The organism is Vibrio sp. sp1, assembly GCF_016920955.1.
Taxonomy (GTDB): Bacteria; Pseudomonadota; Gammaproteobacteria; order Enterobacterales; family Vibrionaceae; genus Vibrio; species Vibrio alginolyticus.
In genome coordinates, this window is sequence record NZ_CP060589.1 from 3113987 (window position 1) to 3171657 (window position 57671).

At 43.6% G+C, this 57671-nt stretch carries 50 protein-coding genes and 7 pseudogenes (2 of these 57 running past the window's edge); 42 read left to right on the plus strand and 15 right to left on the minus strand.

The features are described from left to right. The 4 genes in view from mobA to H9L11_RS14515 are tightly spaced (at most 50 nt apart) and all read right to left on the minus strand, a layout consistent with a single transcriptional unit that may run on beyond the window. Positions 1-314, minus strand: partial view of a molybdenum cofactor guanylyltransferase MobA gene (gene mobA, locus H9L11_RS14500; RefSeq protein WP_005389527.1) — the 5' portion only. It extends 274 nt beyond the left edge of the window; the window shows 314 of its 588 coding nt (coding positions 1-314); its start codon is at positions 312-314; the stop codon falls past the left edge of the window. After that, complete coding sequence (locus H9L11_RS14505; RefSeq protein ID WP_017820675.1) at positions 292-1011, minus strand: energy-coupling factor ABC transporter ATP-binding protein; 720 nt, start codon at positions 1009-1011, stop codon at positions 292-294. Before H9L11_RS14505 ends, mobA begins: the two co-directional genes overlap by 23 nt. A gap of 50 nt (positions 1012-1061) precedes the next feature. Further along, positions 1062-1760, minus strand: coding sequence for an ABC transporter permease (locus H9L11_RS14510; RefSeq protein WP_005389524.1), 699 nt, complete (start codon positions 1758-1760; stop codon positions 1062-1064). Between the two features lie 6 nt (positions 1761-1766). Further along, positions 1767-2585, minus strand: a complete 819-nt coding sequence (locus tag H9L11_RS14515) for a substrate-binding domain-containing protein (protein WP_005389522.1) — start codon at positions 2583-2585, stop codon at positions 1767-1769. 333 nt (positions 2586-2918) lie between these two features. Between H9L11_RS14515 and H9L11_RS14520 the strand changes: the two genes are divergently transcribed. The 3 genes from H9L11_RS14520 to H9L11_RS14530 all read left to right on the plus strand — a co-directional run bounded on the left by H9L11_RS14520 (position 2919) and on the right by H9L11_RS14530 (position 8208). Beyond that, positions 2919-4370 carry a sigma-54 dependent transcriptional regulator gene (locus H9L11_RS14520; RefSeq protein ID WP_064353911.1) on the plus strand — a complete coding sequence of 484 codons (1452 nt, stop codon included), beginning with the start codon at positions 2919-2921 and terminating at the stop codon, positions 4368-4370. Then, the gene (locus tag H9L11_RS14525) at positions 4360-6399 is read left to right on the plus strand and encodes a cache domain-containing protein (protein ID WP_170897078.1); all 2040 of its coding nucleotides are present in this window, start codon (positions 4360-4362) and stop codon (positions 6397-6399) included. Before H9L11_RS14520 ends, H9L11_RS14525 begins: the two co-directional genes overlap by 11 nt. A gap of 216 nt (positions 6400-6615) precedes the next feature. Continuing rightward, a complete protein-coding gene (locus H9L11_RS14530) occupies positions 6616-8208 on the plus strand; it encodes an ABC-F family ATPase (protein ID WP_025766654.1) in 1593 nt (530 codons plus the stop codon). Between the two features lie 240 nt (positions 8209-8448). Here H9L11_RS14530 and H9L11_RS14535 read toward each other — a convergent pair whose 3' ends face one another. Further along, positions 8449-9273 carry a formate dehydrogenase accessory sulfurtransferase FdhD gene (locus H9L11_RS14535; protein ID WP_054574149.1) on the minus strand — a complete coding sequence of 275 codons (825 nt, stop codon included), beginning with the start codon at positions 9271-9273 and terminating at the stop codon, positions 8449-8451. Between the two features lie 322 nt (positions 9274-9595). On the opposite strand from H9L11_RS14535, the gene H9L11_RS14540 reads away from it, so the two are divergent. From H9L11_RS14540 to H9L11_RS14705, 34 genes and pseudogenes are all read left to right on the plus strand, one after another. Beyond that, entirely contained in the window at positions 9596-10060 is a 465-nt protein-coding gene (locus tag H9L11_RS14540; RefSeq protein ID WP_161441443.1) for a DUF3305 domain-containing protein, read from the plus strand. Further along, complete coding sequence (locus tag H9L11_RS14545; RefSeq protein ID WP_205390875.1) at positions 10050-10679, plus strand: DUF3306 domain-containing protein; 630 nt, start codon at positions 10050-10052, stop codon at positions 10677-10679. The genes H9L11_RS14540 and H9L11_RS14545 overlap by 11 nt, the downstream gene beginning before the upstream one ends. Before the next feature lie 308 nt (positions 10680-10987). Then, positions 10988-12649 carry a 4Fe-4S dicluster domain-containing protein gene (locus H9L11_RS14550; RefSeq protein WP_205390876.1) on the plus strand — a complete coding sequence of 554 codons (1662 nt, stop codon included), beginning with the start codon at positions 10988-10990 and terminating at the stop codon, positions 12647-12649. A 9-nt stretch (positions 12650-12658) separates the two neighbouring features. Then, positions 12659-13285 carry a molecular chaperone gene (locus tag H9L11_RS14555; protein WP_017820684.1) on the plus strand — a complete coding sequence of 209 codons (627 nt, stop codon included), beginning with the start codon at positions 12659-12661 and terminating at the stop codon, positions 13283-13285. Between the two features lie 73 nt (positions 13286-13358). After that, entirely contained in the window at positions 13359-13559 is a 201-nt protein-coding gene (locus H9L11_RS14560; protein ID WP_205390877.1) for a twin-arginine translocation signal domain-containing protein, read from the plus strand. Positions 13560-13569: 10 nt separating this feature from the next. Continuing rightward, positions 13570-16425 carry a formate dehydrogenase subunit alpha gene (locus H9L11_RS14565; RefSeq protein ID WP_021033875.1) on the plus strand — a complete coding sequence of 952 codons (2856 nt, stop codon included), beginning with the start codon at positions 13570-13572 and terminating at the stop codon, positions 16423-16425. An 11-nt stretch (positions 16426-16436) separates the two neighbouring features. After that, positions 16437-17045: a formate dehydrogenase FDH3 subunit beta gene (gene fdh3B, locus H9L11_RS14570; RefSeq protein WP_005377536.1), complete on the plus strand. Its 609-nt coding sequence runs from the start codon at positions 16437-16439 to the stop codon at positions 17043-17045. A 14-nt stretch (positions 17046-17059) separates the two neighbouring features. Then, complete coding sequence (locus H9L11_RS14575; RefSeq protein WP_005377534.1) at positions 17060-18112, plus strand: formate dehydrogenase subunit gamma; 1053 nt, start codon at positions 17060-17062, stop codon at positions 18110-18112. After that, positions 18096-18512: a membrane protein gene (locus H9L11_RS14580; protein WP_005377532.1), complete on the plus strand. Its 417-nt coding sequence runs from the start codon at positions 18096-18098 to the stop codon at positions 18510-18512. Before H9L11_RS14575 ends, H9L11_RS14580 begins: the two co-directional genes overlap by 17 nt. Positions 18513-18935: 423 nt before the next feature. Beyond that, the gene (locus H9L11_RS14585) at positions 18936-23333 is read left to right on the plus strand and encodes an RHS repeat-associated core domain-containing protein (protein WP_205390878.1); all 4398 of its coding nucleotides are present in this window, start codon (positions 18936-18938) and stop codon (positions 23331-23333) included. Beyond that, positions 23326-24228, plus strand: a complete 903-nt coding sequence (locus tag H9L11_RS14590; RefSeq protein ID WP_033905276.1) for an immunity 49 family protein — start codon at positions 23326-23328, stop codon at positions 24226-24228. The genes H9L11_RS14585 and H9L11_RS14590 overlap by 8 nt, the downstream gene beginning before the upstream one ends. Positions 24229-24288: 60 nt before the next feature. Continuing rightward, positions 24289-25340 (plus strand): annotated as a pseudogene (locus H9L11_RS14595) (type IV secretion protein Rhs); the annotation flags it as partial. Beyond that, on the plus strand, positions 25330-26232 hold the full coding sequence (locus tag H9L11_RS14600; RefSeq protein ID WP_033905278.1) for an immunity 49 family protein: 903 nt from the start codon (positions 25330-25332) through the stop codon (positions 26230-26232). The pseudogene H9L11_RS14595 and the gene H9L11_RS14600, both read left to right, overlap by 11 nt. Positions 26233-26278: 46 nt before the next feature. Beyond that, positions 26279-26737, plus strand: a pseudogene (locus H9L11_RS14605) (type IV secretion protein Rhs); the annotation flags it as partial. After that, positions 26730-27629 carry an immunity 49 family protein gene (locus H9L11_RS14610; RefSeq protein WP_033905282.1) on the plus strand — a complete coding sequence of 300 codons (900 nt, stop codon included), beginning with the start codon at positions 26730-26732 and terminating at the stop codon, positions 27627-27629. The pseudogene H9L11_RS14605 and the gene H9L11_RS14610, both read left to right, overlap by 8 nt. Before the next feature lie 45 nt (positions 27630-27674). Further along, positions 27675-28641: pseudogene (locus H9L11_RS14615) on the plus strand (type IV secretion protein Rhs); the annotation flags it as partial. Position 28642: 1 nt separating this feature from the next. Then, positions 28643-29530, plus strand: a complete 888-nt coding sequence (locus H9L11_RS14620) for an immunity 49 family protein (RefSeq protein WP_033905284.1) — start codon at positions 28643-28645, stop codon at positions 29528-29530. A 490-nt stretch (positions 29531-30020) separates the two neighbouring features. Next, a complete protein-coding gene (locus tag H9L11_RS14625; protein WP_033905285.1) occupies positions 30021-30911 on the plus strand; it encodes an immunity 49 family protein in 891 nt (296 codons plus the stop codon). Positions 30912-31092: 181 nt separating this feature from the next. Further along, a pseudogene (locus H9L11_RS14630) lies at positions 31093-31597 on the plus strand (type IV secretion protein Rhs); the annotation flags it as partial. Between the two features lie 16 nt (positions 31598-31613). Continuing rightward, the gene (locus H9L11_RS14635; protein ID WP_205390879.1) at positions 31614-32495 is read left to right on the plus strand and encodes an immunity 49 family protein; all 882 of its coding nucleotides are present in this window, start codon (positions 31614-31616) and stop codon (positions 32493-32495) included. Between the two features lie 168 nt (positions 32496-32663). After that, a complete protein-coding gene (locus H9L11_RS14640; protein WP_205390880.1) occupies positions 32664-33566 on the plus strand; it encodes an immunity 49 family protein in 903 nt (300 codons plus the stop codon). 442 nt (positions 33567-34008) lie between these two features. After that, on the plus strand, positions 34009-34908 hold the full coding sequence (locus H9L11_RS14650; protein ID WP_033905289.1) for an immunity 49 family protein: 900 nt from the start codon (positions 34009-34011) through the stop codon (positions 34906-34908). 168 nt (positions 34909-35076) lie between these two features. Further along, complete coding sequence (locus H9L11_RS14655) at positions 35077-35979, plus strand: immunity 49 family protein (RefSeq protein WP_033905290.1); 903 nt, start codon at positions 35077-35079, stop codon at positions 35977-35979. 52 nt (positions 35980-36031) lie between these two features. Beyond that, entirely contained in the window at positions 36032-36283 is a 252-nt protein-coding gene (locus tag H9L11_RS14660; protein ID WP_169644448.1) for a hypothetical protein, read from the plus strand. A gap of 169 nt (positions 36284-36452) precedes the next feature. Continuing rightward, positions 36453-36671 (plus strand): hypothetical protein, encoded by a 219-nt coding sequence (locus H9L11_RS14665; RefSeq protein ID WP_033905291.1) that lies wholly within the window; start codon positions 36453-36455, stop codon positions 36669-36671. A gap of 673 nt (positions 36672-37344) precedes the next feature. After that, positions 37345-38244 (plus strand): immunity 49 family protein, encoded by a 900-nt coding sequence (locus H9L11_RS14670; protein ID WP_205390881.1) that lies wholly within the window; start codon positions 37345-37347, stop codon positions 38242-38244. 305 nt (positions 38245-38549) lie between these two features. After that, the gene (locus H9L11_RS14675; protein WP_169644514.1) at positions 38550-38993 is read left to right on the plus strand and encodes an SMI1/KNR4 family protein; all 444 of its coding nucleotides are present in this window, start codon (positions 38550-38552) and stop codon (positions 38991-38993) included. A 159-nt stretch (positions 38994-39152) separates the two neighbouring features. Next, positions 39153-40052, plus strand: a complete 900-nt coding sequence (locus H9L11_RS14680; protein ID WP_205390882.1) for an Imm49 family immunity protein — start codon at positions 39153-39155, stop codon at positions 40050-40052. A 72-nt stretch (positions 40053-40124) separates the two neighbouring features. Next, positions 40125-40592 (plus strand): hypothetical protein, encoded by a 468-nt coding sequence (locus H9L11_RS14685; protein WP_205391107.1) that lies wholly within the window; start codon positions 40125-40127, stop codon positions 40590-40592. Between the two features lie 220 nt (positions 40593-40812). Then, positions 40813-41367: a DUF1629 domain-containing protein gene (locus H9L11_RS14690; RefSeq protein WP_033905294.1), complete on the plus strand. Its 555-nt coding sequence runs from the start codon at positions 40813-40815 to the stop codon at positions 41365-41367. A gap of 88 nt (positions 41368-41455) precedes the next feature. After that, positions 41456-42348 (plus strand): annotated as a pseudogene (locus H9L11_RS23545) (type IV secretion protein Rhs); the annotation flags it as partial. Beyond that, positions 42349-42600 (plus strand): hypothetical protein, encoded by a 252-nt coding sequence (locus H9L11_RS14695; protein WP_033905296.1) that lies wholly within the window; start codon positions 42349-42351, stop codon positions 42598-42600. It abuts the pseudogene before it with no gap. Beyond that, on the plus strand, positions 42576-43154 hold the full coding sequence (locus H9L11_RS14700; RefSeq protein WP_225455420.1) for an ankyrin repeat domain-containing protein: 579 nt from the start codon (positions 42576-42578) through the stop codon (positions 43152-43154). The genes H9L11_RS14695 and H9L11_RS14700 overlap by 25 nt, the downstream gene beginning before the upstream one ends. 442 nt (positions 43155-43596) lie before the next feature. Continuing rightward, positions 43597-44817 (plus strand): ammonium transporter, encoded by a 1221-nt coding sequence (locus H9L11_RS14705; RefSeq protein WP_053307100.1) that lies wholly within the window; start codon positions 43597-43599, stop codon positions 44815-44817. A 32-nt stretch (positions 44818-44849) separates the two neighbouring features. Here H9L11_RS14705 and H9L11_RS14710 read toward each other — a convergent pair whose 3' ends face one another. Further along, positions 44850-45023 (minus strand): hypothetical protein, encoded by a 174-nt coding sequence (locus H9L11_RS14710; RefSeq protein WP_005377524.1) that lies wholly within the window; start codon positions 45021-45023, stop codon positions 44850-44852. Positions 45024-45141: 118 nt separating this feature from the next. Between H9L11_RS14710 and cobB the strand changes: the two genes are divergently transcribed. Further along, positions 45142-45873, plus strand: a complete 732-nt coding sequence (cobB, locus tag H9L11_RS14715) for a Sir2 family NAD+-dependent deacetylase (protein WP_005377522.1) — start codon at positions 45142-45144, stop codon at positions 45871-45873. Positions 45874-45937: 64 nt separating this feature from the next. On the opposite strand, the pseudogene H9L11_RS14720 reads toward cobB, so the two are convergent. From H9L11_RS14720 to potA, 9 genes and pseudogenes are all read right to left on the minus strand, one after another. Continuing rightward, positions 45938-46983, minus strand: a pseudogene (locus tag H9L11_RS14720) (IS3 family transposase); the annotation flags it as partial. Positions 46984-47054: 71 nt separating this feature from the next. Next, the gene (istB, locus tag H9L11_RS14730) at positions 47055-47849 is read right to left on the minus strand and encodes an IS21-like element helper ATPase IstB (protein WP_205390738.1); all 795 of its coding nucleotides are present in this window, start codon (positions 47847-47849) and stop codon (positions 47055-47057) included. Then, entirely contained in the window at positions 47846-48865 is a 1020-nt protein-coding gene (gene istA / locus H9L11_RS14735) for an IS21 family transposase (protein WP_205390739.1), read from the minus strand. Before istA ends, istB begins: the two co-directional genes overlap by 4 nt. 97 nt (positions 48866-48962) lie before the next feature. Further along, positions 48963-49124, minus strand: a pseudogene (locus H9L11_RS14740) (IS3 family transposase); the annotation flags it as partial. A gap of 113 nt (positions 49125-49237) precedes the next feature. Further along, complete coding sequence (locus H9L11_RS14745; RefSeq protein ID WP_025766646.1) at positions 49238-50275, minus strand: extracellular solute-binding protein; 1038 nt, start codon at positions 50273-50275, stop codon at positions 49238-49240. 249 nt (positions 50276-50524) lie between these two features. Beyond that, positions 50525-51556 (minus strand): extracellular solute-binding protein, encoded by a 1032-nt coding sequence (locus H9L11_RS14750; RefSeq protein WP_017634902.1) that lies wholly within the window; start codon positions 51554-51556, stop codon positions 50525-50527. 102 nt (positions 51557-51658) lie between these two features. Beyond that, a complete protein-coding gene (gene potC, locus H9L11_RS14755; RefSeq protein ID WP_005389180.1) occupies positions 51659-52429 on the minus strand; it encodes a spermidine/putrescine ABC transporter permease PotC in 771 nt (256 codons plus the stop codon). Next, the gene (potB, locus tag H9L11_RS14760) at positions 52429-53289 is read right to left on the minus strand and encodes a spermidine/putrescine ABC transporter permease PotB (protein ID WP_005377512.1); all 861 of its coding nucleotides are present in this window, start codon (positions 53287-53289) and stop codon (positions 52429-52431) included. Before potB ends, potC begins: the two co-directional genes overlap by 1 nt. Further along, positions 53270-54385 carry a spermidine/putrescine ABC transporter ATP-binding protein PotA gene (potA, locus tag H9L11_RS14765; protein WP_017634901.1) on the minus strand — a complete coding sequence of 372 codons (1116 nt, stop codon included), beginning with the start codon at positions 54383-54385 and terminating at the stop codon, positions 53270-53272. The genes potB and potA overlap by 20 nt, the downstream gene beginning before the upstream one ends. 400 nt (positions 54386-54785) lie before the next feature. Between potA and H9L11_RS14770 the strand changes: the two genes are divergently transcribed. The 4 genes from H9L11_RS14770 to ttcA all read left to right on the plus strand — a co-directional run. After that, positions 54786-55583 carry a hypothetical protein gene (locus H9L11_RS14770; RefSeq protein WP_005389175.1) on the plus strand — a complete coding sequence of 266 codons (798 nt, stop codon included), beginning with the start codon at positions 54786-54788 and terminating at the stop codon, positions 55581-55583. Continuing rightward, positions 55576-56412, plus strand: a complete 837-nt coding sequence (locus H9L11_RS14775) for a glucosaminidase domain-containing protein (protein ID WP_025766642.1) — start codon at positions 55576-55578, stop codon at positions 56410-56412. Before H9L11_RS14770 ends, H9L11_RS14775 begins: the two co-directional genes overlap by 8 nt. 13 nt (positions 56413-56425) lie before the next feature. Then, positions 56426-57088, plus strand: coding sequence for a DUF2987 domain-containing protein (locus H9L11_RS14780; RefSeq protein ID WP_025766641.1), 663 nt, complete (start codon positions 56426-56428; stop codon positions 57086-57088). Positions 57089-57287: 199 nt separating this feature from the next. Continuing rightward, on the plus strand, positions 57288-57671 hold the beginning of the coding sequence (gene ttcA / locus H9L11_RS14785) for a tRNA 2-thiocytidine(32) synthetase TtcA (protein ID WP_005377502.1). 510 nt of this gene lie beyond the right edge of the window; 384 of the gene's 894 nt are visible here — the first part of the coding sequence; it begins with the start codon at positions 57288-57290; the stop codon falls past the right edge of the window.

A 57671-nucleotide genomic window follows, 5' to 3' on the forward strand; every position in this document is an offset into this window, starting at 1 on the left:
TTAATTTGTGGACTATCGCAAGGTACAAATCCGACCCAGTCGGTTTCAGAATGCATCAAACCCGCGTGAATACCGCCCATAGGCCCAGGGAAATCTTTGAATTGATCACTAAATACGAAACCAAATTTGCTGTACGCATCTTGGTTTCGGTTGGCATTAATTAAAATGCGTGGAGTTTGTGGAGATAAACGTTCAATAACGTGTTCGATGAGTGGCTTCTGATTTAACTCAATCAGACCTTTATCTTTTCCACCCATACGGCTGGCTTGGCCACCAGCCAAAATGACCCAACTAGTTTGTGTTGGTTGAAGCATATGCATTCTCTTGGGATGTTTCTTTTGGTATGACATACAACAGAGGAGACTCTATCAAAGTCTTGTCTTTAATCCACCACTGTTTTTTACATAAGTCGGTCAGTGCGTTGGCCTGATGGCTTGTCACCACGATACTGGAACCACGATCCAAAAGATCTTTCGCCATCACTACCAATCGTTCAATGGATTCTTGGTCTAAAGACGCACTTGGCTCATCCATCAATAAAATCGACGGTTTTAAAATCCAAGCCCTTGCCATGGCAACGCGCTGTTTTTCACCGCCGGACAACACGGAAATATGTTCGTCCGCTAAGGTTTCTAAACCTACCATGCGCAGCGCGTGAATAACTTGAGCTCGCTTATCTTTTTGCGTGTCTTGTTGATATTTCACTCCATAGACTACGTTTTCATATACAGTGCCGTCAAAAAGGTAAGGGGATTGATGGAGATAAATCACATCGACACGACCATTGCGACACGTCAGTCTTTTCAGCCACGTATCTTTTGGCGCAACAACATCGCCAGTAGAGGGTTTGAGCAAGCCAGCAAGGATTTTGAGTAGGGTAGTTTTGCCCACACCATTGTCACCCTTGAGATAAATGGCATCATTTGGGCCGATGGCTAACTCAGGGATGTGGAAAAGCACACGCTCTTTAAAGCGCATGGATAACTGTTCGGCGGTGATTTTTATAGTCATAATTCGCCTCGACATGGGGTTAATGGTGAGTCGTTTGTTTGCTTCATGTTCTATGTTCTGAGGTAGCCTTTGCCTCTCATGCTTGATAAGAAGAAGTTTAGAGCCAACGCTAAAGATAGTAATACAATTCCTAATGCAACTCCTTGCGCAAAAGCACCTTTACTGCTTTCCATTGCGATAGCCGTGGGAATATTTCGCGTCACGCCCATAATGTTCCCACCAACCATCATTGAGCAGCCCACCTCGGTCACGATACGTGAAAACCCTGCAATGATAGCCGCAAGTAGAGGAAAGCGGGTTTCCCAAATCATCGTAGCTGCCAAGCGCGGAATGGAGACGCCCAGCGTGATGGCAGTTTCCACTGCACGACGGTCGCTAGATTGTAATGCACCATGCATCATCGATACCAAAACAGGGAAGCAGATCACCATTTGGCCGAAGATCATTGCCTTCTGAGTGAACAGCATTTGCCAGTCTCCCCAAGGGCCAGCACGCGACAGCAACATGTACAGCAACAGGCCAATCACCACGGTAGGGACCGCTTGCAGCGTATTTACGATCGACAACAAAAACCATTTACCGCGAAAGTCGGTATACGCCAGTACAAAGGACATCAAAATAGCCGGCAATACCACTAGGGATATTGCCGTGATAGAAACACTAAAGGAGACCGCAACGATCTCCCATAGGTCTGCATCAAAATTTACCAGTAAGCGAAGCGCTTCCAGTGTTGTATCAGCAAGATTCATATTGCGTTATTTGCTCTCAGCATTCGCAACAAACAGTTGTTTACCGTTTAGGCGGAAACCATTGATAAGTTCCTGTCCGCGAGGGTTCACCAACCAATCACTGAAAGCTTTCGCGCCTTGGTAGTTGATTGTTGGGTAACGCTCAGGGTTAACAAGAATAACTTGGTACGGGTTAAACAGTTTTTCATCGCCTTGGAACAGAATTTCTAGATCCAATTTGTTTTGGTAAGCCAGCCATGTGCCGCGATCCGTCATGGTGTAGCCTTGCATTTCAGACGCCATGTTTAGAGTTGGGCCCATACCTTGACCTACGCTACGGTAGCCACCAAAGTTCGGTTCGATTTTAGTTTGAGCCCAGAAGCCCATTTCTTTTTTGTGCGTACCAGAATCATCGCCGCGAGAGATGAACGTTGCGTTTTTGTTTGCGATCTCTTTGAATACATCTAACACGCCTTCGTCATTTTTGATTGTTGCTGGGTCAGCTTTCGGGCCTACAATCACAAAGTCGTTGTACATTAGCTTGCGAGGTAAAACGCCGTAGCCTTTCTCAACAAATGCGCCTTCAGCTTTTGGTGCATGTGTCATCACCAAATCTACGTCACCGTTTTCGCCCATTTTTAAGGCTTTACCCGTACCTGCAGCAATAACATCGACTTTGTAGCCCGTGTCTTTTTCAAATTGTGGAAGCAGGTAATCAAGTAAACCTGAATGGTAAGTACTGGTTGTGGTTGCAAGGCGAACATGTTCTCCGTCTTGAGCAGAAAACGCAGAGTAACTTACAAGCGTGATAGACGTTGCAGCCAGAGTTAGCGCAATTTTTTTCATTTTTATGTGTTCCTTTCCAATGATTCTTTGGAATCTCCCAGGTTTTAGGGAGAAGCCTTTTTGGACGAGAGCGATTAGCGTAATACGCAAGTTGTCTTAGGGTGTTGGAATAAGCAAACATCAACATCCTGAGATCACTTAAATGCGCTCCGTATCCACCTTATAGCAAACAAGATGCCAACCTTTTACAAGCTTAAAGTGCTTGGTTTATGCACTAAATCATGGGGTTATTTGCATAAAAGTTTGCGTTGGTACAAAATGTCGCACTTTTTGTAGGGTATCTCTGTTTAAACTTGGTACACTCTGTCCCATCGAAATCCATCTGGGGTAAATATGTCTACTCAATCCCATCTTAGTACAAACCAACAATATAGCGCCTTTTCCGTACTGGTCGTCGATGATGAATTAGGCATGCAAGCCATCTTGAAAAAGGCATTGGGTAAGCTTTTTTCACATGTCGATACAGCTGGTAGCATCGAAGAAGCAGAACAACTGCGTAATTCTCGACATTATGATCTGATCTTACTGGATATTAATCTGCCAGGGCGTTCTGGAATTGAGTGGGAAGAAGCGTTTGAAGATGATGACAAACGTGCCGATGTGATTTTTATGACGGGTTATGCGGATTTAGAAATTGCCATTCGAGCGCTACAGCTCGGTGCTTCCGACTTTATCCTCAAACCATTCAACCTTGAGCAGATGTTAAAAGCGGTCAGTCGCTGTATGGATCGCCGTTTGAACGAACGCATGCAGTACGCCATGACACGCGATTACCAACGTCACAATACCTCAGAGATCATCGGCGGCTCAGAAAAAACGCGTCTGCTTAAGCAACTTATTAACCAATTTGCACCATCACGCGCTTCTGTTTTGGTTGAAGGTGAGTCGGGTACGGGTAAAGAGCTAGTTGCACGAGGTATTCACCAGGCGAGTGGGAGAACGGGCCCGTTTGTGCCAATCAACTGCGGTGCGATTGCACCAGAGCTTTTAGAAAGTGAGTTGTTTGGTCATACATCGGGCGCGTTTACCGGTGCAAAAAAATCGCGTGAAGGTTTGTTCCGTGTTGCGAACGGTGGCACCTTATTTCTTGACGAAATCGGGGAGATGCCACTTGCAATGCAGGCATCATTATTGCGTGTGTTAGAGCAGCGTACGATTCGCCCTGTCGGTTCAGAAAGAGAGATCAGTATTGATGTCCGTATCGTAGCGGCAACCAACCGAAACCTGCAAGAAGAGGTCAATCAAGGTAATTTCCGCAGTGACCTCTATTACCGTTTAAACGTTCTGAAAATTGAAGTGTGTCCGCTACGAGAGCGCAAAACCGACTTATTTGAGTTGGTGCCATTTTTCAGCAATATGCTGACGCGCGAGCTCGGTATGCCTGCGCCCAAATGGGCTCACGAGGATATGGAAGCCATGAGTGAGTACGATTGGCCGGGAAACATTCGTGAGCTGAAAAACTTGATTGAGCGTTGTATCTTGCTTGGCAAACCACCTGCACACTATTGGCGAGAGCTGAATGGCGGGCATTCACTGCCTAATGTATCGATTACTGTTTCTCACTCTGCTGAGTTACCAACCTTTAGAGAAGGCAAAGAATTTACTGGCGAAGGCTATCCAAACAGCTGGACGTTAAAAGAAGTCGAGAAAGCACATATTAAACAAGTCGTTAACTTGCATGAAGGCAATAAGTCTGCTGCTGCTCGTGACTTGGGCGTAGCTCGCAAGACCTTAGAACGTAAGTACAAAGAATGGGATTCTGAGGGTGAGGAATATGCCGACTAACGGCCCACAGCACAAAGGATTGTCAAAATGGACGCACCGTTTTAAAACCATGGTGCGTTATCGCTTGTTATTCTTAACCTCTGCGCCGATTTTCCTCACATTGTTAGCTCTGATCGGCATTACCATTTATTGGTCTATTCATTACACGTGGCAAAATGCGCTGCTTGATGTCTCGGAACGTCTTGGTGTTGCAAATAACAGTGTAACGTTGTTACAGCAAAAGCAAGCCAATTACGTGCGGGCGTTTGCCGATTCGTACGATTTCCGTATTCGCATTAATCAAGGAACGCCACAAGGTGACCTGCAAAAGTGGGTCACAGAGCAGAAGAAAAGATATGCTTTAGATTTTCTCTCTTTCCAACGCGTTAATTCCATGGAAAACAAATTCCGCTTTATGGATCTCACCAAGCGCGAATCGTTTTTTGATGTACTCAATAAAGAAGAACTCGAACGCCTCGATCCTGAACTCGCCAAACGAGCAGAAGTGCCTATTCTTGCTGATGGTGACAGGGAGGCGCGTGGGTTAGTCAGTCGAACCGTGATTCCGGTATACAGCCAAGCGAACGATTTGATCGGCTTTCTGGATGGTGGTTTGCTCCTTAACAATAGTACAGTGCTGGTGGATCAAATCCGCGATCTCATTTACTTAAGTGATAATGACCGCCTTCGCCCTGTGGGTACGTTGACGGTATTTCTCGATGATTTGCGTGTGAGCACCAACGTTCCTCTAGACAGCGATCATAGACTAGGGCGCGCCATAGGCACTCGCGTGAGCGCAGAAGTGTATAACCAAGTACTTTCGAAGGGTGAACAGTGGGTTGACCGAGCATATGTGTATGACGCTTGGTATATTACGGCGTATCAACCGATCAAAGACCAATACGACAACGTCATTGGTATGCTTTATACCGGTTACCTAATGTGGCCATTCGTTAAAGCCTACATGACCAACATTGCCGAAATCAGCTTGATTACGGTTATGTTATTGCTGGTTTCTGGCGTGATGGTATATCGCGGTTCTTATGATCTGTTTCGACCGATCGAACGCATTCACAAAGTGGTGAAGCAGGTCCAACAAGGTAAAGAAAAACGGATTGGCCCGTTAGGATTAGATGCCGATCATGAACTTGCGCAGTTAGCCAGACAGTTTGATGATATGTTAGACGCGCTAGAAGAGCGCAAAATTGAACTGAAAAACTCCGCAGCTCAACTTGAATGCAAAGTTCAAGAGCGTACGGCAAGCCTGAGAGAAAAAACCCAAGATCTTGAGCTGCATATTCAATTGCTTAACCAAACTCGCGACAAACTCGTTGTTCATGAAAAACTGGCAGCATTGGGAGAACTCACCGCGGGGATTGCTCACGAAATTAATAACCCAACCGCCGTGATTCTTGGCAACGTAGAATTGATCCATTTTGAATTGGGTGACGATGCAAGTCGAGTACAAGAAGAGATTGATGCGATTCACGCGCAAATTGATCGTATCCGCAATATCACACGCAGTTTATTGCAATACAGTCGCCAAGGCGGTGTTCAAGATGAAATCACTTGGCAACATGTCAATCCTATCATTGATGAAAGCATCACCTTGGTTAAAACTGGCACCAAGAAACGCGACGTTGAGTTTGTGACTGACCTACAAGCGCATACGTCCGTTGAGATAAACCGTCACCACTTGCTACAAATCTTAGTTAATTTGCAAATGAACGCCATTCACGCAATGAGCGGTAAAGGCATGTTAACAGTAGTCAGTGAAGACTGGATTGACGAGGGCGAAGTGAAAGGAGCCGCGATTCATGTTATCGATGAGGGCTGCGGTATTAAACCAGAAAACTTGAGTCGAATCTTCTCGCCATTTTACACAACGAAACGAGAAGGCACAGGGTTAGGGCTATCGGTCTCCCAAAGTATTCTCAGCCAAACGGGTGGTGAGTTAAAAGCAGAGTCTGAATGGGGAAAAGGCAGTAAATTCAGTATTTATTTACCTAAAAAAGCCGAACTGATCCTAGAGGTGACGAACATCGCTTAGTCACTTTTTTGAAGTATTAATGGAAAAAGAGCCACTGACGATAGTGGCTCTTTTTTGTATTTGATGACGCATTTATGTTTACGCTTTTGCTTCTTAGAAACCTTACAATGATTTCACTTGGAGTGAATTAATAAAAACAACACTTGCAGTATGTAGCATGAACAAGTACCGTTGCCCGGTTTTTCTAAATACACCCCAATTGCTAAGGTAAAGGTTTTGATCTCCACAGCGAATATTACTCAACAATTCGGCGCTAAGCCGCTATTCGAAAACATTTCAGTTAAGTTCGGCGAAGGCAATCGCTATGGCTTAATTGGAGCTAACGGTTGTGGTAAATCAACCTTTATGAAGATCCTCAGCGGCGAGCTTGAGCAAACCAGTGGTAACGTAAGCTACGATCCAAACGAGCGCGTTGCAAAACTGAACCAGGACCAGTTCGCTTACGAAGAATTTACTGTAATCGATACCGTTATCATGGGTCATAAAGAGCTATGGGAAGTGAAGAAAGAGCGTGACCGCATCTACTCACTTGCTGAAATGAGCGAAGAAGACGGCATGAAAGTGGCTGACTTAGAAGTTCAGTTTGCTGAAATGGACGGCTACATGGCAGAAGCCAAAGCGGGCGAGCTTCTTCTTGCTGTAGGTATCCCAATGGAGCAACACTTCGGTCTAATGAGTGAAGTAGCACCAGGCTGGAAACTTCGTGTGCTTCTAGCGCAGGTTCTATTCGCAGACCCAGATGTGATGCTTCTTGACGAACCTACCAACAACTTGGACATGGACACAATCCGTTGGTTGGAAGATACGCTAAACGCGCGTAACTGCACAATGATCATCATTTCGCACGACCGTCACTTCCTAAACTCAGTATGTACACACATGGCTGACTTGGACTACGGTGAGCTACGCGTTTACCCTGGTAACTACGACGAGTACATGACGGCGGCTTCTCAAGCTCGCGAACGTCTACTAAACGACAACGCGAAGAAGAAAGCACAAATCGCTGAGCTACAAACGTTCGTTGCACGTTTCTCTGCAAACGCATCGAAAGCAAAACAAGCGACATCTCGTGCGAAGCAAATCGACAAGATCAAACTGGACGAAGTGAAAGCGTCTAGCCGTCAAAACCCATTCATTCGTTTTGAACAGTCTAAAGAGCTGTTCCGTAACGCTCTGATTGTAGAAAACCTGAGCCAAGGTTTTGAAGAGGACTTGTTCTCAGACTTCAATGCAATTTTTGAAGTGGGAGAGCGCGTTGCGATCATCGGTGAAAATGGTGTGGGTAAAACAACACTTCTAAACACGCTTGCTGGTGTACTTGAACCGCGTGCTGGTGAGTTCAAATGGTCTGAAAATGCAAACATCGGTTACTACGCGCAAGACCACGCGCATGACTTTGCAGAAGATATGAATCTAACGGATTGGATGGGTCAATGGCGTCAAGAAGGTGATGACGAGCAAGTCGTTCGTGGTTTCCTTGGTCGTATGCTATTTGGTCAAGATGACATTAAGAAGTCAGTAAAAGTACTGTCTGGTGGTGAGCAAGGTCGTATGCTGCTTGGTAAGCTAATGATGCACAAGCCAAACATGCTGCTAATGGACGAACCAACCAACCACATGGACATGGAATCGATCGAATCTTTGAACACGGCGCTTGAGCAATACAAAGGCACGTTGTTCTTCGTATCTCACGACCGTGTATTCGTAGACTCGCTAGCAACGCGTATTATCGAAATCCGCGATGGCAAGATCACAGACTTCAAAGGCACGTACTCTGAGTTCCTAAAATCTCGTGGCGTTGACGCGTAATTACTCGCAAAGCGTTTAAAAAGCAAAAGCCTCGCTATTTAGCGAGGCTTTTTTGATATTTGGCCTTAATCCTTAAACTGACCGGTTATATACGCATAGATCCCGACCACGCCAAAGGTAATAATCATAGAAAGCATGATACCGCTGGGCGTAAGCAGAAAATTCCACAATTGGTCATTATTCATAGTCCACATCCTCTGTGAATCCGCATTATTGGTTTTAGTTTACACTGAAAAGGTGTTATTGGTTGCCTTTTACATCAAATTCAACCTTGTCGGCTCCTGTAAACACTTGGAAGCGCAAACCTTTCGCACGCGCAATGGTCGTAATACCAAATTGCTTCGCTAGATCTAACCCCATTTGAGTAACGCCAGAGCGAGAAAGCAGAACAGGAATGCCCATTTGAGCCACTTTAATCACCATCTCTGATGTAAGGCGACCAGTTGTGTAGAAAATTTTATCTTCACCTGTTTCTTCTTTGAGCCACATCTCACCTGCAAGTGTATCCACTGCGTTGTGACGGCCGACATCTTCCACAAATGACAACACTTCATTACCTTTGCAAACCGCACAGCCGTGTACTGCGCCCGCTTTTTTGTAGGTGTCGTTGTAATGAGTTAACGCTTCCAGCGCAGAATAAATCTCTGACTGCTTAAGAGAAACTTGAGGCACTTGATAATTTTCAAGCTGCTTCATCACGTTGCCATACATAGTGCCTTGGCCACAACCTGAGGTGACGGTTTTCTTTTTCAGGGCGCCTTCTAAGTGTTCAGTGTTTTCTTTAGTAATCACCGCTGCGGAATGCGTTTCCCAGTCAATAATAACGGATTCAATCGCGGCTGGATCGGACAGGAAGCTTTGGTTTTTTAAATAACCCAGTACTAGTGCTTCTGGACGCGAACCTAGCGTCATGAGCGTGACCACTTCTTTCCAGTTCAGCATGACCGTAAGAGGACGCTCGCAAGCGATTTGCTTCGCGAGCTTTTCGCCGTACTCGTCGTACACATCGACTTCAATGGTTTGCAGGGGATTTTCACTGGTTTTAATAATATTTGGTTTCAGCACAGTCGTGTCCTAGTGATTAAGAGCGTTAGGTTGCTACGCATTTTAGCTTGTTAAGTGGCTAGCAAATCTCATTCCAAAATAGCGGTTCCCACAGAAATTGCGAGGTTTTATGTCAACAATGCATTAAAACTGCGAGTTCGCAGTAATGACACATCAATACATTTGAGTTTCGTCTAGTTTGGTAATTATAGCCTGAGGGAGTATATAGACTAAGTTATATCAGCTTGGCGCGTTTATTGCTTCGAAGACAATAAAAATGGTCGAAAACGGGGCAAAATGTCCTGTGTGTTTTCAGACCAAAAATAGAAAGACTGGGTGAGTTATGTCGGATAAGAAAGATTTCGAAAAAAATTACGAAAAGACTGAGGATACATGGCCAATCGGCGTAGAGCTTGTTGAGCATGAGATCAGTACAGGGATTTGGGTGACAACCCAATGGCAGTTGACAGAATTTGCGCTGAATCCGACGGAAGAGACTCCAGATGTTTGTCTGTTGCAATTACATAAAGACGAGCGTACAGACTACCGCTTTAACTTAAGCTCTCAGCAACCTAAACTCTTTTTAGTGATGGATAACGTCGAGTCTGGTGAAAAACCAGCGATACAGTTACTGACGGCTTCACAATCTGTTGCGGCGCAATATATGGATGGTGATAACCTTGTACTATCTAACGATATGCCGTTAGCCGTTCAGGCTTGGATGGAAGCCTTTATTGGTCGTCACGGTGAGTTGTTAGAAGTAAGACGCAAGAAACGCAAAGGAGCAGGCAGAGCAAATGGCAACTAGTTTTTTAAGCCGTTGGTCGAAACGTAAACTAGAAGAATCTTCCCAACATGCTGAAGAGATCACGCCGATAGCAGAGACGGAACAATCCGAAGATAGTGTCACAGCGCTTTCAAACGCTGACGAAAGCTCAGATGCTTTGAACGTCAATGAGGATAGTCAGGCTCCAGACATTACCGCGAGTGTAGAGACTGAAAAAACCGAAGAAATGTCTGTGGCGCAACTGCTGGTTTCTGAAGCCTCAGAAAGCGTCAAGAAAGCTGCGCTGCGCAAAATGTTCTTGTCCGAAGAATTTAACGTGCGTGACGGCCTAGACGATTACGATGATGATTACAGTAACTTAAAGTCACTTTCTCAAGACGTCGCTGAGACGCTGCGTGATTGGGTTAAAGACAAAGTGGAAGACGAACCAGACGCTGAAACTGCGCAAGGGTCTGAGCTTAACGCTAACGATATCGCATCTGGGGTAGTTGAAGACGCAGAGTCAAACACCGACAAAAGTGGCCAAATTACTCAAGATGAAAATGAACTGTATATAAATACAGTTCCTGGCGAAAGTGATACTTTTGCTGAAGAATCACAGCCTAACGAGGTGAGACAAAATATACCACACAAAGAATAGGTACATTTTGACTAAACACTCAATGAGCCGGCTGAGACAAAATGTCTCAACCGGTTTTTTTATCCCTACTATTTGTCAGTAAAATTGATAACCTATTGATTTTTAGTTGATATTTTATTGGCATGACACTTGCTATCTGTTGCTCAATACCAATCTGATTGAAGTTAGTACGGACGCACTGCGTAGTATTCATCGCCTATAGATGGCGGAATAAGAATGCTCATTGATAAGTTAATCAGCAGAATCTCCGGCGCTAACTACACTAAGAGATGGAAAAGACTATCCATGTTCATAAATGGAATTGAGCAATGCTGAAACAATTATTAGAACAAGCAACTTCCAATAACGGTAAAGCGAGGCTGTACGCTTTCGAAAATACCGTAGAGTTGACCAATCTTATTCCACCAACCGTAAGCTATGAAAGCGGCGGTAATACTTTGATTGTGGGCCCAACAGCAATCATCGAAAGTGCGGCAGCGCAATTGTCGCAAATGAACAGCCTAACGCTGCTTTCTACCGATGGCGAAAAGGGCACAAATCCCGAGCTTTATTACGCCAATTCGGTTCAGGTTTCAGGGTTCTTAGGTACGTTTGAAGTTCTGATTGAAAATCATGGTTCGACCAACAATCTTGCCAAGGTCGCGATCAATAGCGATTGTTTCGATATCGTACTCGATCTTTGCCTTAACAGCTGCATGTCGGAAGAAGTCCCAGTACCGGGCTACTACCCAGTAGGTCGTGGCTATCCGAAACTGGCTGAAGCGTTGGAAGAGATTCCAACCTTAATGGGGACGTTCGATAAACCGAAATTCTTCCGTTTAGATACCGATTTATGTGCACACAGCTCTCGTGGCGTAAAAGGTTGCGAACGGTGTGTGGATGCTTGTCCGGCAGGGGCACTATCGAGTGAAGGCAGCGACAGAACGGGCCATCGCATCGAGATCAACCCATACCTATGTCAAGGCGTGGGGACTTGTGCTACAGCGTGTCCGACAGAAGCGATTCATTACGCACTGCCAAACCCTGAAGATACGCAAAAGTTTATTGAACGTACGCTCGCCAACTATGAGCAAGCGGGTGGTTTAGATCCTATCGTATTGATTTGTAGTTCTCGCCACGAGAGCTACAACGTGATGGCACTAAAAGCACTGCCAGATAATGTGATTCCAATTGTGGTGGAAGAACTGCCTTCGGTTGGTATTGATACTTGGTTCGCCGCGCTTGTGAATGGTGCTACTCAGGTGCTGTTTACGGCTTCACGTTTTATGCCTCAAACCATTATTCGTGTGCTTAATAGCGAAGTAGGTATTGCTCAAGAGCTGCTCGGTCAGCTTGGTATCGCCAAAGAAACCATCGACATTCTGTATCTAGAGTCACTACGTGAAGGTGCTCCGACACTTTGTACCGAGTCTTTTGATTTGGCATTAGGAGACTTGCAAGGCAACAAACGTCAGCGTCTATTTACGGCGTTGGATGCGTTGTCGTCTTCTCGTATTCCAGTCGAGAACATTGTTGAGCTGCCAGCAAACGCGCCTTACGGCAATGTTTCTTGTGAGAGCAAAGATTGTACGTTGTGTATGAGCTGTGTGGCAGTTTGTCCAACACGTGCATTGCATACGGACGGTCGATCTCCGTCGCTTAAATTCGTCGAGCAAGACTGCATTCAATGTGGGCTGTGCGAGAAAGCGTGTCCTGAGAAAGTGCTGACGCTTACTCCTCGTATGAACTGGGTGAAAGAAGAACGCCAGAAAGCGGTTGTGATTCATGAAGAAAAGGCAGCCGAGTGCATTCGTTGTCACAAGCCCTTTGCTCCGCAATCGATGATCGACATGCTACAAAACAAGTTACGCGGTCACTCCCATTTCTCTGATGAAGCGGCGATCAATCGTATCGCGATGTGTGAAGACTGCCGTGTGATCGACATGTTTGAGTCGATGGCAGAAGACCCAATGAAACAACTGAAATACTAGGAGCTCGCAGTGGACACACAACAAGAACAAACACTGAGAACAGACATTTATCTCGTTTTATCCGCACTTTTTCGTAGTGCGCCTAGTGATGAAATGCTGGCGTTCCTGAAATCGCTAGAAATTGAGCCGTCTGAGAGCGCGATGCAAAAAGCTTGGCTCGCACTGCAACAAGCCGCGAACGAAGCGCAGCGAGAAGCGTTAGAAGAAGAATATCAAGATCTGTTTATTGGCATTGGACGTGGTGAAGTTGTGCCATTCGGATCTTGGCATCGTACTGGCTCGATGATGGAAAAGCCGTTAGCGGAAATTCGTCGCGATTTGGATCTTTTAGGCATCGAACGAGAAGAGAACGTGAAAGAGCCTGAAGACCATATTTCTGCACTGTGCGAAGTGATGGCAATGCTGACAGGTGAAGAGGAAGAACTTCAACAAGCGGTGTTTAACAAACACATTGCCCCTTGGTTCCAATCTTTTACGCGCCAACTAGAGAGCGCCGAAAGCGTGAACTTCTACAAGCCAGCTGCACAGCTTTGCGATGCATTTTTAACGTTAGAGCAAGTCCGCTTTAGCGTGAACACCAAAAGCAGTAAGAACAAATTAAAAATTGATGTGAAAAACGTCACTGATTACGAGTAATCGAGCAGTACTTGGTCATATCGATAGAGAGGCATGAGTCTCCAAAGATCTACCGTAAGGTAAGGAAGCAATGATGAAAGATAATAAAGAAATAAACACAAGCCGTAGGGATCTCCTAAAAGGCTTCACAACCGCTGCCGTTGCTGGTGCTGTTGTTGCGGGAACCACGAAAGTGGCCGTTGCTTCAGAAACGGTTGAGCCTCCTGAAAAAGACGTGAAGAAGAAAGGGTATCGTGAAACACAACACATTCGCGATTACTACGACACACTTTAGGAGATAACGGATGAAACTTGTCAAACGCTCCGACAGTGTGAGCAAAGAAACGAACCAGCTTGGCGTATCTCGTCGTGCATTCATGAAAAACACTTCGCTTGCCGCTGGTGGTGCAGTGGTTGGTGCTAGTCTATTCGCACCGGGAATGATGAAAAAAGCGCAAGCAAAATCAGTCGATCCAGAAGCGAAAACAGAAATAAAACGTACTATCTGTTCTCACTGTTCAGTGGGTTGTGGTATTTACGCAGAAGTTCAAAATGGTGTTTGGACGGGTCAAGAGCCTGCATTCGACCACCCATTTAACGCCGGTGGACACTGTGCAAAAGGCGCCGCACTGCGTGAACATGGCCACGGTGAGCGCCGTCTAAAATACCCAATGAAGCTTGAAAACGGGAAGTGGAAAAAGCTTTCTTGGGATCAAGCGATCGAAGAAATCGGTAACAAGGTGATGGACATCCGCAAAGAGTCCGGTCCTGATTCGGTTTACTTCTTAGGGAGCGCAAAGCACAGCAACGAACAAGCGTACTTGTTCCGAAAAATGGCATCACTTTGGGGTACGAACAACGTTGACCACCAAGCGCGTATTTGTCACTCAACAACCGTGGCGGGTGTAGCGAATACTTGGGGTTACGGTGCGATGACCAACTCTTTCAATGACATGCACAACTGTAAGTCGATGCTATTCATTGGTTCAAACCCAGCTGAAGCACACCCAGTAGCGATGCAGCACATTCTGATCGCAAAAGAGAAGAACAACTGTAAGATCGTCGTAGCGGATCCTCGTCGTACACGTACGGCAGCAAAATCGGATCACTATGTATCACTTCGTCCTGGTTCTGACGTAGCATTCATTTGGGGTGTGTTGTGGCACATCTTCGAAAACCAATGGGAAGATAAAGAGTTCATCCGTCAACGTGTATTCGGTATGGATGAGATCCGTGCTGAAGTGGCGAAATGGACGCCAGCAGAAGTTGAGCGCGTAACAGGCGTAAGCGAAGAAGACGTTTACCAAACAGCAAAACTGCTTTCTGAAAATCGCCCGGGCTGTATTGTTTGGTGTATGGGTGGTACTCAGCATACTACTGGTAACAACAACACACGTGCTTACTGTGTGCTTGAGCTAGCGCTTGGAAACATTGGTAAATCAGGCGGCGGTGCAAACATCTTCCGTGGTCACGATAACGTACAAGGCGCAACCGACCTTGGCGTGCTCTCTGACACGCTACCGGGCTACTACGGCCTTTCTGAAGGCGCTTGGCGTCATTGGTCAAAAGTGTGGGAAATCGATTACGAATGGATCAAAGGTCGTTTCGATGACAACGCTTATAGCGGTCAGAAACCAATGCACAGTGCAGGTATTCCTGTATCTCGTTGGGTTGATGGTGTACTGGAAAACAAAGACAACATTCGTCAACGCGAAAACATCCGTGCAATGTTCTACTGGGGACACGCAGTGAACTCTCAAACACGTGGTGTTGAGATGAAAAAAGCGATGCAGAAGTTGGACATGATGGTGATTGTGGACCCATACCCAACGGTTGCTGCGGTAATGAACGACCGTACCGACGGCGTTTACCTGCTTCCTGCAACAACACAGTTTGAAACACACGGCAGCGTTACCGCATCTAACCGCTCTCTACAATGGCGTGATCAGGTGATTGAACCTTTGTTTGAATCAAAACCAGACCACGAAATCATGTACCTGCTTTCGAAGAAACTGGGCTATTCCGATCTTCTGTTCAAAAACATCCGTGTTGAAAACAACCAGCCGGTGATTGAAGACCTAACGCGTGAATTCAACAAAGGCATGTGGACGATTGGTTACACAGGCCAAAGCCCAGAGCGTTTGAAAGCGCACCAACAAAACTGGCATACGTTCCACAAAACCACATTGGAAGCGGAAGGTGGCCCTGTCAACGGTGAAACCTACGGTCTACCTTGGCCATGCTGGGGCACACCAGAAATGAAACACCCAGGTACACACATTCTGTACGATACGTCTAAGACGGTTGCAGAAGGTGGCGGTAACTTCCGTACGCGCTTTGGTGTGGAATTTGAAGGCAAGAGCCTTCTTGCAGAAGACAGTTATTCGAAAGGCTGTGAAATCAAAGACGGTTACCCAGAGTTCACTGACAAGTTGTTGAAACAACTTGGTTGGTGGGACGACCTAACTGCTGAAGAGAAAGTGGCAGCAGAGGGTAAAAACTGGAAAACAGATCTGTCTGGCGGTATTCAGCGTGTCGCGATAAAGCACGGTTGTATTCCATTTGGTAACGCGAAAGCGCGTGCGATTGTTTGGACGTTCCCAGACCGTGTGCCACTGCATCGTGAACCACTTTACACACCACGTCGTGACCTTGTAACGGATTACCCAACTTGGGAAGACAAAGATGCAATCTTCCGTGTTCCTACGTTGTATAAATCCATTCAAGAGCAAGACAAATCGGGCGAGTACCCAATCGTTCTGACTTCTGGCCGTCTGGTTGAATACGAAGGTGGTGGTGAAGAGACGCGTTCAAACCCTTGGCTTGCCGAGCTTCAACAAGAAATGTTTGTTGAAGTGAACCCGAAAGACGCGAACGATCTTGGCTTTAGAGATGGTGATGATGTTTGGGTTGAAGGTGCAGAGAAAGGACGAATCAAGGTGAAAGCGATGGTAACACGTCGTGTGAAACCTGGTTTGGCGTTCATTCCGTTCCACTTTGGCGGTAAGTTCGAAGGTGAAGACCTACGTCCTAAATACCCAGAAGGTACACAACCTTACGTTGTTGGCGAATCGGCTAACACGGCAACCACTTACGGTTACGACCCGGTTACCTTGATGCAGGAAACCAAAGTAACCCTATGTAACATTCGTAAAGCGTAAGGAGTCTGACAATGGCACGAATGAAATTTCTATGTGACACCAAACGCTGTATCGAGTGTAACGGCTGTGTTACTGCATGTAAGAACGAAAACGACGATGCGCTTGAATGGGGCATTCAACGTCGCCGCGTGGTAACACTAAACGACGGTGAAGCTGGTGAAAACTCTATCTCTGTTGCTTGTATGCACTGTACCGATGCGCCTTGTATGGCAGTTTGTCCAGCTGATTGTTTCGAACATACCGAAGACGGCATCGTTCTTCACAATAAAGATCTGTGTATCGGTTGTGGTTACTGTTTGTTTGCTTGTCCGTTTGGCGCACCTCAATTTCCTAAACAAGAGGCGTTTGGTGAACGTGGCAAAATGGATAAATGTACTTTCTGCGCGGGCGGCCCAGAAACAGAGCCTGGCTCTGAGGAAGAACGTCAAAAATACGGTGCGAACCGTATCGCAGAAGGCAAGTTACCGATGTGTGCATCGCTTTGTTCAACCAAAGCGCTGCTTGCGGGTGACGCAGAGAAAGTCTCTGACATTTTCCGTCAACGTGTGGTAGAACGCGGCGCGAAAAACGCAGGTTGGACAGACGGAAACGATCTTTCTTACGATGCGACGAAAAGCTAAGTAAGGAGAGGCACATGTTAAACACGCTTAAACGTGCATCTCTAGCAATGCTGTCAATGATGACGGCATTGCTGCTGACTTTTGCAATGCCTGCTTCAGCAGAGGAACAATCTTCTAAAGTTATTCAACAGGAGATCACGCAACTCGCCGGGGCAGACTATTGGCGCGAAGTCAGAGAGGGGCAAGAAGGCTACACCACGTCCCAATCGCCAGAACATGGCGTATTGATCAGTAAACCTGGTGAGACTTGGTACATTCTAAAAGAGAAATGGATGTCTCCTGCTGGTGCTGTCGCGATTTTCGGCAGTATCGCGATGGTTATCATGGCTTACGTATTCGTTGGTCCTTTGATGCTTAGCAAGCCGCGTACTGGTAAAAAGATGAAGCGTTGGTCTCGTTTAGACCGCGCGCTTCACTGGAGTATGGCGTTTACATTCTTAACGTTGGCATTCAGTGGTTTGATGCTGGTTTACGGTAAGCACTTCTTAAAACCGTACGTTCCTACTGAGTTCTGGGGCTTTATCGTCATGTTGGCGAAGCAGTACCACAATTACATGGGACCATTGTTCTTCATTTTGCTGATGCTCGTGCTCTTTAAATGGTGGCGCAAGTCGATTCCAAACATGACTGATGTTCGTTGGTTCATGAAAATGGGCGGTATGGTTGGTAAACACAAAGGCACACATCCGTCAGCTGGTTTCTCAAACGGTGGCGAGAAGGCAATCTATTGGTTGTTGATCTTCTTTGGTGCTATCGCGGCAGTGAGTGGCTTAGTTCTGGACTTTCCTATCTTTGGCCAAACTCGCCGTGACATGGAGCTTTCTAACTTAGTTCATGCGATTTCGGCACTGATTCTAATCTGTGGCTTTATCTTCCACATCTATATTGGTCTATTCGGTATGGAAGGTGCGTTAGAAGGCATGGTGACTGGTGAAGTTGACGAGACATGGGCGAAAGAACACCACGATCTTTGGTATGAGGAAGTGAAGTCCAAAGAAGCAATGGGCGAAACAGATACGGCACAAACGGAAGTAAAAGGAGCGAAAGCGAATGAACAAACCTCATAACGGGATTTGGGTTGCGTACATCCTGAGCTGTTTGACCCCGTTTACGTTTCTGATCTCAGGCGTTATCGCAATTATCTATGCGGGTTACCGATTAGATAAGGGAGAAGACAGCGACGTAGTGATTTCTCATTACTACGGTTTAATTCGCACCTTCTTTCTCTACCTGACGTTTTTTGTTGTGTTGATCGTCACCGTCGCGACTTCTAACGGTGTACTCGTTGGCGTGAGTGATTATTGGTTGCATAGTACTTTGCTTGAAACCATCGCTTACTTTATTCCTTGGGTAGGGATGGTGTTTGCTGCATTAGCCATCTTGGTGTGGTTTATGCGAATGTTTCAAGGGATGCAGCAACTGCTCAATAACCAACCACACAGACCATCGACAGGTCCAAACCTTTAATCAGTATTCTTTAAGCAAAACCGCCGTAATAGGCGGTTTTTTTGTTGCTGTTTTGTCTCAAATATGAAGCGTTGAGTCGCAGTGGTGATACTTGATGCAACTTATTGAGTGAATTTACGTAACTGGGCAGAAAATCATAGTTAAGTAAGAAACATGTAAAAAAATCGCGTCACGATGAGACATTAGTCTCACTCACGCTATTGTTCATTTACTCAGGATTCATCGTCCCGTTAAAGTACGCTGCGCTCAGAAATTCAAAGAGTTGCATACGTGAAAATTGCCATCAATACATTCAGTCTACGCATACAGAGGAATCTCTATCGGAGGATGTTTGATTAAGGCATCTTGCTCTCACAAATAAAAAGAGCGAAACGAGCATTAAATGATGCGGCAAGGTAAGAAAAGGACAAACACGTTACGGCTATGATCCCTCAATTCGTCATTCCTATCACGAATCGCTTTGGCGAAAGTTATCACTTCTCTGGTCAGTTACTTACTAGCGGCGAACCTAAAACATTCGTGACCAAACAAGAGGCAATAGAGTTTCTTGAGAGCTTTGGTGAGCTTGACCTTCGCTCTGTCGAGGACTTGTTCTATACGATTGGTCAATTCAAGCCAAACATACCTGACGGTGAGCTTACTTCCCAACACTATAATTCAACGTTTGCCAATGCTTTGGTGAACGGTGACTTGCGTGTCGCTCGAATTGTACCTACCGGCGAAAACTACGCACTCTCGTCAGCGGTTACGCCTCCACCGACTCAAAATACCGTCAATGCAAAACCATCGAAGGGAAAGGGGAAGTCGAATAAAAAGAGTGGCAGAAGTGCCGCATCCGCCAAGCCTCAGCAACAAAGCAGCGAAAAACATGAGAAAGCCGGTGATCCTGTATCACTTGTGACGGGTGAAGAAATTCTCGAACTCTATGATATCGAGCTACAACAAGGTACTACTTGGCAGCGTACTTACCGCTCTTCGCAGTCGGATGTAAATCATGGAATGGGCTTTGGTTGGCGACATGCATTTCAGTTTGAATTACGCGAGAAGACGGACGAGAAAGACAACGTTATCGCTTGGGAGTTTGTTGACGATAAGGCAGATATCACAGAATTTGAGCCAGTAGATATTGGAGCAACAAGTTACCAGATATACGCTGGTGCGAGCTGTTATTTCCTGAGCTCAACAACTCGGATTGTAACGCTCGCTAGTGGGCATCAATATCGGTTTGAGCAAAAAGATGATCGTTGGCTAGCTAAACAAGTTAGAAATGGCACGTTTTCAACGTTTCAATTGCAGTATTCTCGAAACCATCGATTGATCGAGATCGCATATAACAAGCGTCCGGTTCTTGAATGTCAATATGATAAGCAAGGACGCCTTGTAGAACTGCTTAATGCAAAGTCCCAAAAAGTTCTGGCAACTTATACCTATGATGAGCACGATGATTTGGTCAGTGCAACTAATCATTTGGGCCTAAAGGAACAGTATCAATACCTCGGCCATTTAATTATTAAGCGTGTACGACCAACTGGCTTTACTCATTATTTTGAATGGGATGGCGAAGGTGCAAAAGCGAAGTGCATCAGAAACGTTGGGGACGCAGGAATTTATGACTATCGCTTCCATTATCAGGGAAATCATTCTTCTTATTCTGACTCGTTAGATCATCAATGGTCTTTCTTGCATGACGAGCAGGGTAACTTACTCGAGAAAATAAGCCCCACAGGTAAAACTTGGCGATGGCAATATGATGAATTAGGACGAAAAGCACAAGCTATCTATCCTGATCAGTCAACGGTCAATTATCAATATAATCAGCATGGTCAATTAGTCTCTAAGTTTCATTCCTCTGGAAAAGAAATTCAATATGGTTATGACGGCTTAGGTAAGTTAGTTAAAACGGTTTCACCTGATGGGGATATCGAGAAGGCTTACTACAATAGCCTCGGTCAAAGAGTTTGGGATACCGATCAGTTCGGCTGTGTCACGGAATATGATTACGATAAACACGGTCAAGTCGTCAAAAAAGAGTCTGAAGATGGTAAGAAAAGTCAATGGTGGTGGGATGAACAACAAAGACTTATCGCGAATGAAATAGACGGTACATTACTTCGTTACAGCTACAACGAAGAAGATCTGGTGAATGGCGTTGCTTATCCCGATGGGTGTATTGCTCAACTCGCTTATGATCAATTTGGCAGGCGTACATCAGTTCGTTATTTTAACGACGAAGACAAAGTCGGTTATAGCGAAGAATATTCTTACGATGAGCACAGCCGTGTTGCTCAGATTCGAACGCCAGCAGGCATTACCTCGTATCAATGGGGAGCACTCGCGCAACAAGAAGCAGTCATCTTTCCCGATGGCAGCCATATTTCTTACGAATACGATCAACAACGTAACCTGACTAAATTAGTTCGGAGTGACGGCTTAGAATTCGAATTCCTGTATGACGATGAAGGCCAGCTGTCAGGAACTGTCGGGTTTGATAATCTACAAAGCCAATTTGATTATGATCATATGGGGCGAATCCATCGTAAGCAAGTCGCCGATAGGACGGTGCTGTATCGCTATGACGCTGCGGGTTATCTCATGCACGTCAAAGCAGGAAATGGTAGCAGTATTGTAGAGAACCACTTCAATTATACGCTTGGTGGGCGACTTACTTTCGCATCCAATCGCCATCACACATTGCAATACCAATACTCTTCATTCGGGCATTTAACAAAGCGCATTCAAGGCCAGTTTGAGATAGCGCAGGAGTTTAACAGAGTTGGCCAACGCGTATCTCAGGTACTGCCAGATAATACGGAGCTGAACTTCTCTTATGATCGATATGGGCGTTTTTCAGCGATTCGATTTGGAAACCTAGATTTACCTCAAATCAAATTTCATTACGATGAAATGGGACGAGTTTCCCAAATTGAAACGGCACATTTTAATGAGCGCATCATTTATGATGGTGTTGGTCGTTTGGTCGAACAACATTGGCCTGATAGAGAGAAAAAGTACGTTTACAATGCGCAAAACCGTATTTCATCAATCATTGATAATACGGCAGGAGCAACACACTATCAGTACGATGCCTTAGGGCAACTTAAACGAGTCAATGCTTCCGGAGAAGTGACTAAGTTTGAATACGATAGTTTTGGCAATCCTACTTTGCCATCTTCAGAGGTATTCGCTGATCGTATTGAAGTACACGATGATGTACGGTTCAAATATGACGCGCAAGGAAATCAGACAAAACGTGAGGGGCAAGGACACGTTCAGACTCGCGTATTTGATGCGTTAAATCAGCTCATTGAAGTTCACACCGACGATGGCATCAGTCAATATGAATATGATGCATTAGGGCGCAGAACGAAGAAAATTACACAACAAGGCGTTACGGAGTTCCTGTGGGAAGGTGAACGTTTAATTGGTGAACGCTCTTCAGGTGCTTTCCGTTGGTACCTATATCAACCAGAAACCTACACGCCAGTGGCACTGCTAGAAAATGACGTTATTTATTGGTACCAGTGCGATCAAGTTGGTAAACCAGAGCGACTGATCGATTGCGAGGGGAATGTTGTATGGAGTGCCAGCTACGATGCTCACGGCTTTGCTCATGTACATATTGAAAATGTAGCAAATCCACTGCGTTTTCAAGGGCAGTACTTCGATCAAGAAACCAACTTACATTACAACCTCGCTCGGTATTACGATCCTAAACTAGGACGTTTTATCCAACAAGATCCGATATCTATTGCTGGTGGTATTAATCATTACCAATATGCAGTCAACCCTATCCAGTGGATTGATCCAACAGGTTTCCTTTGTGAAGAAGGGCTAAAACGCTTGGGTCAAATGTTGGCAGAGTATCAGGCGCAAAGCGATGTCCCCCAAGAGGTTTGCGATCAGATTTTAGAAGCAGCAAAAGAATCATCCGTCGGAGAAGATGGCGTTCGCTCGCAAGTCAAAATCCGAAAACCAAAAGGTAAAAATCATATCCGATATGAGTACGATTTAGACCATATTGATTGCGAGAAGAACGAGATTACTTTTTATCGCCACATTAATCATTCTGACGGAAGCAAACATGAAGTGCAGTACGTAGTCGGGATAGAAGAGTTTGTTAATGCTCACGTGTTTGATTCAGAGAAGGTCGGTGGCGATAAGACCTGCACCATCTTCACCGAGGACCTAGTGCTGAATAAAGCGGATTACAAGGATAACTCAGAATTCGAATTCAATAATAAGGATGAGGATGAGAAATACAAACTTTCTGAAGAATGCAAACAAAAGGTTGATGAGTGTTTAGCAGAACGTCAAAAGGCAATGGATGCGCGTAGCGGCGAAGAAGGGCATAACGCCCAAATTGCTAAAATTAACCAGCAGTCAGCAAAAATTGGTGAGTTGGTCGCGGATGACTTTGTTCGGAATATACGCCCTAATGCTAAGTTGATCCATCCCAAAGACCTTGCAACTTCGGGATCGAAACCAGGTGATTTCGATATGGTGTACCTCTCAGATGATCCTGAAGAAATCATCATCGTCGAGGCTAAGGGTGGCAGCAGCCCGCTCGGCAGTCGTAAAATTGGAAATATGGCATATCAGCAAGGGACAACTGAATATACAGCAGCAATTATTGGTGAGATGTCTAAGCAAGAACAAGGTACAACGGAAAAGATTGCTGCAAATCACATCAAATCCGCTATCAAAGATGATATTCCGATTCGTTATATTCATACACAAGCAGAAATATCTTCAGATGGTAAAGTCTCGAAAATTAAAGCGAAAGAATTTGATATAGACATGGGAGAATTTGGAAATGTTTGATGCCAAGGAATTAAAAAAGATTGAGCGATTGGCTCATATTAGTCTAACTCAAGCGGCAATAGATGCTTACAGAGAAGAAGTAAAAGAGAACTTAGATAAACGAAAAAGGCGCATTGCGATAAAAAGAGAAAACTTGGTTTATTTGAGTGATGATGTGTCTGAGCAAATTCGCCTGTATACATGGCTACCTCCATTAAATGATGATGAGAGAACCGGCACACTATGTCTATATGAAGCATCATTAATGCGTGCATTTTATCATCAGCTCGCCATGAGACCTGACGAGCCTCAAAGTATTCAATTACCTGGATACCCGGAAGTAACCTGGAAAGGTGAAGGTATTTTAAAAACGGGGTGTTTACACCCTAACCGATGGCTTGATGCTTATTTCACTTCGGTGATCGTGCGTGACAGGCCAAGTATGGACGTATTGGCGAGCTTTCCGGTTTCTCTGATGAAACAAAGTTCTACGAAGGCTGGTGAGCTTTCTTACATGCTGGTGGATGTGATTCAGTCATTCCACAACCGCACATCGGATTACCCCGATAAGCTAGTCGCAGCAATGGACGCTGCAGTTGCTCAGGGTGATGACTGGGCATTAGAAATCGCCATGGGCATTTTAGAAACCTTTGCCGCCCTGACAACCGATATTGATTATGACTTTGAAGAGGTACTCATTAAGAACCTGCAGTTCCAGGAGCAATATCAAATGCGCTTGGATGCTCCTAAAAAATTGATTTCAATCGAAACCTTCATCTCTTTCCCTCTGCTTGGCATGGCTTGTATGTGGTACGACAAAGGTAACTGTTTATCTGTTGAAACCGGTTGGCTTCCTCCTTATCTCGTTGAAGGGCGTTGGCTAGAAGATGTAAAAGTAGGGAAGATCACACGATAAATTATCATTTATATAGAAATTCAGTATATAAGCCACCTTTCACGAGGTGGCTTATATGTTTACCGATATTCAATCAACCCCATCCAGTGGATTGACCCAACAGGTTTTCTTTGTGAAGAAGGGCTAAAACGCTTGCAGAAAATGCTGGCTGAGTATCAGGCGCAAAACAACGTTCCCCAAGAGGTTTGCGATCAGATTTTAGAAGCAGCAAAAGAGTCATCTGTCGGAGAAGATGGCGTTCGTTCGCAAGTCAAAATCCGAAAACCCAAAGGTAAAAACAATATTCGATATGAATACGATTTAGACCATATTGATTGTGAGAGAAACGAGATTACTTTTTATCGTCATATCAATCATTCAGATGGCAGCAGACACGAAGTGCAGTATGTTGTTGGGATTGAGGAATTTGTAAATGCGCATGTTTTTGACTCAGAGAAAGTTGGCGAGGAAGAAGGTTGCACGATCTTCACTGAAGATCTTGTGCTGAATAAAGCAGAGTATAAAGAAAACTCAGAACTCAATATGAGTGATTATGAGCTAACAGAAAAAAACAAAGCAAAAATTGATGAATGCTTGAAAGAGCGTCAAGAGGCAATGGACGCTCGAACTGGCGAAGAGGGATATAATGCTCAAATTGGCAATATTAACCAACAGTCTGCAAAAATTGGTGAGTTAGCCGCGGATGACTTTGTCCGGAGTAAACGTCCTAATGCTAAGCTGCTTCATCCCAAAGATATTGGAACCTCAATTTCGAAGCCGGGCGATTTTGATATGGTTTACGAGGTGGAAGAGCCGCCACCAGGTGAAATTATAATTGTTGAGGCCAAAGGGGGTAGCAGCCCGCTGGGTAGCAGAAAAATTGGAAATATGGCATATCAGCAAGGGACAACGGAATACACTGCCGAAATCACCAACCTAATGTCTGAAAAAAGGAAGGAACGACTGAAAAATTAGCTGCCGACGAAATTCAATACGCCGCTTTATCCGGCAGAACTATTCGATATATACATACTCAAGCGAATATCCCTGAAAGTGGTAAGGCCTCAGATGTAAAACTAGAAGTGGCAGAGTTTAAAATTGATTCAAAAGGATTAAGTCAAAATGCAAAGTAAAGAATCGGTCAAATTTTTAGAGCGAAAAGCAAATCCTGAACTTGACACACAAGCCATTGTGAATCGGAAAAAATTTATAAACCGGGTTTTAGATAACAGAAAAGAAGGCCTTAAAATCAGGCGGGAAAATCTGGTCAGTCTTGGGGATTTTGCCATTGACCAGGTTCGCTGGTATACCTGGTTTCAAGCCTCTCATGAAGACGAACAAATTTGTACATTACGCCTTTATGAAACTTCTTTAATGGGAGCCTGTTATCATCAACTTGCTATGAATCCCAATGAAGAATTAACTATCAAGATCCTTGACTATCCTGAAGTAAAGTGGGGTGGTGAAAGCATTTTAAAAACGGGGTGCATAAATCCTAATAGATGGATCGATATGTATTTTATATCGACAGTTGTGCGTGACAGGCCAAGTTTAGACGCATTGGCGAACTTTCCGATTTCTTTGATGAGACAGAGCTCTACCAAATCGGGTGAGCTGTCTTATATGTTAGTAGACGTCATACAGTCGTTCCATAACCGCACATCGGATTATCCTGACAAGCTCGTCGCAGCAATGGACGCAGCGGTAGCCCAAGGGGATAACTGGGCGTTGGAAATTGCGATGGGGATCCTAGAAACCTTCGCGGCGTTCACTACCGACATTGGTTATGACTTTGAGAAAATGCTCGTTAAAAACCTACAGTTCCAAGAGAAATACCAAATGAGGCTTGATAAGCCAGAGGACTTGATTTCTATAGAAACTTTCATATCTTTCCCTCTTCTTGGCATGGCCTGTATGTGGTACGACAAAGGCAACCGTTTATCAGTTGAAACTGGTTGGCTTCCTCCCTATCTCGTCGAAGGATGTTGGCTAGAAGAAGTAAAAGCAGGGAAGATCACTCGATAAACCCCTTTAGTTAGCAATTCAGTATAATAACTTTCAAATCGCCAAGATTAATCGGCAATCTGCAGAAATTGGTGAGTTGGCCGCAGATGACGTTGTCCGGAGTAAGCGTCCTAATGCTAAGCTGCTTTATCCCAAAGATATTGGAACCTCAATTTCGAAGCCGGGCGACTTTGATATGGTTTACGATGTGGAAGAGTCTCCACCAGGTGAAATTATCATTGTTGAGGCTAAAGGGGGTAGCAGCCCGCTGGGTAGCCGTAAGCTCGGAAATATGGCATATCAGCAAGGGACCACTGAATATGCGACAGAAATAGTATCTTTGATGGACAGTAAGAAATATGGGACTACAGAAAAGGCAGCTGCTAATAGCATTAACTCTGCTATTCAAGATGGTATACCAATACGTTATGTACATACGCAAGCAGAAATATCTTCTAGTGGTAAGGTTTCCAAGTTCATAGCAAAAGAGTTTGATATAGATATAGGAGAGTTCAGAAATGGTTGATAACTCAAAGGTAAAAAAGGTTGAACGAGTAGCTCATGTTGAACTAAGTGATTTTGAAAGAGAAGCTTATCGAGAAGAGATAAAAGAGAGCTTAGACAAAAGGAAAAGGCGCATATCTATAAAACGAGAAAACTTGGTTTACTTGAGCGATGGTATTTCTTATCAACTCCGTTTGTATACATGGTTACCTCCATTAGATGATGATGAGAGAATCGGCACACTATGTCTATATGAAGCATCATTAATGCGTGCCTTTTATCATCAGCTCGCCATGAGACCTGACGAGCCTCAAAGTATTCAATTACCTGGATACCCGGAAGTAATCTGGAAAGGTGAAGGTATTTTAAAAACGGGGTGTTTACACCCTAACCGATGGCTTGATGCTTATTTCACTTCGGTGATTGTGCGTGACAAACCCAGTATGGACCTGTTGGCGAACTTTCCGATTTCTCTAATGAAGCAAAGCGCCACTAAGGAAGGTGAGCTTTCTTACATGTTAGTGGATGTCATTCAGTCATTCCACAACCGCACATCGGATTACCCTGATAAGCTGGTTGCAGCAATGGACGCAGCGGTAGCTCAAGGGGATAACTGGGCGTTGGAAATTGCGATGGGGCTCCTAGAAACCTTCGCAGCGCTCACTACTGACATTGGTTATGATTTTGAGGAAGTGCTCGTTAAAAACCTACAGTTTCAAGAGAAATATCATCTTAGAGAATTAGGACCAGATAGGATAGGCATCCGAACTTTTATTAACTTCCCTCTGCTTGGCATGGCTTGTATGTGGTACGACAAAGGCAACCGTTTATCTATTGAAACCGGTTGGCTTCCTCCTTATCTCGTCGAGGGGCGTTGGCTAGAAGAAGTAAAAGCAGGGAAGATCACTCGATAAATTATCATTTAGTTAGAAATTCAGTATATAAGCCACCTTTCACGAGGTGGCTTATATGTTTACCGATATTCAATCAACCCCATCTAGTGGATTGACCCAACAGGTTTCCTCTGTGAAGAAGGGTTAAAATGCTTACAGCAAATGCTGGCAGAGTATCAGGCGCAAATAACGTTCCCCAAAAGGTAAAAATCATATCCGATATGAATACGATTTAGACCATATCGATTGCGAGAGAAACGAGATTACTTTTTATCGTCATATTAATCATTCAGATGGCACCAGACACGAAGTGCAGTATGTTGTTGGGATTGAGGAGTTTGTCAATGCGCATGTTTTTGACTCTGAGAAAGTTGGTGGGGAGAAAGGTTGCACGATCTTCACTGAAGATCTTGTGCTGAATAAAGCAGAGTATAAAGAAAACTCAGAACTCAATATGAGTGATTATGAGCTAACAGAAAAAAACAAAGCAAAAATTGATGAATGCTTGAAAGAGCGTCAAGAGGCAATGGACGCTCGAACTGGCGAAGAGGGATATAACGCTCAAATTGGCAATATTAACCAACAGTCTGCAAAAATTGGTGAGTTAGCCGCGGATGACTTTGTCCGGAGTAAACGTCCTAATGCTAAGCTGCTTCATCCCAAAGATATTGGAACCTCAATTTCGAAGCCGGGCGACTTTGATATGGTTTACGAGGTGGAAGAGCCACCACCAGGTGAAATTATCATTGTTGAGGCCAAAGGGGGGAGCAGTCCTTTGGGTAGTAGAAAAATTGGAAATATGGCATATCAGCAAGGGACAACGGAATACACTGCAGAAATCACCAACCTAATGTCTGAAAAAAAGGAAGGGACGACTGAAAAAATAACAGCAAGAAAAATTCAACATGCAGCTTCGTTCGGTATACCTATTCGATATATACATACTCAAGCAAACATCCCTGAAGGTGGGAATGTCTCAGATGTAAAAGTAGAAGTGTCAGAATTTAAAATTGATTCCAAAGGACTAAGTTAAAATGCAAAGTAAAGTTGTAGAACGCAAAGCAAACCCTGAGTTGAGTGAAAGTGGAGTTTCTTCTGAGAAAGAATTTATCAATAAGATACTAGATCAGCGAAAAGAGGGTCTTAAAATCAGGCGGGAAAACCTGGTCAGTCTTGGTTATTTCGCCATTGACCAGGTTCGCTGGTATACCTGGTTTCAAACCTCGCATGAAGACGAACAAATTTGTACATTACGTCTTTACGAAACTTCTCTAATGGGCGCTTGTTATCATCGACTTGCTATGAATCCCAATGATGAATTAACTATCAAGATTCTCGACTATCCTGAAGTAAAGTGGGACGGGGAAGGCATTTTAAAAACGGGGTGCATAAATCTTAATAGATGGCTTGATATGTATTTCATATCGACAATTGTGCGTGACAGGCCAAGTATGGACATATTGGCGAACTTTCCAATTTCTTTGATGAGGCAGAGCTCTAACAAAGCGGGTGAGCTGTCTTATATGCTAGTAGACGTCATTCAGTCGTTCCACAACCGCACACCGGATTATCCTGATAAGCTGGTTGCTGCAATGGACGCAGCGGTAGCTCAAGGGGATAACTGGGCGTTGGAAATTGCGATGGGGATCCTAGAAACCTTCGCAGCGCTCACTACTAACATTGGTTATGATTTTGAGGAAGTGCTCGTTAAAAACCTACAGTTTCAAGAGAAATATCATCTTCGAGAATTAGGACCAGATAGAATAGGGATCCGCACGTTTATTAATTTCCCTCTGCTTGGCATGGCTTGCATGTGGTACGACAAAGGCAACCGTCTATCTGTTGAAACTGGTTGGCTTCCTCACTATCTCATCGAAGGACGTTGGTTAGAAGATGTAAAAGCAGGGAAGATCACTAGATAAACTCCTTTAGTTAGCAATTCAGTATAATAACTTTCAAATCGCCAAGATTAATCGGCAATCTGCAGAAATTGGTGAGTTGGCCGCAGATGACGTTGTCCGGAGTAAGCGTCCTAATGCTAAGCTGCTTTATCCCAAAGATATTGGAACCTCAATTTCGAAGCCGGGCGACTTTGATATGGTTTACGATGTGGAAGAGTCTCCACCAGGTGAAATTATCATTGTTGAGGCTAAAGGGGGTAGCAGCCCGCTGGGTAGCAGAAAAATTGGAAATATGGCATATCGAATACACTGCAGAAATCACCAACCTAATGTCTGAAAAAAGGAAGGGACGACTGAAAAATAACAGCAAGACAAATCCAAGATGCAGCTTTATCCGGCATACCTATTCGATATATACATACTCAAGCAAGCATTCAAGAGAACGGGGATGCATCGGATGTAAAACTAAAAGTGGCAGAGTTTAAAATTAATTCTAAAGGGCTAATTTAAAATGCAAAGTAAAGTTGTAGAACGCAAAGCAAACCCTGAGTTGAGTGAAAGTGGGGTTTCTTCTGAGAAAGAATTTATCAATAAAATATTAGATAAAAGAAAAGAAGGCCTTAAAATCCGGCGGGAAAACCTGGTCAGTCTTGGTGATTTCGCCATTGACCAGGTTCGCTGGTATACCTGGTTTCAAACCTCGCATGAAGACGAACAAATTTGTACATTACGTCTTTACGAAACTTCTCTAATGGGCGCTTGTTATCATCGACTTGCTAGGAATCCCAATGGTGAATTAACTATAAAGATTCTCGACTATCCTGAAGTAAAGTGGGACGGGGAAGGTATTTTAAAAACGGGGTGCATAAATCCTAATAGATGGATTGATATGTATTTCATATCGACAGTTGTGCGTGACAGGCTAAGTTTAGACGTATTGGCGAACTTTCCGATTTCTTTGATGAGACAGAGCTCTACCAAAGCGGGTGAGCTGTCTTATATGCTAGTAGACGTCATTCAGTCGTTCCACAATCGCACATCGGATTATCCTGATAAGCTGGTTGCAGCAATGGACGCAGCGGTAGCTCAAGGGGATAACTGGGCGTTGGAAATTGCGATGGGGGTCCTAGAAACCTTCGCAGCGCTCACTACTAATATTGGTTATGATTTTGAGGAAGTGCTCGTTAAAAACCTACATTTCCAAGAGAAATACCAAATGAGGCTCGATAAGCCAGAGGACTTGATTTCTATAGAAACTTTCATATCTTTCCCTCTTCTTGGCATGGCCTGTATGTGGTACGACAAAGGCAACCGTTTGTCAGTTGAAACTGGTTGGCTTCCAGCTTATCTCGTCGAAGGACGTTGGCTAGAAGATGTAAAAGCAGGGAAGATCATTCGATAAACTCCTTTAGCAAATCAATATACAAGCCATCTCTCATGGGGTGGCTTTTACGTTTGAGGTGGGGAGCTTGTTGTTTGTTGAACGCTCCATCATTGGTGGCATTACCAATATGCAGTCCACCATATCCAGTGGATTGACCCAACAGGTTTGGGGCAGCCAATACTGGCATAGTATAAAAAAGTCTGAACTCAATACGAGTGATTATGAGCTAACAGAAAGAAACAAAGCAAAAATTGATGAATGCTTGAAAGAGCGTCAAGAGGCAATGGACGCTCGAGCTAGCAAAGAGGGATATCACGCTCAAATTGGTAATAATTAACCAGCAGTCTGCAAAAATTGGTGAGTTGGTCGCGGATGACTTTATTCGGAATATACGCCCTAATGCTAAGTTGAGCCATCCCAAAGACCTTGCAACTTAGGGATCGAAACCAGGTGATTTCAATATGGTGTACCTCTCAGATGATACTGAAGAAATCATCATCGTCGAGGCTAAGGGTGGCAGCAGGCCGCTCGGCAGTCGTAAAATTGGCAATGAAGCATATCAGCAAGGGACAAGCAAATATGCGGCGGAAATCGTTAAATTAATGTCTGAACAAAAAGCTGGTACAACAGAAATTGATGCTTCAGATGGCGTATCTAAAGTGAATGTAAAAGAGTTTGATATTAGCCTCGAAGAATTAGGTTAAGGGAAGTAAAGTTAGTATGAAAAAGATAAATAGAAAAGCAGCCTACGAGTTGAATACTGAGGAACTTAATTACTATACAAAACAAATAGAAAAAAACTTAGAGAAAAGAAAACATCGTATCACAATAAAGCGCGAAAACTTGATATATCTAACAGACGGGGTTTGGGAGCAAGTTAGGTTATATACTTTGTTTCCAGTGTCTGAACTAAATGACCGAATAGGAACGCTGCGTCTATTTGAAGCCTCGATAATGCAAGCTAGCTATCATCGACTAGCTCAAAAACCTGAAAGCCCTTTGACGGTTAAGGTACCTGATCATCCTGAAATAACTTGGAAAGGCGAAGGTATTTTAAAAACAGGTTTCATTTGTCCTTCAATGTGGCTAGATGCGTATTTTACCTCTGTCATCGTTCGTGATAAACCTAGCTTGGACGTATTGGCGAACTTTCCGATTTCTTTGATGAGACAGAGCTCTACCAAAGCGGGTGAGCTGTCTTATATGCTAGTAGACGTCATTCAGTCGTTCCACAATCGCACATCGGGTTATCCTGATAAGCTGGTTGCAGCAATGGACGCAGCGGTAACTCAAGGGGATAACTGGGCGTCGGAAATTGCGATGGGGATCCTAGAAACCTTCGCAGCGCTCACTACTAACATTGGTTATGACTTTGAGGAAGTGCTAGTCAAAAACCTACAATTCCAAGAAAAATATCATCTTCGAGAATTAGGATCAGATAGGATAGGCATCCGCACTTTTATTAACTTCCCACTGCTTGGCATGGCTTGTATGTGGTACGACAAAGGCAACCGTTTATCTGTCGAAACTAGTTGGCTTCCTCCCTATCTCGTCGAAGGGTGTTGGTTAGAGGATGTAAAAGCCGGAAATATAATTCGCTAAGCTTTAAAGGGAGCTAGGTCATCATTTCTGACGTTTTGTTGCGTTACACTTGGCATTATGTGTCCTTTTTAAAGATACCTAAGCCCTTTTACTCGAATAGCTTGAAGCGCTCAGACGTAGTAGTAGAAGTAGCAGAGTTTAAAATTGATTCCAAAGGACTACGTTAAAATGCAAAGTAAAGGAACAATCAAAATTGTAGAACGCAAAGCAGATCCTGAGCTGAGTGAAAGTGGAGTTTATTCTGAGAAAGAATTCATCAATAAGATATTAGAACAGCGAAAAGAAGGTCTTAAAGTCAGGCGAGAAAACTTGGTTAGTTTTGGTGATTTTGCCATTGACCAGGTTCGCTGGTATACCTGGTTTCAAACCTCACATGAAGACGAACAAATTTGTACATTACGTCTTTATGAAACTTCATTAATGGGGGCTTGTTATCATCGGCTGGCTATGTTTCCGAATGAGCCATTAACTGTTCAGATACTCGGTTATCCAGAAGTAACATGGGATGGTGAAGGTATCTTAGAAATGGGCTTCATTTGTCCTTCAATGTGGCTGGATACTTATTTTATATCGGCAATTGTGCGTGACAGGCGAAGTATGGACGTATTGGCGAACTTTCCGATTTCTCTGATGAGACAGAGCTCTACCAAAGTGGGTGAGCTGTCTTATATGTTAGTAGATGTCATTCAGTCGTTCCATAACCGCACATCGGACTACCCTGATAAACTGGTGGCCGCGATGGACGCGGCAGTTGCTCAGGGTAATGACTGGGCGTTAGAAATCGCCATGGGTATTTTGGAAACTTTTGCTGCCCTGACAACTGACATCGGTTATGACTTTGAAGAAGTATTAGTTAAAAACCTACAGTTCCAAGAGCAATACCAAATGAGGCTCGATAAGCCAGAGGACTTAATTTCTATAGAAACCTTCATCTCTTTCCCTCTGCCTGGCATGGCTTGTATGTGGTACGACAAAGGCAACCGTTTATCTGTCGAAACTGGTTGGCTTCCTCCATATCTCGTCGAAGGGTGTTGGTTAGAAGAAGTAAAAGCAGGGAAGATCACACGATAAAACCCTTTAGTTAGCAATTCAGTATAATAACGTTCAAATCGCCAAGATTAATCAGCAATCTGCAAAAATTGGTGAGTTAGCCGCGGATGACTTTGTTCGGAGTAAACGTCCTAATGCTGAGCTGCTTCATCCCAAAGATATTGGAACCTCAATTTCGAAGCCGGGCGATTTTGATATGGTTTACGAGGTGGAAGAGCCGCCACCAGGTGAAATTATAATTGTTGAGGCCAAAGGGGGGTAGCTGCCCTATGGGCAGCCGTAAGATTGGAAACGAAGCGTATCAGCAAGGGTCTAGCAAATAAGCTGAAGAAATCACTAAGCTAATGTCTGAAAACGAAGATGAAACGACAGAAAAAATAGCTGCGAAAAAAATCAGAGATGCATCAGATATAAAACTAGGAATAGCTGAGTTTAAAATTGATTAAGAAGGGTTAGTTCAACAATGCAAGGTAAAAAGCCAGCCAAAATTATAGAGCGTACAGCAAGGCCCAGGTTAGATGATAATAGCATTGCTTCTGAGAAAGATTATATCAATCGAATCTTAGATAAAAGAAAAGAAGGGCTCAAAATTAGGCGAGAGAACTTGATTAGCTTTGGAGATTATGCATTCGAGCAAGTGCGCTGGTTTACGTGGTATCAAGCTTCATGTGAAGACGAAAAAATTTGTACATTACGCCTTTATGAAACTTCGTTGATGAGTGCTTGTTATCATAGCCTTGCAATGCATCCCAATGATAAATTAACCATAAAGATCCTCGACTATCCTGAAGTAACATGGAAAGGCGAAGGTATTTTAAAAACAGGCTTCATTTGTCCTTCAATGTGGTTAGATGCCTATTTCACCTCTGTCATCGTTCGTGATAAACCCAGCATGGATGTATTGGCGAACTTTCCGATTTCTTTGATGAGACAGAGCTCAACCAAAGCGGGTGAGCTGTCTTATATGCTAGTAGACGTCATTCAGTCGTTCCACAATCGCACATCGGATTATCCTGATAAGCTGGTTGCAGCAATGGACGCAGCGGTAGCTCAAGGGGATAACTGGGCGTCGGAAATTGCGATGGGGATCCTAGAGACCTTCGCAGCGCTCACTACTAACATTGGTTATGACTTTGAGGAAGTGCTAGTCAAAAACCTACAATTCCAAGAAAAATATCATCTTCGAGAATTAGGACCAGATAGGACAGGCATCCGCACTTTTATTAACTTCCCTCTGCTTGGCATGGCTTGTATGTGGTACGACAAAGGCAACCGTTTATCTGTCGAAACTGGTTGGCTTCCTCCATATCTCGTCGAAGGGTGTTGGTTAGAGGATGTAAAAGCCGGAAATATAATTCGCTAAGATTCAAAGGGAGCTAGGTCATCATTTCTGACGTTTTGTTGCGTTACACTTGGCATTATGTGTCCTTTTTAAAGATACCTAAGCCCTTTTACTCGAATAGCTTGAAGCCCTCAGACGTAGTAGTAGAAGTAGTAGAGTTTAAAATTGATTCAAAAGGATTAAGTCAAAATGCAAAGTAAAGAATCGATCAAGATTGTAGAGCGCAAAGCAAATCCTGAACTTGACACACAAGCCATTGTGAGTAAAAAAAATTTTATAAACCGGGTTTTAGATAACAGAAAAGAAGGTCTTAAGGTCAGGCGAGAAAACTTGGTTAGTCTTGGTGATTTTGCCATCGACCAGGCTCGCTGGTATACCTGGTTTCAAACTACGCATGAAGACGAACAAATTTGTACATTACGTCTTTACGAAACTTCTTTAATGGGAGCCTGTTATCATCAACTTGCTATGAATCCCAATGAAGAATTAAGTATCCAGATACTCGGCTATCCAGAAGTGACATGGGATGGTGAAGGTATTTTTAAAACAGGCTTTATTTGTCCTTCAATGTGGCTTGATGCTTATTTTACTTCGGTGATTGTGCGTGATAAACCTAGCATGGATGTATTGGCGAACTTTCCGGTTTCTTTGATGAGACAGAGCTCTACCAAAGCGGGTGAGCTGTCTTATATGCTAGTAGATGTCATTCAGTCGTTCCATAACCGCACGTCGGACTACCCTGATAAACTGGTGGCCGCGATGGACGCGGCAGTTTCTCAGGGTGATGATTGGGCATTAGAAATCGCCATGGGTATTTTGGAAACTTTTGCGGCCCTGACAACTGACATCGGTTATGACTTTGAAGAAGTACTCATTAAGAACCTACAGTTCCAAGAGCAATACCAAATGAGGCTCGATAAGCCAGAGGGCTTAATTTCTATAGAAACCTTCATATCTTTCCCTCTGCTTGGTATGGCATGTATGTGGTATGACAAAGGCAACCGTCTATCTATTGAAACCAGTTGGCTTCCTCCTTATCTCGTCGAAGGGCATTGGTTAGAAGATGTAAAAGCAGGGAAGATCACTCGATAAATCCTTTAGTTAGCAATTCAGTAAATAATCCACCTTTCACGAGGTGGATTATATGTTTACCGATATTCAATCAACTCCATCTAGTGGATTGACTCAACAGGTTTCCTCTGTGAAAAACGCTTACAGCAAATGTTGGCAGAGTATCAGGCACAAAATAACTTTCCCCCAAGAGGTTTGCGATCAGATTTTAGAGGCAGCAAAAGAGTCATCCGTCGGAGAAGATGGCGTTCTCTCGCAAGTCAAAATCCGAAAGCCAAAAGGTAAAAAACATATCAGAAGCTCTAGTCAAAATTCCAGTCAATGAATTAATAAAACTAACGGTATCTCGCCCTTTTTGGGGGCATTAAGCGTTGGATGGGAGCCTACGAGCGATTTTTACCCAGCAGTCGGTGAAGGTGGAGTTAATCAATTTCTAGGAGAAACTAAAAGTTGGGACGATAGCTAGGTTATCCCATTGCAAAGTTGAGGATAAAATGAATTTTGAAGATGATCTTGTGACTATACTCATAAATTTCAGAGATAACATTATTAATGATATGGCTCTTAAAAAGTGGGTTACTAATAATGAGTGCGATTTAAAAGCCTTGCTAGGAAAGTCAGGGCTTACTTTGAAAATAAATAATGGTGATAGAAAGGCAGTTACGTCTGTAATTGCTCAATATAGTGGCTCGGAAAAAACTTATTTTATATAAGGAGGGCCCCTTCAAAGGCTTGACCGACGTTGAGTGCTGTGAAACAGCAATTGCTATGGCAGTTTCTAATGGAATTCTAAAAAAGTGCCTCAACCTCATTGGTTTCAGCCGTCCACTAAAGAGATCGGGGCCGCCGAGTTTTACGAATCTATAGGCAGTAAATCTGTTTCGAATCTGGTAATCCCAGAGCGAGCATCTAGAGGGTACTGGAAAAAATAGGTTAGATCTCTATTTTTGGCGTTCATGTTTCGTGACACATGGCATTTTATGGCTAAGACTCAACGGTATGTCACTTAACTAGGAGTTGTCCCCTAAAAAATAATGGCGTGTTTTCTTACAACCAGGAGACTACGGTATGGCCTACCTTGTAGAAGAACCCAAAACCCAGGGAAATTATTCTCGTAGACGTTAAGAGGTATTAGCCCACTAGACAGGCGTAAGGTTGGAAATATGGCATATCAGCAAGGGACAACTGAATATGCAACTGCAATTACTGATCTAATGGCTCAAAAGGACAAAGATACAACCGAATGGAAAGCGGCCAGAAGTATAAAAAGCATTGAGAAAAAAAACTCCTGTTAGATATATTCACACCGCAGCGGCTATTTCTGATGCTGGAGAGGTTTCTTCAGTTAATGTAAAAGAATTTAACGTAGAATTAGGACTGGATTAAATGTCTGATAATAAAAAGAAGGTTAGCATGAGGAGAAAGGCGGAACCTCAATTGACACCAAATGATGTCGCTGACTACCAAATGTATATCAATGAAGATTTAGATGAGCGCAAAGAGCTAATAGCAATCCGTAGGGAGAACTTAGTCGCTCTTAGCGACGACGTTTCAGAACAAGTGAGGTGGTATAGTTGCTTTCCACCTTCAATAGAAACTGAACAAATCGGAACACTTTGCCTTTATGAGGCATCATTGATGCGTGCTTTTTACCATCAACTTGCCATTAAACCAAATGAACCTCAAAGCGTTAAATTACCTGATTATCCAGAAGTGACATGGAAAGGCGAAGGTATTTTGAAAACTGGATGTTTACACCCTAATCGATGGCTAGATGCTTATTTTACTTCGGTGACTGTGCGTGATAAACCTAGCATGGACATATTGGCAAACTTTCCGATTTCTTTGATGAGACAGAGTTCTACCAAAGCGGGCGAGTTATCTTATATGCTAGTAGACGTCATTCAGTCGTTCCACAACCGCACATCGGACTACCCAGATAAGCTGGTTGCAGCAATGGACGCGGCGGTAGCTCAAGGGGATAACTGGGCGTTGGAAATTGCGATGGGGATCCTAGAAACCTTCGCAGCGCTCACTACTAATATTGGTTATGATTTTGAGGAAGTGCTCGTTAAAAACCTACAGTTCCAAGAGAAATATCATCTTCGAGAATTGGGACCAGATAGGATAGGCATCAGAACTTTTATCAACTTCCCTCTGCTTGGCATGGCATGTATGTGGTACGACAAAGGCAACCGTCTATCTATTGAAACCGGTTGGCTTCCACCCTATCTTGTTGAAGGACGTTGGCTAGAAGATGTAAAAGCAGGGAAGATCACTAGATAAATTCTCTTTACTTATAAGCCATCTTTTACGAGGTGGCTTATAAGTTTATGGTGAGGGGTTCGTTGTTACGCGATTACAAAAGAGGCAGCGAAGCGTTTTACTTCAAAGCAGTTGTTCAAAATGATTAAATCAGGAAGACTTCTCGACGGATTTAATCATTCACCATAAGACCTCTTTTATTTCGGAAAGGGGATAACTCGTTCAATAACTTCAGGGTAATGAATTCCAAGCCTCATCAGAAGTACAATAAGCGATTGCACTGGTACGATGAAGGCAAAATATATATCAAAAATAGAGTTTTAAATATGAGAAGCTTAGACGTAATGCTCGATCAATTCACCGAAAAAGAAGGGTTTGAGTGCTTTGGAGAGTTGAATGACGTATCAATTCATGAAATGGAAAATCAGCTAGGATTATCCTTTCCGGAGCCATATAAAGTTTTTCTAAGAAAATATGGTTACGTTGAGTGGTTTGGTCATACGATTTATGGATACTCTGAAGATGAGGACTATCTTACAGTTGAGCGCACTCTTGAACTTCGCGAGGATGAGATACCGAGTGATTTTGAGAAAATACCACAAAACGGTTGCGTATTAGAGCGCTATGCCGGAGGTGGCTACTACTTTTTATTTTCAAATGAATCAGAAAGATCGGGGCAAGTAGCCCTTTTCATAGATGAATTGTTTGGTAAAGAAGCCCAATCATGGACAACATTTGAGGCATTTTTGGAATATATGCTCAGCCTTTGAACTGTTGTTACATAGAGCCTCAATTTCGAAGCCAGGCGACTTTGATATGATTTACGAGGCACCAACTGAAATTACATACACAAGCAGAAATACCCTCTAGCGGTAAGGTTTCCAAGTTCAAAGCAAAAGAGTTTGATATAGATATAGGAGAGTTCAGAAGTGGTTGATAGCTCAGAGGTAAAAAAGGTTGAACGAGTAGCTCATGTTGAACTAAGTGATTTTGAAAGAGAAGCTTATCGAGAAGAAATAAAAGAGAGTTTAGACAAAAGGAAAAGGCGCATATCTATAAAAAGAGAAAACTTGGTTTACTTGAGCGATGGTATTTCTTATCAGCTCCGTCTGTATACATGGTTACCTCCATTAGACGATGATGAGAGAATCGGCACGCTATGTCTATATGAATCATCATTGATGCGTGCTTTTTACCATCAACTTGCCATCAAGCCAAGCGAGCCTCAAAGCATTAAATTACCTGATTATCCAGAAGTAACATGGAAAGGCGAAGGTATTTTAAAAACAGGCTTCATTTGCCCCTCAATGTGGCTAGATGCGTATTTTACCTCTGTCATCGTTCGTGACAAAGCTAGCATGGATGTGTTAGCGAACTTTTCGATTTCTTTGATGAGACAGAGCTCTACCAAAGCGGGTGAGCTGTCTTACATGTTAGTAGATGTCATTCAATCGTTCCATAACCGCACATCGGACTACACTGATAAACTGGTGGCCGCGATGGGCGCGGCAGTTGCTCAGGGTGATGATTGGGCGTTGGAAATTGCGATGGGGGTTTTAGAAACCTTTGCAGCGCTTACCACCGACATTGGTTATGATTTTGAGGAAGTGTTAGTCAAAAATCTACAGTTCCAAGAGAAATATCATCTCCGAGAGCTAGGACCAGAAAGATTGGGGATCCGCACGCTCATTAATTTCCCTCTGCTTGGCATGGTTTGTATGTGGTACGACAAAGGCAACCATCTATCTATTGAAACTGGTTGGCTTCCTCCCTATCTCGTTGAAGGACGTTGGCTAGAAGAAGTAAAAGCCGGGAAGGTCTCTCGATAAACTGCTTTAGTTAGCAATTCAGCATATAAGCCATCTTTCTCTTGAAATGGCTTTATATTTATGGTGGGGAGTTTGTTGTTTGCCGAACGACCAATCATTCGTGGCATTATCAGAAAACCCAAAGTTAAAAATCATATTCGATATGAATACGATTTAGACCATATTGATTGCGAGAAGAACGAAGTTACTTTTCATCGTTATATCAATCATTCAGATGGTAGTAAACGCAAAGTTCAATATGTTGTAGGTATAGAGGAAATTGTCCAAATCATCCCCTTAAATAAAACTCAAAGGAGGGGGAGTGTTGCGAATTATTATGGCGGTTCTTTAAGAAGAGGTTGTGGGCTCAAGTTAAATAACGAAATAGTTGGCGGGTTACCTGAAAACCATGCTGGAAATCACCAAATTAGTATCAATATTGCTCAGGAATATCCGGTCATGCATAGAGCTACCGAACTTGATTACAACATTAACAGAGGTGCAAATGGGATTGCACTTCCAACTAATATTAAAACATCTGTCGAAATAGGCCTTCCCTGACACGTGGGTAGACATCTAAGTGCAAGGCACCAAGGTTCTCAGGTGCTTTAGTTCGACGAGAAATGAGAGCGTTGTAAACTAAGTATGGTCGTGGTTTGATCGATGATATGATTTTTGTAGATGAAATTGGAAAAACAGAAAGTAACATTAGGAATGCTCTGGAAAAGAATGAAGCTCGATCGCAATTGGATGATCCGCAATGGAAAAGTAGGAAGTAGTAATGACACTTAAAATTTGGACCAACAAGGTAGATAGAGACTCCGATTTTACTCAAGGCAAAGTAACGCAGTCTAGTGTATTAATAGGATTGAATCTGACGGGAGGCGTTGCCCTAGGAGACAAATGGCCAAAAGTTACTATTGATGTCATATCAGATGACAAGCCTGCGGATAGTTTTCTTAGTGGTCCTTTATTAATCGTGAGTCGACGGTTATCTGATTTAATTTCTAAGCACACACAAACGAGTGAAGTTGAATTCCTACCGATTGAGGTTAATTACCAAGGTAAAAGTTTTGGTGAATACTATTTTTTAAATGTTCTTGCGATTTGCGATTTACTGGATAGAAATCATTCAATATTTAGTGAGTTTGATGGAGAGGTTGATTCAATTGATCGAGTTGTCCTTAAGAAAGATATTGAAATGCAGAAAACTATATTTCAACTGGATGCTATCGAGTGGTTATTATGTGTCGATGAAAAACTGGCTGAATTAATCGAGAACAAAGATTTTTCAGGAGTGGTATTTAAGTCAGAAAGTGAATGGCGTCCTTTTTAGAGCTCCTCGGGTATTTTTTTAGCCATCTCTTACGAGGTGGCTTTTATATTTATGATTGGGAGCTTGTTAGTTGAACTGTCAATAGTGGCATTACCAATATGCAGTCAATCCTATCCAGTGGATTGACCCAACAGGCTTCTTGTGTGAAGAAGGGCTAAAACGCTTGGGTCAAATGTAGGCAGAGTATCAGGCCCAAAGCGATGTCCCCCAAGAGGTTTGCGATCAGATTTTAAACGCTGCAAAAGAGTCATCCGTCGGAGAAGATGGCAGCAGACACGAAGTGCAGTATGTTGTTGGGATTGAGGAATTTGTCAATGCGCATGTTTTTGACTCTGAGAAAGTTGGCGGGGAAGAAGGTTGCACGATCTTCACTGAAGATCTTGTGCTGAATAAAGCAGAGTATAAAAAAACTCAGAAATCTATATGAGTGATTATGAGCTAATAAAACGAAACAAAGCAAAAATTGAAGAGTGTTTGAAAGAACGTTAAGAGGCTAGGAAGGCTCGAACTGGCGAAGATGGATATAACGCTCAAATCGCCAAGATTAATCAGAAATCTGCAAAAATTGGTGAGTTAGCCGCGGATGACTTTGTCCGGAGTAAACGTCCTAATGCTAAGCTGCTTCATCCCTAAGGTAAATTTAGAAGCCGGGCGATTTTGATATGGTTTACTAGGTGGCAGAGCCGCCACTAGGTGAAATTATAATTGTTGAGGCCAAAGGAGGGAGCAGCCCGCTGCGCAGCCGTAAGATAGGTAACATGGCATATCAGCAAGGGACAACTGAATATGCAACTGCAATTACTGTTCTAATGGCTCAAAAGGACAAAGATACAACCGAATGGAAAGCGGCCAGAAGTATAAAAAGCATTGAGAAAAAAAACTCCTGTTAGATATATTCACACCGCAGCGGCTATTTCTGATGCTGGAGAGGTTTCTTCAGTTAATGTAAAGGAATTTAACGTAGAATTAGGACTGGATTAAATGTCTGATAATAAAAAGAAAGTTAGCATGAAGAGAAAGGCGGAACCTCAATTGACACCAAATGATGTCGCTGACTACCAAATGTATATCAATGAAGATTTAGATGAGCGCAAAGAGCTAATAGCAATCCGCAGGGAGAACTTAGTGTGGGCTCCAAATCGGATTCAAGGTCAGTATGATATTTATGCGTTGCGGCAGGTTGTTGATACTCTTAAAGTGACAGATAAATGTTGGGTAAACGCGGTGATATAGTTAATGCTTTAAAATTACTGGTTAAAACCGCAGCTGAGGAGATAAATATGGCAGGTGAGCATAGCGCAAAAGATGTAATGGCCGCGATTAGATCCGGTGACGTGAGTGAGGTTGAAAAAATTCTCTCAGGAGATGACAAATTACTTCATCTAATTACGCCTCTGGGTTCTTGGTTGCATATCGCAACGGAGCAAGGGCAAGATAAAATTGTAGAGCTTCTGGTGAATCTAGGTATTGATGTAAATGTTAAGGGGGGGCCTTCAGGTGTAACTCCTTTAAATACAGCTGCATATGAAGGTCATTTAGACTTACTTACCTATTTTCTAGAAAGAAATGCAGTGATGGATATATCTGAACCAGACTGCAACCCATTGTTTGCTGCGATCCATGCAGGTCATAAAAATATTGTGGAGCTATTACTAAAAGCTGGTATAGATACAAAGGTAAAATATACTGGTAACTCTATGAAAGACATGGACGCTATAGCGTTTACTTATGAGTGGGGACGCAAGGAAATCGCAGAAATGATTAAAGAGCACAATAGGCACGCTTAGTAGAAGTTAATATGGTACGACAAAGGCAACCGTCTATCTGTTGAAACTGGTTGGCTTCCTCCCTATCTTGTCGAAGGACGTTGGTTAGAAGATGTAAAAGCAGGGAAGATCACTCGATAAACCCCTTTAGTTAGCAATTCAGTATATAAGCCACCTCTCATGAGGTGGCTTTTACGTTTTGTTGAGCTATATGGTGCGCATTATGTTGGTGCACTAAAACCATATTGGTGCACTTATTAGCGTGTTAAGCACCATTTCAAGAATGCGTAGTTTTATTAAAGTTCATACAAAACAATAAATTAAAGTGTAAGTGTTAGAAATGTAAATTGTGGAATGAGAATTGCTCTGTTAGACGCTCTATAAATTAAGTTCACCAAATTGGTGATGAGCCTAACTTTGATGCACAGGATAAGTGCGCTACAGATCAACGGAGACAATCATAATGAGTGTAACTGCCAATCAGGTACACGGCGCTGTACAAACTCTCACGCAAAGTTCCGACACACTTTTCTTACTACTTGGCGCAATCATGGTTTTTTTGATGCATGCTGGTTTTGCTTTTCTTGAAGTAGGAACCGTGCGCCAAAAGAACCAAGTTAATGCTTTAGTTAAAATCTTGGCCGATTTCGGTATTTCCGCCATTGCGTATTTTTTCATTGGATACTGGGTCGCTTATGGCGGCACCTTCTTTGCCGATGCAGAGACGTTATCTCAAGGCAATGGTTACGAGTTGGTGAAGTTCTTTTTCTTGCTGACTTTCGCTGCAGCGATTCCTGCTATTGTTTCTGGTGGTATTGCAGAACGAGCTCGTTTTTATCCGATTCTAATCGCAACATTTTTCACTGTCGGCATCGTATACCCGTTATTTGAGGGAATGATCTGGAACGGAAACTTTGGTGTTCAAGCTTGGTTTGAAAATACCTTTGGTTATGGCTTCCACGATTTTGCAGGTTCAGTCGTTGTGCATGGTGTTGGCGGCTGGATAGCGCTTGTTGCCGTCGTGTTTTTGGGCATGAGAAAAGGCAGAGTTCGAGCAGGAAAGCACACCAACTTTGCACCTTCGAATATTCCATTTTTGGCCTTGGGAGCTTGGATCTTATGTGTGGGGTGGTTTGGCTTCAACGTCATGTCAGCTCAAACTGTGTCAGGCATAAGTGGCTTGGTGGCTATGAACTCATTGATGGCAATGGTCGGAGGCATTGTCGCGTCATTGTTGGCTGGTAAGAATGACCCTGGCTTTATTCATAACGGCCCACTGGCTGGCTTGGTTGCTGTATGTGCGGGCTCAGACTTAATGCATCCTATCGGTGCTTTAGTGACAGGTGCGATTGCTGGCGTGCTATTTGTTTATCTTTTTACCCACCTACAAAACAAAACCAAGATTGATGATGTGCTGGGTGTCTGGCCTTTACACGGTGTATGTGGCGCTTGGGGTGGTATTGCCGCTGGGATTTTTGGTCAAAGCGCATTGGGTGGGCTAGGTGGCGTGAGCATTATCGTTCAGCTTCTAGGAACGCTTTTGGGCCTTTCCATCGCAGCGCTTGGTGCACTTGTAGTCTACGGTGCGATTAATACCAGTATGGGACTGAGGCTTTCAGAAGAAGACGAATTCAATGGCGCTGACCTAGCCATTCATAAAATATCTTCGACCAACGAGGATTGAGGCCAATATGGGAGCGGCATAAAGCCGCTCTTTTAGCAATTGTCTTTCTTGGCTTGGCCCGGAGGACAGAAATTACCATTACCTCGATGGTCATCATCATTGGTGCTGACTCTTACCTTTACATCATCGACTTCGCCTTCAACATTGGTAAGTTGACAGCCTGCCAAAGTCAGAAGCAATGTAAACGTTAGAGATACTTGTCTCATTGCTGTTCCTCTTAAATTGTAATTCTAATAGTGACCATTACGACTATGGTCTAATCCATATTACTACTGTTGCTATTCTTTCAGTGTTAAGCTAATGAAAAAACAGCAAGGATGAGTTATGAATTTCCCTTATAGAAATATTGTAGTACTTACTGGTGCAGGTATCTCGGCCGAATCTGGTATTCAAACATTTCGTGCGCAAGATGGCCTATGGGAGAATCACCGTATCGAAGATGTAGCAACGCCTGAAGGGTTTGCTCGCGATCCGGACCTTGTTCAAGATTTTTACAACCAACGCCGCAAGAAACTTCAAGATAATGCGATAAAGCCTAATGCAGCGCATGAAGCATTAGGTCGTTTAGAGGCTGAGTTAGAAGGTAAAGTGACGGTCATCACTCAAAATATAGACAACCTTCACGAAAGAGGCGGCAGTCAGAATGTGATTCACATGCATGGTGAGTTGCTCAAGGCGCGCTGTAGTGAATCTAACCAAGTAGTAGAGCACAATGAGGACATTAAGACAGGCGAACTTTGTCACTGTTGTCAGATCCCTTCACAAATGCGACCACATATTGTTTGGTTTGGTGAAATGCCACTGCGAATGGGTGATATCTACGCGTCATTAGAAGAAGCAGATTTGTTTATTTCTATTGGGACTTCTGGCGTTGTGTATCCCGCAGCAGGTTTTGTTCATGATGCAAAAATGCACGGCGCACATACCATTGAAATTAACCTAGAACCTAGTGCGGTAGAAAGTGAATTTGAGGAAAAACGCTACGGAAAAGCAAGCGTTGAGGTTCCAAAATTAGTTGACGAGATACTGGCTCTAGAAGGAAAAGAAAGAGCGTAATAACTTCAACAGGAAGAGTGTTTGTCTTGTCTGACCCGTCCTGATATGGGTTGACACTTTTTAACTAAAACGCTCGATGTACTTCATCGGGCGTTTTGTATTTTAAAGCCGTATGAGGCCTCATTTGATTATAGATATCTACGGACTCTGCTACCATCGTCCTTGCTTCTTTCAGATCTTTCGGTTTCTTCAGCAAGAGCTCCATTTTGAGTATCCCATTTACACGCTCAGCTAAAGCATTCTGATAACAGTCATACCCGTCTGTCATTGAGCAAGTCACTCTATGTTTCTTATGGATATCTTGATATTCCTTCGAACAGTATTGTGAGCCTCTATCTGAGTGGTGTATTAGCTTTTCTTCACTCTGCCGTTGCCTGAGAGCTGAGATAAATGCCCGCTTAACTGATTGAGTTTTCATGTTGTCATCCACATAAAAACCAACAATCTTCCTTGAATAAGCGTCTGTAACCAAGCTGAGATAACTCTCTCCATTTTGAGTTGGCAAGTAAGTAATATCAGCAACCCACAGTTGTTCTGGCTTCGTTGGTGTCAGCCCATCTTTCACTTTGTTTGGGTGACAGAAAAATCGATGACGGCTGTCAGTCGTTCGGTGATAGGCTCGTCTTGCTCTCACTAACAGCCGATGCTTTCTGAGAAGTTCAAAGAGCTTATCGCGACCTATTTGAATGCCCTTTGTTGCTGCTAAGAACTTCAGTTTACGCGTGCCAATGCGTGGCTGCTTCAGCCTGACTTCACGGACAAAGCCAATGACAGCATGCTCATGATGTTCACAACGAGATTGAGTTTGGCATTGCTTATAATAAGCTTGGCGAGAGATTTGTACTAACTGACAAAACTTCGTAACGCTCAAACCTACTATGGTTTTCTCTTGGACAACGCTTCTTTGTGCTTTTTTGTCACTCTAACACCATAGTCACGTTCCATAACGTTCACGACAGCTTCAAAGAAGTCGGCTTTGAGTTGAGCATCTTCGAGCTGCTTCTCAAGCTCTTTAATACGTTGCTCTGGTGTAGGAGGTGAATTGAACTCGGTCATAGAGTCTCCTTTGGACATAAAGTTAGGTGTCCCTTTAGACCAATCTAGTCGACCTGTCAACGCCAGTTTAAATTTGACCCACTTATCGACGTTATCGCCGAAGTAAAACTGACCCACCCATGTAATTAACTTCTACTTTCAGATAGGTTTTCCAGAACCGTTGGTATGGTTCCAGCCGCCTTCTTTCCTTTTAATCGATAGCTTTCACCGCTGATTTGTACGATGTGCGAGTGATGAAGAAGCCTATCGAGTAAAGCTGCCGTCAAGGTCGTATCGTCGGCGAACGCATTTGACCATTGGGAGAACGGCAGATTACTAGTCACGATAATGCTGCCTTGCTCATAACGCTTGGCGATGACATTGAAGAACAAGTTCGCTTCCTCTCTGCCGAACGGTAGATACCCGATTTCATCGACGATAAGGAGCTTTGGAGCGAGAACACTGCGTCTCAAGTAGCTTTCAAGTTTACCTTGAGCTTTCGCAGTGGAGAGTTGAAGCATCAAGTCTGCTGCCGTGATGAACCTTGTCTTTAAACCCTTTTGAACCGCTATGTGACCCAAGCTTACCGCAAGGTGACTTTTGCCAACGCCACTTGGCCCAAGTAGCACCACGTTTTCCTTTCGCTCGATGAAGGCCAACCCTGTTAGCTCTTTGAGCTGCTTTCTCGGAGCGCCTGTTGCGAACTTGAAGTCGTAGTCATCGAACGTTTTTTTCATTGGAAAGCTGGCGAACTTAGTCAGTGTGGCTCTTGTGCGTTCCGCTCGTGCTTCCAACTCTGCGTTCAGAAGTGACTCTAAGTAATCGGCTAGACTTAGTTCACGATGGTTGGCGGCTTCTGCTAATCTCGGCCATTCCTGACCGATAGCTTGTAGCTTCAGCGCTGCACAGGCAGCTTCAATGCGATTCATTTGAAGGTTCATGGTCGCACCTCCAACAGTGCATCATACGTTGATAGTGGGTGCTGGAAGCTCTCCAGCGGCACCACATTATCACTCATTGTTAGGGTTGTGACTGGGCGCGTTGGCGATGGGAGTAGCTGAAGTATAAAGCGCTCTTCATCTAAGAGAACTTGAGGCTTTGCACCTGTCGTTCTATGAGTTCGTTGATGAGCGACGGTTTCTAGCCATGCGCCGATATGCCCATTAAGAACATCGACGGTGATTTTAAGACCGTGCTGCTTGAGTGTCGCCGCAAGCGGAGTGACGAAGCTATTCTTCAAGTAAGAGTTAAAGCGCTCCACTTTCCCTTTGGTCTTTGCGCGATATGGACGACAGGCTCTTGGTTTAAAACTGTATTTCTTGGCGGCGGTGAGCAGTGCTGGATTCCAGCGGTGTTCACCTTCACCATAAGCATCACGCTCTATCATGATGGCTTTCGCATTATCGAACAGAACTTCTTTAGGGACGCCGCCGAAGTATTCAAACGCTTCTTCAAGACCTTGTATCCAGTCTTCTTGGCGCTCTCGTTCACTAAAGCGAACGAAGGTCGCTCTGCTATAACCAAGCGTTGCCACGAAGGCTTTAACACGTACACCGTAATGGGTGATGGTCGTAAAGTCGACTTGCATCTGCTCACCTGGCAATGTCTCGAATCGAACGACAGGGTCGATTGGCGTACTCGGTTTGTACTGCCTGATGTGCTCTTTGAGCATCGTTATACCGCCTTCGTAACCGAGAGATTTCAGCTCACGTAGTAAGACAGTTGCGGGTATCCAATAAGGCTTTGCGGCTTCAATGCGGGTGCGCAAGTAGTCATGGTAAGGCTGCAGTTTGGTTGGTCGAGATTGCCGCTCGGGATACACAGGCGCTTTGCTTTTATCTCGAAGATAAGTGCGAACTGTATTCCTTGAGATACCCAGATCCTTTGCGATGCGGCGGATGCTTCGCCCTTGCTGATGTAAAACGTGTATTTCCACTAGTTGCTCCTGATTGATCATAATCCGCCGTTTTGTCCATTTACGAACGGATAGTTTGCCTCAGGTGGGCCAATTTTAAATCGGCGTTAGTGGGTCATTTTTACATCGGCGCTGACAGACCATGCTTACGAAGCCAAACCAAAACCGTAGAGCAACCTTGGATGCCATACTTCTCTTGGGCTTGTTTGTAAGTGAGGCTTCCTTTTTCAACCTCATCAACTACAGTGAGTTTAAAAGCGAGGGAGTAATCGCGCTGAGTTCTTTTAGTTGTTGATTTCATAACACTCTCCAATTTTGGGGGTAGAAAGTGTCAACCTTATTTAGGACGGCACAGTCATTAAGAACAAAAAAGCGGCTCATGAGCCGCTTTTTCATATCTTTAAAACTAACGAATTAGTTGTTCACTTTTAGCTTTTGGAAGTACTCATCGTACATTACGCTCGCTTCGCCAACTTCATCTTGCCAAGTACCGCTGTCCATCACTTCTTGTGGTGGGAAGATGCTTGGATCATTAGCAAATTCTTTCGGTAGCAGATCGTGTGCCGTTTTAACTGGCGTAGGATAACCAATCTCTAGTGCAATCTTAGCTGCGTTCTCAGGACGTAGTAGGAAATCGATCATCTTATGAGCTGCGTCAACGTTCTTCGCACCAGCTGGAATTGCTAGGCTGTCCATCCAGAAGATAGTGCCTTTTTCTGGCCAGATGATGTCGATGTTCGCACCTTCTTGACGAGCCATGTATGCAGAACCGTTCCAAAGCATGCCTAGTGAAACTTCACCCGCAAGGTAAGGGTTTGCAGGAAAGTCTGAGTTAAATACTAATACGTTTGGCATTAGCTTTTTCAGTTCTTCGTAAGCGGCTTTGATTTCTTCTGGGTTAGTCGTGTTTGGTGAGTAACCAAGCTTAGTCAATGCAATGTGGAATACTTCGCGAGAATCATCCATCAGCATTAGTTGACCTTCCCACTTACTATCCCAAAAATCATCCCACTTAGTAACCGATGATTTGTCTAGCATGTCAGCATTGATACCAATACCGGTCGCACCCCAAATGTATGGGATAGAGTAGTTGTTGTTCGGATCGAACGGTTTGTTTAGGAAGTTAGTATCAAGATCGGCAAAATGAGATAATTTCTCTTTGTCGATCTGTTGTAGCATGCCTTCTTTACGCATTTTAGAGACGAAATAGGTAGACGGTACTACCAAGTCGTAACCAGAACCTTGAGTTTTTAGTTTTGCGTACATACTCTCGTTAGATTCGTATGTAGAGTAAATAACTTTGATTCCGGTTTCTTTTGTAAAGTCTTCAAGAACTTCGTTTGGAATGTATTCCGACCAGTTGTAGAAATACAGTTCTTGATCAGCAGCCATTGCAGGGGTAGCGATGAGCGTCGCTGCACATAGAGCGCTTGCGTAGAATTTACTTTTCATTTGTTTTCCGTTTTGTTTCGCGATTGGACAAGTCAATACTAGCTGGAGTTATCGAGTTGAGCCAAATCGCAGTAAGCACAAATATGTTCATTTAGCTTGAATATCGTTGTCTCCTTGTTATGAGACGATAAATCTATGATACCAAGACAAATAAACCTAGCAACGCGCGATTATATCAGCCTAAGACAAAAATAGGCAGCGTATTGCTGCCTATTTTCCTATGGTTGATGACTTGTTACACAAGCTAGATTATTGTCCCGCTTTCAGCTTGAGGAAATAATCTTCGTACTTAACGGTTAGATCACCAACCGCATCTTGCCATTCAACACGGTCAAGGTCTTCTTGAGAAGGGAACAGTGGGGCAACGTCTTTAAACTTAGCATTCGATTCTTCCACCGCCGTTAGGTAGCCAGTATCACGAGAGATTTGCTCTGCGATTTCTGGGCGCAGTAGGAAGTCAATCATCTTGTGAGCGGCTTCTACGTTCTTCGCACCGGAAGAGATAGCGAAGTTATCAACCCAGCCGATACCGCCTTCTTTAGGAAAAACGAGTTTAAGGTTCAGGCCTTCACTTTGTGCCGCTGCGGCGCTACCGTTCCAAAGCATACCAACGCCCACTTCACCAGACATGTAAGGTGCGCCAGGGTTGTCAGAGTTGAAAACTAAAACGTTAGGCATCAACTTTTGTAGCTCAGCGTACGCTTCATCGATTTGCTTAGGGTCTTTTGAGTTACCTGAGTAGCCAAGTTTACGCAGAGCGATATGGAACACTTCACGAGTGTCGTCCATCAACATTACTTGACCTTCAAGCTCAGGCTTCCATAGGTCAGCCCAGCTTTGGAAGTCGTTTGGATCGTACATATCTGCGTTAACCGCTAGGCCTGTAATCGCAACAACGTGTGGGATAGAGTAGTCGTTACTTGGATCGTAAGGCTTGTCTAGGTAGTTTTTATCTAGGTTGCCGAAGTTTTTCAGCTTAGTCTTATCGATCTTTTGTAGCATGCCTTCGTCACGCATCTTCGCCACGAAGTACGTTGAAGGTACTACTAGGTCATAACCTTGGTTATGAGTTTTTAGCTTTGCATACAAAGTTTCGTTCGACTCGTAAGTCGAGTAGATCACTTTGATGCCAGTTTCTTTAGTAAATTGCTCTAGGATATTACTGTTGATGTAAGGACCCCAGTTCATAAATACTAGTTCTTTATCATCCGCTGTCGCTGTACCAGAGAACAGAGAAAGCGCACATGCACTACCAGCTAATAGAGTAGCCCATTTTTTCATTGACGTTAGCTCCAAACCAAACGTTGTCCAATTTTGGACGATAGATAGAAAAACAGAATGGCATGTAACCATTCTGTTTCGTGATGTTAACAGGTGCGGATTCTACTTCACTTTTTCTCTTGCTAGCAACTGAGAAATTACTACCAAGACCAAAGAAACAATCAACATCACCGTTGCTAGGGCGTTAACTTCCGGTGAAATGCCCACCTTAACCATTGAGTAAATCTTCAATGGCAAGATTTCGTATGTTGGACCCGTTACAAACGAGCTGATGATCACATCGTCCAAAGACAAGGTAAAGCTCAATAGCCAACCTGCGGCAACCGCTGGTTTAGCGAGAGGAAGGATTATCTGTTTCAAGATAACCCACTCGCTTGCACCAAGGTCTTTTGCTGCTTCCAACATTTTCACATCAAAGCCATTTAAGCGGCTGTATACAGTTACCACAACGAATGGTAGACAAAAGGTGATGTGAGCAATCAATAGTGTAAAGAAGCCAAGCTGTGCGCCTAATACTAGGAACAGAGCAAGTAATGAAATCGCCATTACAATATCGGGAGACATCATCACGACAAACAGCATGCCGTTTACCGCACCTTTACCTTTGAACGAGTAACGGAATAGGGCAACGGCCGTTAAGCTACCAATGATGGTTGCTGCTGTCGCTGAGAATACCGCTACGTTCAATGAATGCCATGCAGCTTGCATTAGGCTGTCGTTATTTACTAAGGTTTCGTACCATTTCGTGGTGAAACCACCCCATTTCATACCAAATTTGTTGGCATTAAATGAGTTAACAATTAAGACGATGATTGGCAGATACAAAAATGCATACACCAGCGCCATAAAGCTAAATCTAACTGTGCGTCCCATTAGTCTAGCTCCACTTTCTTATTCAATAGTTTGCCTGCTCTGTAGTAAGCGTAAAGCATCACAGCCATTGCGAAGGTGAGGGCGATACTGGTCGCAGCACCAAATGGCCAGTCACGAGCGTTCAATACTTGGCTCTTAATAACGTTACCAATCAGTAGGTTCTTCGCACCACCAAGAAGGTCAGAGATGTAGAACATACCTAGTGCTGGTAGCAGAACCAACAAACAACCACCGATAATGCCAGGCATTGTAAGAGGTAGAATCACTTTCGTAATGGTTTGGAACTTGTTCGCACCAAGATCTTTCGCCGCCTCGATATAAGTGTTGTCCAACTTCTCGATTGCCGAGTAAAGCGGCAGAATCATAAATGGAAGCAGGATGTACACAAGACCAATCATTACTGCTGTTTCGGTGTACATAATACGTAATGGCTTATCGATGATTTCCATCGCCATTAATGATTTGTTCAAAATACCTTGTGTACCCAGAACAATCTTCAGGCCGTAAGTACGGATAAGAGAGTTTGTCCAAAAAGGTACGATAACTAAGAACAACATGAATGGGCGCCATTTCTCTGGCATTTTCGCTATGATGTAAGCAAATGGGTAACCAATTACTAAACACAACAACGTCGCCACAATCGCCATGTAGAACGAGTGCATCAGCACTTTCGCATACAAGGGATCGAGTAGACGTAAGTAGTTGTCGAAAGTAAATGTCATTTCGATTAAGTTTGCTTCATCACGCGTTAAGAAACTCGTACCGATAATCATCACATTTGGTACCAACACGAAAAGTGTTAACCAACCGACGATTAAGGTAATGATCGCGTTTTGAAGATTAATCTTCTTGCTTATCATTGAGGACTACCTCCCAACTCTCAACCCAAGTGATAGCGACTTTCTGGCCAAGTGAGTGGTCCACATCAGGATCATCTTCGTTAAAGAATTCGCTAACCATTACACGCATGCCTGAATCCAATTGGATAACGGAATCAAGCGTCATACCTTTATAGGTACGCTCTGTTACGTGACCTACGATGCCTTTTTCTTCAGACTCTTTGATCTCTTCGATACGTAAGTCTTCTGGGCGAAGTAGTACTTGCAGTTTTTCACCTGCTTGCGCTTCCTGATCGTAGTAAACAACAGACTCGACACCTTCGATTTCTGCACGGATACGTTTCTCGTCGATACGCTCTAGCATGGTTGCGTTGAATACGTTGATCTCACCGATAAAGCGAGCAACAAATAGGTTCTTCGGCTCTTCGTAAATCTCACGTGGAGAACCATCCTGCTCGATAACACCGTCGCGCATAACAATAATGCGGTCAGACATCGATAGGGCCTCTTCCTGATCGTGCGTAACGAAGATAAAGGTAATACCAAGTTGACGCTGAAGCTGTTTAAGCTCGATTTGCATTTGCTTACGCAGTTTGTAATCAAGTGCAGATAGAGATTCATCTAGCAGCAGTACTTTTGGTTTGTTAACAACCGCACGCGCAATGGCGATACGTTGTTGCTGACCGCCAGAAAGCTGATGAGGCTTACGCTGAGCCATTTTTTCTAGGCGCACCATGCGTAGCGCTTCCATTACTCGTGGTTCAATGTCCGCAGTAGGCGTTTTCTGCATACGAAGACCAAAAGCGACATTCTCATATACGGTCATGTGTGGAAACAATGCGTAACTTTGAAATACCGTGTTGACGTGCCTTTGCTCTGCAGGAACCTGTGTTACATCCTGGTCATCCAAAATAATTTGACCGTTATCTGCCGTTTCAAAACCTGCAATCATGCGTAAAACTGTTGTCTTACCACAACCAGAAGGCCCGAGAATCGTCAGAAATTCACCATGATTAACATCCAGATTTAAATTACCGATGATTTCCTTACCATCGAAACTTTTACTAATACCAGATAAACGAATAACTGGCTTTCCTGCTTGCGGTTTTGCGTTCAACGTCTGTATTTCCCCCACGTTCAAGCCGGGATTATCCCAGCTGATGTGACACTAACCATTCACTTTTGAGGCGCGCATCATAATCACCAAAAGTGTGAAATTAAAGCATTTTCTTATCTTGAAACAGAAATAATTTTGCAGGAAAAAGCCATCATTCCTTACCATACTGTTTTTATGAGATTAATTGGCATCTAGACACAGTTTGATAGCACTAAACTTTGTTCAACAATTGTTTCAATTTCATGACCTTGAAAGTGGTTAATTATCAACCATACAGTTGAGATTGCAAGGATTGTAGGTGAGTTGTGATGTTAGATGTGGAAAGATTTCTTTATAATGACGATTACATTAATTGACTGGAATTCCAGTCAAAATTTTACAAGTTAGTCTTGGATAAACTATGAACGACGATTTTGAGAAAGATTTCAATCTTGGGGGGAGTGTAGAGCGAGCTTTGTCTGGCAACTACGAGCTTAAAGCTGGCGCGGTTTTTAACGAAGCTTGGCGAGCAACCATCCAGCACTTTTTATCATTTTCTCCTGCCATTATTGTATTGCTTTTTGTCCAGTTAGGTATTTTCTATATTGCATTAAAACTGCAGTTGGGCGATTTGAGCGTTATTCTTGATGCATTTGAGAACCCAGAGTCGTTCACAAACGATATTGTGTCTTCTATTTATGTCGCGAATTTCAGTTATGAGGTGATTAGCGCACCAATTTATGCGGGGATCAGCTTGATGGCTATGAGCCATGTCGCTGGCCTGAAGACTAAGTTGCGCCATGTTGGAAAGGGGTTGCAGTTCACCATTCCTGTTATTCTAGCAACGCTCATGAGCTTAATGCTACAAGGTGTGGTTGGTATGATTTTTCCTTTACTGTCGCTGTATCTTTCCTTGGCATTTAGTCACTCTATTTTGTTGATTTGTGAGAAAAGGGTGCCACCAATGCAAGCGTTGCTGTTATCACTTCGCGCAATCAACAAGAAGATTTTTGTGGTCGCGGGGCTTTACTTAGGCGTGATGTTAATGTTTATTATTGCAGCAATGTTCTACGGTATTGGCTTGATTTTTGTGCTGCCATTCTTCTTCCATTTGAAAGGCATACTCTACCGCGAAATGTTTGGAATTAAGCTTAAGATCGTTACAACACAGAAAAACGATAATGATCACGATGGTAACTCACAGGTGTTTGATGCCTAATTCTTTGAAATCAATAAGTTTACGAGTGGCGGCAACCTGTATAGCCGCCACTTTCATTTCTATAGGCCCATATTTACACTACGAGAAACAGTTTAAATATGTGGAAAATCCTGACGTACTCTCTGGCAAGATTAAGCATGTCGATTTATCACACTTGCCATACATCGGTGATATCCCAGACTTCAATTCAATAAAAGATACGAAAGAGAAAAAAGCTGCTTTTTTTGATTTTTTAAGGCCTAAAATTGCTCTTGAGAATCAACGAATTCGTCATGAGCGGGCCTTTCTTACCTCTTTAAAGGTGGGACAAGTGACGCAAGAACAACAAGAGTATGCTCAGCGGTTATCATCTCTGTATTCGTTGCCCTTGAGTAACGATAAGATTGATCAAACGTGGCTAGATGAGATGCTTGTGCGAGTGAACGTCTTACCTGAAGCCTTGGTTCTAACTCAAGCGGCAAATGAATCTGCGTGGGGCACTTCTCGTTTTGCTACTCAAGCAAACAACTTGTTCGGCCAATGGTGTTATAAAAAGGGCTGTGGAATTGTTCCAGCGCAACGTGGCGCTAACAAAGTTCATGAAGTTGAAAAATTCGATTCTGTACAACAGTCTGTTCATGGCTACTTTATGAACGTTAATCGAAACCCAGCGTATGCAGACCTGCGTGAAATCAGAACATCTCTGGCTGAAAAGAACAAGGGCTTGTTAACGGTCGCAACCGCGTCAGAGTTAACGCATGGGTTGCTAGCCTATTCTGAACGTGGCATCGCCTATGTACACGATCTTCGCGCTATGATTCGTCATAACAACGCCTACTGGACGCAATAAAATAACGGATAAAATGAAAAAGTTAAGCCTAAGTCTGTTGGGAAGTGCGGCGCTAATTCTTGCATCGCCGATAACCCAAGCTCAAGAGTACATGTTCACGTACTCAAAGTTATATACTCAACTAAAAAACAACAATAAAGAAGGGCATGACGATGTGAAAGTTGGTGTCTTTTTTGTGGACGCAAAAACTAAACAAATTTGTATGATAGAAAAAGCTTGGATGGAAAAAGAAGAGCACTATGAAGAGTTTGTTATCCCTGCTTCACAAGAGTTGCCTTTACCTGTTGATAAAAACTTAAAGTCAGCGAATCCGTTGGTTTTTGTCGATACCCCAAAAGATACACGTTGCGATTACTCACTTGTCGTGATGACCAAAGAACCATTACAGGGTAACGTTTCTTACGACCAACTTAAGCCTCTTCTACCTCAAATGCAGACGATGCTGGAAGATTTAGGCGGTATGTTTGCGGGTTGGTTTACACCGGAGGTTCAAGGTGTGACGATGGAGTTTGCAAATCAACTGAATGATAAAGTGATTTTCTCAAACGGAACCGAAAAGCCAATTGTCAATGGCAAGATACAAGTCGCACTAAGTGAAATAGGGCAAGGTGGCACAATGACACTACCAGAACCGACGATGCGAGTGTTACCTTATCTACCTAACGCAAAGAAATGAACACTGAACGTTTAGAAAGGGCTGCAATCGCAGCTCTTTTTTCATTTGTGACCGTAACTAAAGTATCTTTCACACTCTTTTCTTAAAGACTCAATAAGACAAGCATTTAATCCTGTGTAAAAAGCTCGTATAATCCACGCCCCAAAGAAACCCATGTTAGGAAGTCCTAGTCGATTTATCGGCGATGTGAGAGCCCGCAATGAACCAAATAGATACAAGAAAAGAAACCCTAGAATTCAACAAGCTTCAGAAACGCCTGAGAAGACATGTTGGAAATGCCATTACTGATTACAACATGATCGAAGAAGGCGATGTTGTGATGGCATGTATTAGCGGTGGTAAAGATTCATTCGCGATGCTTGATATCCTGTTGAATCTTCAAAAAGCTGCGCCAATCAAATTTGAAGTGGTTGCAGTAAACCTAGACCAAAAACAACCGGGCTTCCCTGAGCACATTCTGCCAGAGTATTTCGAAACACTGAATATCCCTTACTATATTGTCGATAAGGACACGTATTCCGTCGTAAAAGAGAAGGTACCAGAAGGCAAAACCACTTGTGGTCTTTGTTCACGCCTGCGACGT

Bases quoted from the DNA above. Each gene is read 5' to 3' on its own strand.
- H9L11_RS14780 (WP_025766641.1), top strand. From the start codon at position 56,426: ATGAAAAAGTTAAGCCTAAGTCTGTTGGGAAGTGCGGCGCTAATTCTT.
- H9L11_RS14545 (WP_205390875.1), top strand. From the start codon at position 10,050: ATGGCAACTAGTTTTTTAAGCCGTTGGTCGAAACGTAAACTAGAAGAA.
- H9L11_RS14560 (WP_205390877.1), top strand. From the start codon at position 13,359: ATGAAAGATAATAAAGAAATAAACACAAGCCGTAGGGATCTCCTAAAA.
- H9L11_RS14635 (WP_205390879.1), top strand. From the start codon at position 31,614: ATGAAAAAGATAAATAGAAAAGCAGCCTACGAGTTGAATACTGAGGAA.
- H9L11_RS14670 (WP_205390881.1), top strand. From the start codon at position 37,345: ATGTCTGATAATAAAAAGAAGGTTAGCATGAGGAGAAAGGCGGAACCT.
- fdh3B (WP_005377536.1), top strand. From the start codon at position 16,437: ATGGCACGAATGAAATTTCTATGTGACACCAAACGCTGTATCGAGTGT.
- H9L11_RS14580 (WP_005377532.1), top strand. From the start codon at position 18,096: ATGAACAAACCTCATAACGGGATTTGGGTTGCGTACATCCTGAGCTGT.
- H9L11_RS14610 (WP_033905282.1), top strand. From the start codon at position 26,730: ATGGTTGATAACTCAAAGGTAAAAAAGGTTGAACGAGTAGCTCATGTT.
- H9L11_RS14770 (WP_005389175.1), top strand. From the start codon at position 54,786: ATGAACGACGATTTTGAGAAAGATTTCAATCTTGGGGGGAGTGTAGAG.
- H9L11_RS14665 (WP_033905291.1), top strand. From the start codon at position 36,453: ATGAATTTTGAAGATGATCTTGTGACTATACTCATAAATTTCAGAGAT.
- H9L11_RS14690 (WP_033905294.1), top strand. From the start codon at position 40,813: ATGACACTTAAAATTTGGACCAACAAGGTAGATAGAGACTCCGATTTT.
- H9L11_RS14510 (WP_005389524.1), bottom strand. From the start codon at position 1,760: ATGAATCTTGCTGATACAACACTGGAAGCGCTTCGCTTACTGGTAAAT.
- istB (WP_205390738.1), bottom strand. From the start codon at position 47,849: ATGAACCTTCAAATGAATCGCATTGAAGCTGCCTGTGCAGCGCTGAAG.
- H9L11_RS14525 (WP_170897078.1), top strand. From the start codon at position 4,360: ATGCCGACTAACGGCCCACAGCACAAAGGATTGTCAAAATGGACGCAC.
- H9L11_RS14515 (WP_005389522.1), bottom strand. From the start codon at position 2,585: ATGAAAAAAATTGCGCTAACTCTGGCTGCAACGTCTATCACGCTTGTA.
- istA (WP_205390739.1), bottom strand. From the start codon at position 48,865: ATGATCAATCAGGAGCAACTAGTGGAAATACACGTTTTACATCAGCAA.
- H9L11_RS14705 (WP_053307100.1), top strand. From the start codon at position 43,597: ATGAGTGTAACTGCCAATCAGGTACACGGCGCTGTACAAACTCTCACG.
- H9L11_RS14745 (WP_025766646.1), bottom strand. From the start codon at position 50,275: ATGAAAAGTAAATTCTACGCAAGCGCTCTATGTGCAGCGACGCTCATC.
- H9L11_RS14660 (WP_169644448.1), top strand. From the start codon at position 36,032: ATGTTTACCGATATTCAATCAACTCCATCTAGTGGATTGACTCAACAG.
- H9L11_RS14710 (WP_005377524.1), bottom strand. From the start codon at position 45,023: ATGAGACAAGTATCTCTAACGTTTACATTGCTTCTGACTTTGGCAGGC.
- H9L11_RS14540 (WP_161441443.1), top strand. From the start codon at position 9,596: ATGTCGGATAAGAAAGATTTCGAAAAAAATTACGAAAAGACTGAGGAT.
- H9L11_RS14700 (WP_225455420.1), top strand. From the start codon at position 42,576: ATGTTGGGTAAACGCGGTGATATAGTTAATGCTTTAAAATTACTGGTT.
- H9L11_RS14750 (WP_017634902.1), bottom strand. From the start codon at position 51,556: ATGAAAAAATGGGCTACTCTATTAGCTGGTAGTGCATGTGCGCTTTCT.
- H9L11_RS14565 (WP_021033875.1), top strand. From the start codon at position 13,570: ATGAAACTTGTCAAACGCTCCGACAGTGTGAGCAAAGAAACGAACCAG.
- H9L11_RS14655 (WP_033905290.1), top strand. From the start codon at position 35,077: ATGCAAAGTAAAGAATCGATCAAGATTGTAGAGCGCAAAGCAAATCCT.
- H9L11_RS14675 (WP_169644514.1), top strand. From the start codon at position 38,550: ATGAGAAGCTTAGACGTAATGCTCGATCAATTCACCGAAAAAGAAGGG.
- H9L11_RS14590 (WP_033905276.1), top strand. From the start codon at position 23,326: ATGTTTGATGCCAAGGAATTAAAAAAGATTGAGCGATTGGCTCATATT.
- H9L11_RS14620 (WP_033905284.1), top strand. From the start codon at position 28,643: ATGCAAAGTAAAGTTGTAGAACGCAAAGCAAACCCTGAGTTGAGTGAA.
- H9L11_RS14520 (WP_064353911.1), top strand. From the start codon at position 2,919: ATGTCTACTCAATCCCATCTTAGTACAAACCAACAATATAGCGCCTTT.
- H9L11_RS14695 (WP_033905296.1), top strand. From the start codon at position 42,349: ATGTCTGATAATAAAAAGAAAGTTAGCATGAAGAGAAAGGCGGAACCT.
- cobB (WP_005377522.1), top strand. From the start codon at position 45,142: ATGAATTTCCCTTATAGAAATATTGTAGTACTTACTGGTGCAGGTATC.
- H9L11_RS14575 (WP_005377534.1), top strand. From the start codon at position 17,060: ATGTTAAACACGCTTAAACGTGCATCTCTAGCAATGCTGTCAATGATG.
- H9L11_RS14600 (WP_033905278.1), top strand. From the start codon at position 25,330: ATGCAAAGTAAAGAATCGGTCAAATTTTTAGAGCGAAAAGCAAATCCT.
- potB (WP_005377512.1), bottom strand. From the start codon at position 53,289: ATGATAAGCAAGAAGATTAATCTTCAAAACGCGATCATTACCTTAATC.
- H9L11_RS14625 (WP_033905285.1), top strand. From the start codon at position 30,021: ATGCAAAGTAAAGTTGTAGAACGCAAAGCAAACCCTGAGTTGAGTGAA.
- H9L11_RS14640 (WP_205390880.1), top strand. From the start codon at position 32,664: ATGCAAAGTAAAGGAACAATCAAAATTGTAGAACGCAAAGCAGATCCT.
- H9L11_RS14550 (WP_205390876.1), top strand. From the start codon at position 10,988: ATGCTGAAACAATTATTAGAACAAGCAACTTCCAATAACGGTAAAGCG.
- H9L11_RS14775 (WP_025766642.1), top strand. From the start codon at position 55,576: ATGCCTAATTCTTTGAAATCAATAAGTTTACGAGTGGCGGCAACCTGT.
- H9L11_RS14650 (WP_033905289.1), top strand. From the start codon at position 34,009: ATGCAAGGTAAAAAGCCAGCCAAAATTATAGAGCGTACAGCAAGGCCC.
- potC (WP_005389180.1), bottom strand. From the start codon at position 52,429: ATGGGACGCACAGTTAGATTTAGCTTTATGGCGCTGGTGTATGCATTT.
- H9L11_RS14585 (WP_205390878.1), top strand. From the start codon at position 18,936: ATGATCCCTCAATTCGTCATTCCTATCACGAATCGCTTTGGCGAAAGT.
- H9L11_RS14505 (WP_017820675.1), bottom strand. From the start codon at position 1,011: ATGACTATAAAAATCACCGCCGAACAGTTATCCATGCGCTTTAAAGAG.